59 protein-coding genes and 4 pseudogenes (1 of these 63 cut by a window edge) are annotated in these 55,672 nt (G+C 58.5%); 28 read left to right on the top strand and 35 right to left on the bottom strand.

Annotated elements, in window-relative coordinates; genetic code table 11:
* The 24 genes and pseudogenes from tet(W) to LKD37_RS06840 all read right to left on the bottom strand — a co-directional run.
* Window positions 1-1,800, bottom strand: partial view of a tetracycline resistance ribosomal protection protein Tet(W) gene (gene tet(W) / locus LKD37_RS06955; protein ID WP_302928538.1) — the 5' portion only. It extends 120 nt beyond the left edge of the window; only the first 1,800 of its 1,920 coding nucleotides appear in the window; the start codon lies at window positions 1,798-1,800; its stop codon lies beyond the left edge, outside the window.
* A gap of 361 nt (window positions 1,801-2,161) precedes the next feature.
* Window positions 2,162-2,683 (bottom strand): P-loop nucleotide/nucleoside kinase family protein, encoded by a 522-nt coding sequence (locus tag LKD37_RS06950; protein WP_003505403.1) that lies wholly within the window; start codon window positions 2,681-2,683, stop codon window positions 2,162-2,164.
* Window positions 2,684-2,957: 274 nt separating this feature from the next.
* Window positions 2,958-3,086, bottom strand: a pseudogene (locus tag LKD37_RS06945) (Maff2 family mobile element protein); the annotation flags it as partial.
* 161 nt (window positions 3,087-3,247) lie between these two features.
* The gene (locus LKD37_RS06940; protein ID WP_302928535.1) at window positions 3,248-3,460 is read right to left on the bottom strand and encodes a Maff2 family mobile element protein; all 213 of its coding nucleotides are present in this window, start codon (window positions 3,458-3,460) and stop codon (window positions 3,248-3,250) included.
* Window positions 3,457-3,633, bottom strand: a complete 177-nt coding sequence (locus LKD37_RS06935; RefSeq protein ID WP_302928534.1) for a hypothetical protein — start codon at window positions 3,631-3,633, stop codon at window positions 3,457-3,459. Before LKD37_RS06935 ends, LKD37_RS06940 begins: the two co-directional genes overlap by 4 nt.
* Window positions 3,630-4,964 (bottom strand): annotated as a pseudogene (locus tag LKD37_RS06930) (VirD4-like conjugal transfer protein, CD1115 family); the annotation flags it as partial. The pseudogene LKD37_RS06930 and the gene LKD37_RS06935, both read right to left, overlap by 4 nt.
* 43 nt (window positions 4,965-5,007) lie before the next feature.
* Entirely contained in the window at window positions 5,008-5,187 is a 180-nt protein-coding gene (locus LKD37_RS06925) for a transposon-encoded TnpW family protein (protein ID WP_004612908.1), read from the bottom strand.
* A 251-nt stretch (window positions 5,188-5,438) separates the two neighbouring features.
* The gene (locus tag LKD37_RS06920; RefSeq protein WP_044987284.1) at window positions 5,439-6,770 is read right to left on the bottom strand and encodes a virulence-associated E family protein; all 1,332 of its coding nucleotides are present in this window, start codon (window positions 6,768-6,770) and stop codon (window positions 5,439-5,441) included.
* A complete protein-coding gene (locus tag LKD37_RS06915) occupies window positions 6,727-7,353 on the bottom strand; it encodes a CHC2 zinc finger domain-containing protein (protein WP_004612911.1) in 627 nt (208 codons plus the stop codon). The genes LKD37_RS06920 and LKD37_RS06915 overlap by 44 nt, the downstream gene beginning before the upstream one ends.
* Before the next feature lie 65 nt (window positions 7,354-7,418).
* Window positions 7,419-9,011 carry a MobQ family relaxase gene (mobQ, locus tag LKD37_RS06910; protein WP_004612912.1) on the bottom strand — a complete coding sequence of 531 codons (1,593 nt, stop codon included), beginning with the start codon at window positions 9,009-9,011 and terminating at the stop codon, window positions 7,419-7,421.
* A 285-nt stretch (window positions 9,012-9,296) separates the two neighbouring features.
* Window positions 9,297-9,602 carry a DUF3847 domain-containing protein gene (locus LKD37_RS06905; protein ID WP_004612914.1) on the bottom strand — a complete coding sequence of 102 codons (306 nt, stop codon included), beginning with the start codon at window positions 9,600-9,602 and terminating at the stop codon, window positions 9,297-9,299.
* A gap of 86 nt (window positions 9,603-9,688) precedes the next feature.
* Window positions 9,689-10,246, bottom strand: a complete 558-nt coding sequence (locus tag LKD37_RS06900) for an HD domain-containing protein (RefSeq protein WP_004612915.1) — start codon at window positions 10,244-10,246, stop codon at window positions 9,689-9,691.
* A gap of 18 nt (window positions 10,247-10,264) precedes the next feature.
* Entirely contained in the window at window positions 10,265-10,882 is a 618-nt protein-coding gene (gene upp / locus LKD37_RS06895; RefSeq protein WP_004612916.1) for a uracil phosphoribosyltransferase, read from the bottom strand.
* Between the two features lie 200 nt (window positions 10,883-11,082).
* On the bottom strand, window positions 11,083-11,373 hold the full coding sequence (locus tag LKD37_RS06890; protein WP_004612917.1) for a hypothetical protein: 291 nt from the start codon (window positions 11,371-11,373) through the stop codon (window positions 11,083-11,085).
* The gene (locus LKD37_RS06885) at window positions 11,351-11,647 is read right to left on the bottom strand and encodes a hypothetical protein (RefSeq protein WP_004612918.1); all 297 of its coding nucleotides are present in this window, start codon (window positions 11,645-11,647) and stop codon (window positions 11,351-11,353) included. The genes LKD37_RS06890 and LKD37_RS06885 overlap by 23 nt, the downstream gene beginning before the upstream one ends.
* Window positions 11,648-11,756: 109 nt before the next feature.
* A complete protein-coding gene (locus LKD37_RS06880; protein ID WP_004612919.1) occupies window positions 11,757-12,029 on the bottom strand; it encodes a DUF6809 family protein in 273 nt (90 codons plus the stop codon).
* Between the two features lie 17 nt (window positions 12,030-12,046).
* A complete protein-coding gene (locus LKD37_RS06875) occupies window positions 12,047-12,394 on the bottom strand; it encodes a TnpV protein (protein ID WP_004612920.1) in 348 nt (115 codons plus the stop codon).
* Window positions 12,395-12,396: 2 nt separating this feature from the next.
* Window positions 12,397-14,784 carry a recombinase family protein gene (locus LKD37_RS17730; RefSeq protein WP_004612921.1) on the bottom strand — a complete coding sequence of 796 codons (2,388 nt, stop codon included), beginning with the start codon at window positions 14,782-14,784 and terminating at the stop codon, window positions 12,397-12,399.
* A gap of 70 nt (window positions 14,785-14,854) precedes the next feature.
* Window positions 14,855-15,382, bottom strand: a pseudogene (locus LKD37_RS06865) (type IV secretory system conjugative DNA transfer family protein); the annotation flags it as partial.
* A complete protein-coding gene (locus LKD37_RS06860) occupies window positions 15,379-15,864 on the bottom strand; it encodes a PcfB family protein (protein ID WP_302928533.1) in 486 nt (161 codons plus the stop codon). The gene LKD37_RS06860 and the pseudogene LKD37_RS06865, both read right to left, overlap by 4 nt.
* 82 nt (window positions 15,865-15,946) lie before the next feature.
* Window positions 15,947-16,159 carry a DUF5348 domain-containing protein gene (locus tag LKD37_RS06855; RefSeq protein ID WP_302928532.1) on the bottom strand — a complete coding sequence of 71 codons (213 nt, stop codon included), beginning with the start codon at window positions 16,157-16,159 and terminating at the stop codon, window positions 15,947-15,949.
* A gap of 20 nt (window positions 16,160-16,179) precedes the next feature.
* Window positions 16,180-17,145 (bottom strand): DUF6017 domain-containing protein, encoded by a 966-nt coding sequence (locus tag LKD37_RS06850; protein WP_302928531.1) that lies wholly within the window; start codon window positions 17,143-17,145, stop codon window positions 16,180-16,182.
* A 275-nt stretch (window positions 17,146-17,420) separates the two neighbouring features.
* Window positions 17,421-17,828: pseudogene (locus tag LKD37_RS06845) on the bottom strand (manganese catalase family protein); the annotation flags it as partial.
* Entirely contained in the window at window positions 17,828-18,289 is a 462-nt protein-coding gene (locus tag LKD37_RS06840) for a spore coat protein CotJB (protein ID WP_302928530.1), read from the bottom strand. The pseudogene LKD37_RS06845 and the gene LKD37_RS06840, both read right to left, overlap by 1 nt.
* A gap of 166 nt (window positions 18,290-18,455) precedes the next feature.
* Between LKD37_RS06840 and LKD37_RS06835 the strand changes: the two genes are divergently transcribed.
* From LKD37_RS06835 to LKD37_RS06825, 3 genes are all read left to right on the top strand, one after another.
* Window positions 18,456-19,175: an N-acetylmuramoyl-L-alanine amidase gene (locus LKD37_RS06835; protein WP_302928529.1), complete on the top strand. Its 720-nt coding sequence runs from the start codon at window positions 18,456-18,458 to the stop codon at window positions 19,173-19,175.
* Window positions 19,172-20,533, top strand: coding sequence for a DNA repair protein RadA (radA, locus tag LKD37_RS06830; protein WP_302928528.1), 1,362 nt, complete (start codon window positions 19,172-19,174; stop codon window positions 20,531-20,533). Before LKD37_RS06835 ends, radA begins: the two co-directional genes overlap by 4 nt.
* 154 nt (window positions 20,534-20,687) lie before the next feature.
* Window positions 20,688-20,861 carry a hypothetical protein gene (locus LKD37_RS06825; RefSeq protein ID WP_302928527.1) on the top strand — a complete coding sequence of 58 codons (174 nt, stop codon included), beginning with the start codon at window positions 20,688-20,690 and terminating at the stop codon, window positions 20,859-20,861.
* Between the two features lie 58 nt (window positions 20,862-20,919).
* Here the strand turns inward: LKD37_RS06825 and LKD37_RS06820 are convergent, their stop codons facing one another.
* From LKD37_RS06820 to rpmE, 5 genes are all read right to left on the bottom strand, one after another.
* Window positions 20,920-21,174 carry a YwiC-like family protein gene (locus tag LKD37_RS06820; RefSeq protein WP_302928526.1) on the bottom strand — a complete coding sequence of 85 codons (255 nt, stop codon included), beginning with the start codon at window positions 21,172-21,174 and terminating at the stop codon, window positions 20,920-20,922.
* 25 nt (window positions 21,175-21,199) lie between these two features.
* Window positions 21,200-21,835 (bottom strand): YigZ family protein, encoded by a 636-nt coding sequence (locus LKD37_RS06815; protein WP_302928525.1) that lies wholly within the window; start codon window positions 21,833-21,835, stop codon window positions 21,200-21,202.
* Window positions 21,825-22,367 carry a GNAT family N-acetyltransferase gene (locus tag LKD37_RS06810; RefSeq protein ID WP_302928523.1) on the bottom strand — a complete coding sequence of 181 codons (543 nt, stop codon included), beginning with the start codon at window positions 22,365-22,367 and terminating at the stop codon, window positions 21,825-21,827. Before LKD37_RS06810 ends, LKD37_RS06815 begins: the two co-directional genes overlap by 11 nt.
* Entirely contained in the window at window positions 22,364-23,668 is a 1,305-nt protein-coding gene (hflX, locus tag LKD37_RS06805; RefSeq protein WP_302928522.1) for a GTPase HflX, read from the bottom strand. Before hflX ends, LKD37_RS06810 begins: the two co-directional genes overlap by 4 nt.
* Before the next feature lie 105 nt (window positions 23,669-23,773).
* Window positions 23,774-23,977, bottom strand: a complete 204-nt coding sequence (gene rpmE, locus LKD37_RS06800; protein WP_021859148.1) for a 50S ribosomal protein L31 — start codon at window positions 23,975-23,977, stop codon at window positions 23,774-23,776.
* Between the two features lie 280 nt (window positions 23,978-24,257).
* On the opposite strand from rpmE, the gene gltX reads away from it, so the two are divergent.
* From gltX to LKD37_RS06775, 5 genes are all read left to right on the top strand, one after another.
* A complete protein-coding gene (gltX, locus tag LKD37_RS06795) occupies window positions 24,258-25,751 on the top strand; it encodes a glutamate--tRNA ligase (RefSeq protein ID WP_302928521.1) in 1,494 nt (497 codons plus the stop codon).
* On the top strand, window positions 25,745-26,377 hold the full coding sequence (locus LKD37_RS06790) for a stage II sporulation protein M (protein ID WP_302928520.1): 633 nt from the start codon (window positions 25,745-25,747) through the stop codon (window positions 26,375-26,377). The genes gltX and LKD37_RS06790 overlap by 7 nt, the downstream gene beginning before the upstream one ends.
* 72 nt (window positions 26,378-26,449) lie before the next feature.
* Window positions 26,450-28,546: a glutamine synthetase III family protein gene (locus tag LKD37_RS06785; protein ID WP_302928519.1), complete on the top strand. Its 2,097-nt coding sequence runs from the start codon at window positions 26,450-26,452 to the stop codon at window positions 28,544-28,546.
* Window positions 28,547-28,720: 174 nt separating this feature from the next.
* On the top strand, window positions 28,721-28,960 hold the full coding sequence (locus LKD37_RS06780; protein ID WP_302928518.1) for a hypothetical protein: 240 nt from the start codon (window positions 28,721-28,723) through the stop codon (window positions 28,958-28,960).
* A gap of 105 nt (window positions 28,961-29,065) precedes the next feature.
* Complete coding sequence (locus LKD37_RS06775) at window positions 29,066-29,776, top strand: ATP-binding protein (protein ID WP_302928517.1); 711 nt, start codon at window positions 29,066-29,068, stop codon at window positions 29,774-29,776.
* A 43-nt stretch (window positions 29,777-29,819) separates the two neighbouring features.
* Here the strand turns inward: LKD37_RS06775 and LKD37_RS06770 are convergent, their stop codons facing one another.
* From LKD37_RS06770 to LKD37_RS06755, 4 genes are read right to left on the bottom strand one after another with little or no spacing between them, the layout of a single operon-like run.
* Window positions 29,820-30,401 (bottom strand): flavodoxin family protein, encoded by a 582-nt coding sequence (locus LKD37_RS06770; RefSeq protein WP_302928516.1) that lies wholly within the window; start codon window positions 30,399-30,401, stop codon window positions 29,820-29,822.
* 5 nt (window positions 30,402-30,406) lie between these two features.
* Entirely contained in the window at window positions 30,407-30,751 is a 345-nt protein-coding gene (locus LKD37_RS06765) for a histidine triad nucleotide-binding protein (protein ID WP_302928515.1), read from the bottom strand.
* A gap of 36 nt (window positions 30,752-30,787) precedes the next feature.
* Window positions 30,788-33,433 carry an alanine--tRNA ligase gene (alaS, locus tag LKD37_RS06760; RefSeq protein ID WP_302928514.1) on the bottom strand — a complete coding sequence of 882 codons (2,646 nt, stop codon included), beginning with the start codon at window positions 33,431-33,433 and terminating at the stop codon, window positions 30,788-30,790.
* Between the two features lie 30 nt (window positions 33,434-33,463).
* Window positions 33,464-34,117, bottom strand: coding sequence for a CatA-like O-acetyltransferase (locus LKD37_RS06755; RefSeq protein WP_302928513.1), 654 nt, complete (start codon window positions 34,115-34,117; stop codon window positions 33,464-33,466).
* Window positions 34,118-34,511: 394 nt separating this feature from the next.
* On the opposite strand from LKD37_RS06755, the gene LKD37_RS06750 reads away from it, so the two are divergent.
* The 15 genes from LKD37_RS06750 (at window position 34,512) to LKD37_RS06680 (ending at window position 48,652) form a co-directional block, all read left to right on the top strand.
* Window positions 34,512-35,375, top strand: coding sequence for a class I SAM-dependent methyltransferase (locus LKD37_RS06750; RefSeq protein ID WP_302928512.1), 864 nt, complete (start codon window positions 34,512-34,514; stop codon window positions 35,373-35,375).
* Window positions 35,376-35,400: 25 nt separating this feature from the next.
* Window positions 35,401-36,261: an energy-coupling factor transporter ATPase gene (locus LKD37_RS06745; protein ID WP_302928511.1), complete on the top strand. Its 861-nt coding sequence runs from the start codon at window positions 35,401-35,403 to the stop codon at window positions 36,259-36,261.
* Between the two features lie 6 nt (window positions 36,262-36,267).
* Window positions 36,268-37,134 carry an energy-coupling factor transporter ATPase gene (locus LKD37_RS06740; RefSeq protein WP_302928510.1) on the top strand — a complete coding sequence of 289 codons (867 nt, stop codon included), beginning with the start codon at window positions 36,268-36,270 and terminating at the stop codon, window positions 37,132-37,134.
* Complete coding sequence (locus LKD37_RS06735; RefSeq protein ID WP_302928509.1) at window positions 37,128-37,934, top strand: energy-coupling factor transporter transmembrane component T family protein; 807 nt, start codon at window positions 37,128-37,130, stop codon at window positions 37,932-37,934. The genes LKD37_RS06740 and LKD37_RS06735 overlap by 7 nt, the downstream gene beginning before the upstream one ends.
* Before the next feature lie 12 nt (window positions 37,935-37,946).
* Window positions 37,947-38,714: a tRNA pseudouridine(38-40) synthase TruA gene (gene truA / locus LKD37_RS06730; RefSeq protein ID WP_302928508.1), complete on the top strand. Its 768-nt coding sequence runs from the start codon at window positions 37,947-37,949 to the stop codon at window positions 38,712-38,714.
* Entirely contained in the window at window positions 38,677-39,885 is a 1,209-nt protein-coding gene (locus tag LKD37_RS06725; RefSeq protein WP_302928507.1) for a DUF5711 family protein, read from the top strand. The genes truA and LKD37_RS06725 overlap by 38 nt, the downstream gene beginning before the upstream one ends.
* 19 nt (window positions 39,886-39,904) lie before the next feature.
* The gene (locus tag LKD37_RS06720; RefSeq protein ID WP_302928506.1) at window positions 39,905-40,552 is read left to right on the top strand and encodes a CvpA family protein; all 648 of its coding nucleotides are present in this window, start codon (window positions 39,905-39,907) and stop codon (window positions 40,550-40,552) included.
* A 29-nt stretch (window positions 40,553-40,581) separates the two neighbouring features.
* Window positions 40,582-42,924, top strand: coding sequence for an ATP-dependent Clp protease ATP-binding subunit (locus LKD37_RS06715; RefSeq protein WP_302928505.1), 2,343 nt, complete (start codon window positions 40,582-40,584; stop codon window positions 42,922-42,924).
* Window positions 42,925-42,937: 13 nt separating this feature from the next.
* On the top strand, window positions 42,938-43,147 hold the full coding sequence (locus LKD37_RS06710) for a hypothetical protein (RefSeq protein WP_302928504.1): 210 nt from the start codon (window positions 42,938-42,940) through the stop codon (window positions 43,145-43,147).
* 34 nt (window positions 43,148-43,181) lie between these two features.
* A complete protein-coding gene (locus LKD37_RS06705; RefSeq protein WP_302928503.1) occupies window positions 43,182-44,003 on the top strand; it encodes a 4Fe-4S binding protein in 822 nt (273 codons plus the stop codon).
* Window positions 44,004-44,141: 138 nt separating this feature from the next.
* Window positions 44,142-44,885 carry a biotin--[acetyl-CoA-carboxylase] ligase gene (locus LKD37_RS06700; RefSeq protein ID WP_302928502.1) on the top strand — a complete coding sequence of 248 codons (744 nt, stop codon included), beginning with the start codon at window positions 44,142-44,144 and terminating at the stop codon, window positions 44,883-44,885.
* A 248-nt stretch (window positions 44,886-45,133) separates the two neighbouring features.
* Window positions 45,134-45,418, top strand: a complete 285-nt coding sequence (locus LKD37_RS06695) for an OadG family protein (RefSeq protein WP_302928501.1) — start codon at window positions 45,134-45,136, stop codon at window positions 45,416-45,418.
* A gap of 13 nt (window positions 45,419-45,431) precedes the next feature.
* Entirely contained in the window at window positions 45,432-45,770 is a 339-nt protein-coding gene (locus LKD37_RS06690; RefSeq protein WP_302928500.1) for a biotin/lipoyl-containing protein, read from the top strand.
* Window positions 45,771-45,786: 16 nt separating this feature from the next.
* Window positions 45,787-47,211 carry a sodium ion-translocating decarboxylase subunit beta gene (locus tag LKD37_RS06685; RefSeq protein WP_302928499.1) on the top strand — a complete coding sequence of 475 codons (1,425 nt, stop codon included), beginning with the start codon at window positions 45,787-45,789 and terminating at the stop codon, window positions 47,209-47,211.
* Between the two features lie 13 nt (window positions 47,212-47,224).
* Window positions 47,225-48,652, top strand: a complete 1,428-nt coding sequence (locus LKD37_RS06680) for an oxaloacetate decarboxylase subunit alpha (RefSeq protein ID WP_302928498.1) — start codon at window positions 47,225-47,227, stop codon at window positions 48,650-48,652.
* Window positions 48,653-48,716: 64 nt separating this feature from the next.
* Here LKD37_RS06680 and LKD37_RS06675 read toward each other — a convergent pair whose 3' ends face one another.
* Together LKD37_RS06675 and LKD37_RS06670 are read right to left on the bottom strand one after the other, a co-directional pair.
* A complete protein-coding gene (locus LKD37_RS06675; RefSeq protein ID WP_302928497.1) occupies window positions 48,717-49,598 on the bottom strand; it encodes a DUF3298 and DUF4163 domain-containing protein in 882 nt (293 codons plus the stop codon).
* Between the two features lie 10 nt (window positions 49,599-49,608).
* On the bottom strand, window positions 49,609-50,784 hold the full coding sequence (locus tag LKD37_RS06670; RefSeq protein ID WP_302928496.1) for a tRNA(Met) cytidine acetate ligase: 1,176 nt from the start codon (window positions 50,782-50,784) through the stop codon (window positions 49,609-49,611).
* A gap of 243 nt (window positions 50,785-51,027) precedes the next feature.
* Here LKD37_RS06670 and mtnN point away from each other — a divergent pair, with 243 nt between their 5' ends.
* The 5 genes from mtnN (at window position 51,028) to LKD37_RS06645 (ending at window position 55,564) form a co-directional block, all read left to right on the top strand.
* Complete coding sequence (gene mtnN, locus LKD37_RS06665) at window positions 51,028-51,699, top strand: 5'-methylthioadenosine/S-adenosylhomocysteine nucleosidase (protein WP_302928495.1); 672 nt, start codon at window positions 51,028-51,030, stop codon at window positions 51,697-51,699.
* Window position 51,700: 1 nt separating this feature from the next.
* Window positions 51,701-52,177 carry an S-ribosylhomocysteine lyase gene (locus LKD37_RS06660; RefSeq protein WP_302928494.1) on the top strand — a complete coding sequence of 159 codons (477 nt, stop codon included), beginning with the start codon at window positions 51,701-51,703 and terminating at the stop codon, window positions 52,175-52,177.
* 86 nt (window positions 52,178-52,263) lie between these two features.
* A complete protein-coding gene (locus LKD37_RS06655; RefSeq protein ID WP_302928493.1) occupies window positions 52,264-52,800 on the top strand; it encodes a biotin transporter BioY in 537 nt (178 codons plus the stop codon).
* A gap of 224 nt (window positions 52,801-53,024) precedes the next feature.
* Window positions 53,025-54,620 (top strand): CTP synthase, encoded by a 1,596-nt coding sequence (gene pyrG / locus LKD37_RS06650; protein WP_302928492.1) that lies wholly within the window; start codon window positions 53,025-53,027, stop codon window positions 54,618-54,620.
* 92 nt (window positions 54,621-54,712) lie between these two features.
* Entirely contained in the window at window positions 54,713-55,564 is an 852-nt protein-coding gene (locus LKD37_RS06645; RefSeq protein WP_302928491.1) for a COG1361 family protein, read from the top strand.
* Window positions 55,565-55,672: the final 108 nt, after the last annotated feature.

The raw sequence follows: 55,672 nt of genomic DNA, 5'->3' as shown, positions 1-55,672 counted from the left end.
CCGCCCGTTGGTGTAAAAGGCCAGATCAGTACGGTATGCCTGTATACAGCGGGCGGGAATCTCGCCAGTAAAGACAACTTCATCCTTTTTTACCTGGGCCGTTTCGATGGTGGCACAGTATTTCGGTGCATCATGATAAGCCCTGGAAAGGTATTCCTGGGGCGCATAGAGGATGAAGGAGAGATAAGGTTCCAGCAGCTGCGTCCCCGATTCCTTCAATGCCTGTTCCAATACAATCGGGGCCAATGAGCGGAAGTCCGCCGGCGTGCTGACCGGACTGTAATAAAGCCCGTATTCAAAGCAAATCTTACAGTCCGTTACGTTCCAGCCGAACAAGCCCTGCTCCAGCCCGTAACGGATACCATCCCTGACAGCGTTTTGAAAACTCTGGTTCAAGTATCCCAGCGAAACCCGGCTCTCGTATTGTACACCGGAGCCAAGCGAGAGTGGTGTAACAGACAGTCCTATGGATGCCCAAAACGGGTTGGGCGGCACCTCGATATGGATGGTGTGGCTGGCTGCTTTGAGCGGCCGCTCCATATAAATGACGGAGGGTTCCTTTACCACTGTTTCAAGCTTGTATTTTTCCGACAGCAAAGCGGAAACAACCTCCAACTGCACCCGGCCCAAAAAAGAAAGAATGATCTCATGGGTGATGGAATCCACTTCGCAACGCAAAAGCGGGTCAGTATCCGCAAGTTGCGTAAGAGCGTCCAGCAGCCGTTCTCTTTGCGCTGCCGTTTTCGGCGCAATCGTCGTCCGCAGCATGGGGAGGGGGTCCTCGCGCCACCTTTTACGAGGGAGCCGGGTTTGGTCCCCTAATACATCGTTTAACCTCACGCTGTCGCTGGGAAGGATAACAATTTCACCCTGATAAGCGGTGTCTGTCCGAACAATTTCCCCTTTGGATGGAATACGCATCTCTGTGATTTTCAGCTTTTCTCTCCCGGCCAGGGCCACCGTATCCCGCAGGCGCAGCGTTCCGCTGTATAACCGTAGATAGACACGCCGCTGGCCGCAATCGGTGTACTCAACCTTGAAAACGCTGCCGCATAGGGCGGCGCCCCCCTGTTCCCCAATCGGTTGGAACAGCCCTGTCACCGCATCCATCAACGGTTGAATGCCAAGGCCATTTTTGGCGCTGCCATGATAGACTGGGAACAGGGAGGCGTCTTGAACCCGCTGCTGTTCCTCCCGCGCAAGTTTTTCCCGGCTGATTGGTTCTCCTGCGATATACTTTTCCAATAATTCATCGTTATTTTCGATGACCGCATCCCATGCTTCTATGTCGGTATTTTCCTCCAGGACTATTTCCGGGGACAGCGACACCGTCTGCTTGATGATAATATCGGCGGAGAGCTTATCCCGAACAGACTGAACCACGCTCTGCAAATCAACGCCAGCCTGGTCGATCTTGTTGATAAAGATAACGGTGGGAATGTTCATTTTCCGCAGGGCATGGAACAGAATACGGGTCTGGGCCTGCACGCCATCTTTAGCGGAGATCACCAAGATGGCCCCATCTAAAACAGCCAAAGAGCGGTACACCTCCGCCAAAAAATCCATGTGGCCGGGCGTATCCACAATGTTAACTTTACATCTGTGCCACTGGAAGGAAGTGACTGCCGCTTGAATGGTAATCCCACGCTGCCGCTCCAAAAACATGGTGTCTGTTCTTGTGGTCCCTTTATCCACGTTTCCCTGTTCCGCAATCGCTCCACTGGTGTATAGCAGACTTTCTGTCAATGTAGTTTTTCCTGCGTCTACATGGGCCAGAATGCCGATATTGATTATTTTCATGTGATTGTCCTCCCTTTACAGCCCCAAAGGGCATAAAAATCCCCAGCAGTAAAATACTTTTACCACTGGGGATTCTAATTTGCGGACATACACATATACAGCATACACCTATTTGTGATTGCTGTTTTTTGAATATGTCAAAATTGATAAGGCAAAAGTATTCTTAAATTGGGTACAAAAAACCAAGCCCCCACAAAAGGAGCTATCATAATTCTTTGTTCCCACTATTTGATTATAGTTTTATTTAAGAATACCTTGCCGCATATTTTTTACTCCTTTTCTGGAATGAAGCTATTATATCACATCAGTTTTAGGAAAGCAAGTACTTAAAAGAAATTTTTCTTCCCCTTATATGTAACAATCATACCGGCTTCCTGGTGTTCAGAATGGTTTCTGCTGTCTGCTGTGGTGTTTGATTGGAATTGTCCAGCCAAAAGCCGATCCGTGGTGTTGTCTGCATAAATGTATCGTATAAGGTTTCAACCGTAAAGCCGGAATAGCCTGTTTTCTCCCTGTATCGTTCCCTTTCTTTTATTGTTTCCACATCTGGACAAAGAACGACAACCTCAACAGGGTATTTATGCAGATAATTTATCATTCGGTTTAATTCATCACCGTAGTAGTTATCTTGGATCACTACAGAAAAGCCGTTGTCAAAGTATGACCTTGCCGCATCAGCAGTCAATTTGTATCGAAGGTACAGCTGGCGGACTGCTTCCGCTGATGGGGTAGCTGACATATTTTCTCTGCCTGAAATAATCATTTTTCGGAACACATCACCACGAAGATGGACGCATTTTTCTATTGATTTTGCCAGTAAATCGGAAACTGTAGATTTTCCAGAAGCCATTAAGCCTGTAATGAGATAAATTTTTTGTTTCATTTCACTTCCTCCGGCACAAAAAATATGTACATGTAACTAATTCAACACATTTATAATTTGAATAGGGACATTATAGCATTTACTAAATACAAATTCAATGTATACGGAAAGAAAGATATAAGGAGTGGGAGGGATTCCGCCGTAGTCGGCATTGTAGGAAAATCCAAAAGTTTAGATTTTCCCACAATGCTTATCTTTTGGTCTTTGGTTCGGAATAGTGTAGTGCTGGCGGTCTATCTCTTGTTTTCGGTTGCTTGCTTCCTTACCGTACATGAGCATTTGCCCCCGGATTGTCATTACCATAGCCCTCCAAGAGGTTGATAACGCCCCAGATGCCAAGACCTGCGCCCAGTGCAATCACAAGGGTCTGCAATACGTCTACTGCCGAATTAAAAAATGTCATAGATTGACCTCACTTTCTGCCGCTTTGCGGCTCTTGAATTTTTGTATTTGTATTTTTGTGCATGAAAAAAGCCGCCCTCGTCAAAAAAGGCGGCTGCGCGGGCAATGCCCGCAAGGGAATAGGAAGTGCAGAGGTGGGAGCGCGTACCATGTAGCCGATGCTTACGGTCTTGATGGCGGTATCACCTCCCAAGTGGCGGTGCGGACAATTTCGCCGCCCGCTTTAATGAGATCGAGAGCTTGCGCCCGCTGGCGTTCGCCGCCGCTTTGAAAACTCTCCAAAAGCTGCACGGCACCCCATACCGCAAGCCCTGCGGCAAGAGCGGTGATAAGCGTCTGCATGACTGCTTCCGGCGTTTTGCAGGCGTTCGTCACGGCGTCCTCCTTTCCGCGCCGCCCTGCTTGGCAAGGTAGGCGCTGTATGCGGTCAGAAAGCGGTCGATGGCTTCCTGCCGCTTTTGCTGCCGTTTCTCCGCGAGGGTGACAAGCTCCCGGATCGCCTGCGCAAGCTGCTGTTTTTCCCGCTTCTTTCTGATGCGTCTGTTCATTCCGTAACCTCCTGTAAATCTGCTGCGTCAATTTCGTAATAGTCAAAGACAGTATCCGGCTTGATGATTACCGGGCGTCGCTGCCGCTTCAAAAACTTCTCGATGTCAAAGGTGTTTTTCTTGTCGTAGTCCGAAAGGTATTTGTATTTCGGGTGCTTCGTGATGTCGTACTTGTCGGAGAAGAACGGGCGAACACCCCGTAGCTGCAAGATACATTTCCCGCCGTCCATCACGGCAATTTCGTCCTGGCTCATAAGCTCCTTTCCGAGCTTTTGATAGTTCAGCCCATGAGAAACGTCCCGCCCCCGGTTTTCGGAAGTGTTGAAGCTGTCAATCGTTTCTTTCCCCAAAACCTCGGAGATTTCTTTCAGCGTCGTTTTCTCCTTGCCGCCGAGGAAAAGGGTTGTGTCGCAATTCCCAATGATAGTGTCGGCGTGTTCCTTGTAGATGGCTTTTAGCTGGCTCTGCGCCTGCACCACAAGGCAAGCGGAGATTTCCCGGCTTCGCAGGACGCTGATTAGCCGTTCCAAATTGGGGATCGTGATGTTGGCTACCTCGTCCAGCAGACAGCGCACATGAACGGGCAGCCGCCCGCCGTATTCGTCGTCGGCTTTGGTGCAGAGCAGGTTGAAAAGCTGCGATACGATCATCGCCGTTACAAAGTCAAAGGTGGGGTCGGTGTCGCTGGTGATGATGAACAGCGCGGTCTTTCTGTCGCCCAAGGTGTCAAGCTCCAATTCGTCGCTCTCCATCAGCTCCCGCAGCTCCCGAATGTCAAAAGGGGCTAACCTTGCACCGCAGGAAATGAGGATCGAGGAACGGGTCTTGCCCGCAGACAGGAGAAACTTTTTGTACTGCTTGACTGCAAAATGCTCCGGGTCTTTTTCCTCCAAGCGTTCAAACATGAGGTCAACGGGGCTTTGAAACTCGCTGTCATCCTCGCGGGCTTCGCTTGCATTGATCATTTCAAGCAGCGTCGTAAAGTTTCGCTCTGCGTCCGGGGCTTCGTAGTGAATGTAGCCGATTAACGCACAGTACAGCAGCCGCTCGGCTTTCACCCAAAAATCCTCGCCGGACTTTTCGCCGCTGCCCTTGGTATTGGCAATCAGCGTGTTTACCAGCTTCAAAATATCCTTTTCGTCGCGGAGATAGGCGAAAGGATTGTATTTCATGCTCTTTTTGAAGTTAATGGTATTCAGCACCTTAATACGGTACGGCTCATAGACGATCTTTCCGTTTTTTCTAACGGGCTTTCCGTCCTCGCCCAGCTTCGGACTGCCGCGCTCCAGGAGCTTGCCGCACTCAAGCAGGAGAGTACCTTTCGGAAGCGTTTCGTCAAGATAGAAAACGGAAAAGTCACAAATTATTTTCAATTCAGAAATTCGCCGCTTTCACATCATCACGCATTAACCGCTTCATCTTGTCCTCTAAGGTGTCCTTGCTTTCCTTGCTGAAATGAACGCCGATAACATAGGTGGTGTTTCCCATTCTCATGTTGAATGTTCCTACCGGGGTTGCCTTGTGTGCTTTTGCTGTGGTTGTGTTCTGTGTCATGCAATACCTCCTTGAAATGGAAAAAGCCAGACAGGGTGTGTGGTCGGCAACGAAGTCCGGCAACGGACTTCAAAAAACCTCGAACATAGTCCTATCTGGCTTATTTACTATTTTTACTTTTTTCTTTGATTTCTCCGTTGCTTTTGTTGCCAGAGAAGAAAATCCCTTGTAAATAAAGGACTTTTAAGAGATTTGCCCTGCAACGGACTTGACAACGGGGTAGCAACATAGTCGGCAACACGGTCATTTTTTCAAAACGGTAATTCCATCTGTCGGGCTTCTTCCTCGGTCAGTTCACGAAAACCGTCCGTCAGATTTGAGCCTGTTGCCGATGGCTCGTTGTCGGGCGGTGGTATGCGTTCCCACCCTCGCTGTCTGCCATACTTGGCAAAGCTGCGTGGATTGGAAAACGGTCTCCATCCCTCAATGCTGTTGTTCATGATTTCATTGATTTCTCGGATTTCCCATTGCTTCGGCTCATCAAAAGGGTGGTTCAGAGCTTCTGCATAGATCAGCTTGGAGCAGACCTGTGTACCTTTGAAGTTATCAAGGAAAGACTGGATCAGTCCTGCTTTCGTGTCCTCCGGCATAAACTGCTTTTGCAGTTCTTTCAGTTCCTTGTCCATATCCTTTGATAAGGTCAGCTTTACAGGGAAGTTCTGATAGATGAACATGACTTCTGCCCACATCATATCAATGAACGCTCTGGATGCGGCTTCATCTTCCAGAATGTGAATCTCTGCATTTTCAGGGTGTACCATGATAGGCAGAAATCTACGGTTGCCGCTTCGGTCAAGGGGTAGAAAGTCCATCGTGTTGGAAGAACCTCCGAACACACATTGTCGCAAGCGGTCTGCCGGATGGGTTTCATACGGCACTTTATAGGTTTCTTTCGCCCTGCTGATAAAGGACTTAATATCCTCAATGCTCTTGGCATTGGCTGTGGCAATCATTTCCGACATTTCGATAATCCAATGCCCCTGCATTTTACGGTACACATTGTCATCGTCAATCTTTTTCAGGTCATCGGAGAACCATTCATCTTTGACTGCCAGCAGACGGAAGAAAGTGGACTTTCCTGCACCCTGTCCACCCACAAGGCAGAGCATAACTTCAAACTTACAGCCGGGTTTGAACACTCTGCTGATTGCTCCCAACATGAACAGCCGTAATGCCTGATAAGTGTACTCGCCTTCCTCTGCTCCGAGAAATCGGGGCAAGGCATAGCGGATGCGTTCTGTTCCGTCCCATTCCAGACCGTTCAGATAATCTCGGATAGGGTGGTACTTGTTGCTGTCAGCGATAATGGAAAGGGCTTTCTGTATTTTCTTCTCGCTGGTCAGACTATATTTATCTTCCAGATAGAGCATGAGATAATTTAAGTCCGTGTCGGTCAAGGTCGCTGTCTGCTTGCTCCACCAAAGCGGCTTCACAATGTCGATACGCTCGGTAAGAATGTTATATCTGACAGCACCTTGCAGAACGGGGTCATTCTGAAAAACGGTCAGACAGTTGCGTATGCTGTTCTTGATTGCTCCGTTATCGGTCAAGTCCAGACTTCCTCTGACTTCTTCCACGGTCATGCTCGGCTGTGTGTCCTGCAATTCGCTGTTCAAGTTTCATCACCTCTTTTCTCTGCTCGGCTACAAGAGCTTTCTTTTCTTCGGGAGTGTCATAGAGAAGAATATCCAGCAGGTATTCGATATAGCTTTTCTTCTCCAATGCTTCCACAAAAAGCGGGTGCCACACTTCATCCGTCCGTTGCGGTGCGTATTGCTTTTCCCACTTCCTCAGAAGATGGAAGTAATCGGACAGCACCTTGTAGCAGTGATTTTCTTCCTGCTGATATTTCTGCTCCGGGGTAGGCTCTCGGATTTTCGGTCTGATTGACGGTTTCTGTCTGCTGTCATAGCTGATACCAAAATCATCAGCTATCTTCATGGCGGCTTCTTTGCTCGGCAAGCCAAACAGTCGGGAAACAAAGTCAACTGCGTCTCCATCTGCCTGACAGCCAAAGCAATGAAAGCGGCGGTCAAGTTTCATGCTGGGGTTCTTATCATTGTGAAAGGGGCAGACCGCCATTCCGTTTCGTCTAATACGGATTCCATAGCGTTCTGCCGCCTGTCGGGTTGTTACATTCTGTTTTACTGCTTCAAATAAATTCAATAGGCATTTCCTCCTGAAATAGAAAAAGCACCTGCTATTTTCCAAATGAAAACGGCAAGTGCCTGTTAAAGTTCCATATCCTGTTTTTTCTGCTTGGGTGCTTTCTGCACCTGTTTCTGTTTCTTCTGTTCCTGCTCATACTGCAAGCGTTCTTTGAGAGAATGCTTCGGCTCTGGCTGTTTCTCTCCCGTCTGTTCCGGCGATAGAACCTTGCTAACCCAGTAGCGAATATCTTTCATCGGCTTCAATTCTTCATTGACTGCGGCAAGCTGTTCTTTCAGATCAGCGTGAGTAGTCCGCAGACCGTCATATTCTTTTTGCAAGGCTTTCAAATCCACATTCAAATCAGCACCATGCTTTTTCAGAATGCGGTATGCCTTATTAAAAGCGGTCAGCTCGTCCTTATGACTTTCGACATAGGCTTCCTTTCGGATTTTCCAGCCGATTTTGATATACTTGTCATGGACTGCTTTATGCTTTTCACAATCAGCAACGGCGGTCTGAATGGCGGTAATGGCTTTCATGCGGTTAGCGGCTTTCTGCATATCTTCACGAATGGCAGTAGCCTTTTCACTCACCCCTTGCAGGGCAATGTCCAAATCTTCCAGCGTGAAAAGCTCATGCCGTTGTAGATAGACGGTCGCTTGGGAAATGGTTTTCAAATCATCGGTCGTGCCTTTCTGCTGTCCGTATCTCGACCATTCGCTACGCTCTGCCTTTCGCAGATTCAGATAATCACGCAGTAGAACGGCAAGGTTCGGAGAAGCATTTTTCTTTTCCGCTTCATTTTCTGCAATGACTTCTTTGGTGGCTTCCAGAATGTCAGCAATCCAGTCACGCAGACTTTTGATAGTGCTGCGGATAGCGTTCATCATGCGGTTGGCGGCTTTAATGTCTCGGTTGAGATTGCCGATGTTGGTGGCAATGCCTTTTCGCTCCAACGCAGAGACAGCCGTTCCCATGTGGACTGTCGGGATAATGTCAAGTCCCTGTCTTTCATAGGAACGCATATCAATCCGTTCTGGACTTCCGGCAAGTTCCAGATATTTGTTCTGAACAATTTCCCAACCATGCCGCCATTCCTCGGCATGGTACTGTTCGTTCCAGTCAACGGTATCTTCCTTATGGCTTTTCCATCTGCCGGATGGGAGCTTGATACGCTCGCCGTTTTCGTCAAGGTCATAAACCTTGCGGCTCTTAGGCATCCATTTTCCATTTTCATCAATGGCTCGCATGGTCAGCATGAAATGGCAATGGGGATTGTGTCCCGGCGGATCGGGGTCATGGATTGCGAAATCACAACACATTCCCTTTGAAACAAACTGTTCCTCGCAGTATTCTTTGACCATCTGCGGTAACAGCTCCATCGGGACTTCTCTGGGCAGGGCGGCAACAAACCGTCTTGCAAGCTGTGAGTTCCATTGCTTTTCGATTTCTTCAACGGAGTTCCAGAGGGTTGCTCGGTCTGCATATTCGGGTGGAGCATTTGGGGGCAGCATGATTTCCGTATAGACCACTTCTTTTTTGCAAGTGTAATTCTTGGTTTTCTGGTCATACTCGGAAAACAGCTTTTCTCCGGCTTGGTAGGCAGCTCCGGCAACCGCAGAGTTGCCTTTGCTTCGCTGAGTGATTTTGATATTGAAGTGGGGTACTGGCAATTTGTGTGAACCTCCTTTCGGTGCAAAAAAATGACCGATACTTTTCAGCAGCGGTCAGGTGGTGGAATATAAACTTGCTGTCGGGGAATGATTGCTTGCAATCGTTTCCCGGCGGCAAGTCCACAAAGGGGTAGTTGGCAAAGCCAACGCAGGGGAAGTGTAGCTTCCCCTGTATGATTGGAGCAGACTGCGGAAATCATCAGCTCCCTGCAAGGGGCTTTCGGCAGAACGCAATGCACAACCTTTAGGTGGTGTATAATTGCGCCCTTTTTCCAAAAGGGTCTTTTAGCTCCCGTTCGGCTGCCCCAATTCCTTTCGGTTCGCAATCAGCAAATCCAACTTCTTTTGAACCGCTTCGCTGTGAAAGATGAAAGTCAAAAGCTCCATCACATCATCATCGGTCAGAGTGGTCGGCTCTTTCAAAAAGGTTTCCAACATTCCGGCACGAGTGCAAAGGCGGTGGGTTCGCTCACTTCGGGTCAACCTCTTTAATTCGCTCTGCAATCGCTTTTCCTTGTGCATGGCTGCGGTCAGCTTTCGCTCGACCACATATTTCTCACGCTCCAATTTTTCCAGTTCTTCTTTACTCATAGACAAGCTCCTTTCGCAATAATGGATAAAACAAAAGCGACCAACTTTTTACGGTTGATCGCCTTTGGCTTAGACAATACTTATAACTATTTTTCTATCTTTGCAAGTGTATCCTCTCGTATAGCTTGTCGTAATGTAGTAAGATATTCTGAAAAACTCACTCGGTCATCTGCATAAGTCAAATTTAATTTATACTCTTTCGGAATCCATGTAGATAAATCAGAAGCGTTATGCTGAATTAAAGCTTCCAAGCTATCAATAGCTTTATATATCTTAGCTTCGACAGTTTTTCTTTCTGTCATCTCATTATATAGAGCTTTCATTTCTTCTGCATAATAAGACGGTAACGTATCTATCCAGTTAAATAGTAAATTTTCTTCTATATCCTCATGCACTTGCTTTTTATCAAAGGTAGGAATGTCTCCTGTAAAGCATTCACCCAAATCATGAATAATACACATACGAATAACTTTATCCATATCAACATCTGGAAACTCATCCCGCATAAAAAAAGCCATCAGCGTCATCATCCAGCTATGTTCTGCTACACTCTCGTGTCTTCCTTTCGATGTATAGCAATGCCTTGTCGTATCTTTTAAACGCTCAGCGACACTTAGCGCATTTAATAATTCTCTGGAATTCATAATTTTACCTCCACATTATCAAATTACATATTCATTTTCTCTTACTCCATATAATCTATCTCCGGTATCTCCATTATACGGCAGTAAATACCCATCTTCTCTAATTCCGTCTGCCATATGGACTAAAAATAGCTTCACTTCTGGATGCTCCTTAAAAATTCGTTCTATTCCAGATTGACATCCGAACATTGCCATAATAACTACATTTTCATCTTTGAAACCATACTTTTTCATGTGTTCCAGTGTTTTCAAAATGCTACCAGCTGTAGCAAGTGCCGGATCTGTGATAAAAACTCTTTTACTTTCTGGTTCTTTTATCTGTTCAAATTCATCCCAAGCAACAAATGGTTTTAATGTATGCAAATTACGTCTCATGCTAATTCGTGCAACATCTGCTTTAGGCAACCTTTTTGTCAATCTATTTGACATAGACATTCCTGCTCTCAGTATTGGGATAATTACAGCATTTTCTCCAACATCATTTTTAGACACGGCATATGTTGATAATTCATCTGTTAAATCACCAAGTAACTTTGCATATTCTTCTCCAACAACGCTTAAATCAAAATAGCCTGATACTCTATTGCGTTCTTCGTATGGTATCATAACGAATAAATTAGGATGCTTATAATTCATATCAAAATCCTTCTTTCCGTATACAGCTTATGTTTATAATTTATAATTGCAGGACTATATCCTTACTCGAAGTATATCATATCTGTATTTCTAATTCAACATTGTACACCTCATATAATCTGTATTTTTCAGCTAACAGCCAAAGAAAACATCAAGTGCAGACCCGACATTTTGACCGCAAATCAACCCAAAATGCTACATCATTCCATCTGGCTATTGAAACCGTTTTGCTTGGCGTTCTCGCTTGCTTTTCGTCTGCGTTCCTCGCTGTACGGCGGTTGCAGACGGATAGAAAGTCTGGACTTGTCCAGAAGATAAGTCACACCGCCTTGCTCATGGGATTTTTCCAGTCGGCAGAGATCGGGGTGCTTTTTACTGAACAATGCCAGTCGCTTTCGCAGGCTGGCATTGTAGGTGTAGATACTGGCTGTGTCCTCGCCCTCATTAAAGAGGATGATAGTTTCTTTTTCATACTTCGTCAGCTTCGCCATAACTTTTCTCCATGTGATGATTCCAGTAGCTATCCATAATGACTGCCTTGTGCTGGTAGTATTCCTGCATCTGCAAACGCAGATTGTAGTAGAAACGACGATACCATTTGTCGCACTTCTCGTCACTCAGCTTGACCGACAGCATATAGAACAGTTTCTTTGCCGCCGGATCAGGAGTAAGGGCAGCTACATAACGCAAACGCTCAACCGTTGCTTCACGGTTCGGACAGCCAAAGGTATACAGGGTTTTCATTTCCTTCAGGTTCATTTTCATTCAAAAGTCCTCCTTGATAGTTGATAAAATAAAAGCGACAGATACTCAGAATAGAAATACCTGTCGCTTTGCTCACGATATTAAATTGTTGGTTCTGCACTTGACTTTTTTACTTAAAGTCGGGCAGTTCGTATATCTCTTTCATCAGCAGAACGCCCATTGTAAAACCATACTTGAAATGTTCCTCGGTCTGCATAGTCTGGCAGTCTGCAAAATTGTCATTGAGCTTATCCAGCTTCGCATAATCTTCTTTGCTCAATGTCTGCTCAAAGTATCGCATGATGTCTGCGATTGCCTGTCCTGCTTCCCGAAACTTCTCTGATTTCGGTACTACCGTTTCTGCCGGATAAATCTCTCCATTGAAGATTGCTTCTAAAATCATAAATTCACGCTCCTTTCTCAGCAGTAAATCAGCTCGCCCTTGATGGCTTCCTCAGCCTGTGCAACACAAGCGTTCATCTGGCGAACCCATTCGATTTGATTTTCGGCTTTGAGCTGCTCCGTCACGCCGTATGCCTTTGCAAGCTGTGGCACGATGATTTCCATACGCTTCTTGGCGGTTTCCTCAATCTCCGCACAATGCTCATAGAGAGTTTCATTCAGCACCATGTCGGAGAACAGGACTGGATTAGCCAGTCGCAGATACTCCTTTCGCATCCGTCCCCACTTGCCAAGACGGATATTCGGATTTTTCAGCTTGATGTCGGGGATGTAGTAGTCTCCACATTTGATAAAATTCAGTTCCATATTCAAGCACCTTTCTTTCTGTGATATTCTTCCCTGCGTTTGGCAAGGGTAGTTTCATAGCGTTTGATTGCATCGGGGTCTCCGGCTTCTGCATCGGCTTTCATTTTCTGATAGCTTCTGACAGTAGCTTGGCTCTGATACTTTCGCATTTCAGCCAGCTTCTTTGCTGCTTCTTCATCGGTCTTGGCAAGCTCTACAAGGGCTTCACGCTCTGCCTGTCGCTTGGCAGTTCTTGTCCTCGTGTATTCAGCCTTGCGTTCTGCCATCATAGCGGCATATTCGGGGTCTGCCGCCATGCGTTCTTCCTCACGCTCCTTTTTTCGCTGTCTGGCTACGGCTTCTTTTTCTTTCAAGGCTTGCCATTCCTCGGCGGCTTTCGGGTCTGTCTTGGCGGCTTCTTTCAGCTCCTTTCGGGAAAGTTTCTTTTGCCTGTTGGCTCGTTCTGTCCGTTTGCGTTCCGCTTCCAGTAGCTTTTCACGCTGTAAGCGTTCCTTTTCTTCCATTTGGGCGATATAGGCAGGGTCGGCTTCTCTGGCTTCCTTGATTTTCTGCTGTCTGCGGTGGTTTCGCTCACGCTGCAAGGCAAGTTTGCGTTCATATTCAGCAATAGCTTCCGGGTCTCCGGCTTCAACAGCTTTCATCAATGCTGCTTTTTTCTGTTTCTGAACCTCTGCGGCTCGTTTCGCCTTTTCCTGCTTCTTTCGCAACTGCTCGGCTTCGATGGCGGCAATGCGTTCTTCTTCGGAAACAGTTTCAACAGGGGGATAGTAGTTGCCGATGAAGTTGAAATAAATGTCGATATTCTGCTGACGGTAAACGGTGCGACCACCTGTGGCTTCGTGGACTTCCACTCTGTCAATAAAGGCATAGAGCATGGTGTCCGTCAGTTCCTCGCAGTTTCGGTACTTGTTGACTAAGGCGATAAAGCGGTTGGTGTCGATTTTCTCAACTTCTTCCTCTTGTATCTGTCCCTGCAATTCCTCAACTCGTTTTTCCAGCATAAGCTGTTCTTCATCGTACTGCTGTATCATTCGCTGTGCCTGTCGCTCCGGCAACAGACCGCTGATGGCACTGTCATAGAGCTTCTGTATCTTTGCATCCAGTTCAGCCATTCGTTTCTTGGCTTCGTCAATTTCCTGCTGTCCGTTGTTGGCTGACTTGGATTTGCTCTCATTCCATACGGTCTTGAGCTGGGAAATAAACTCTGCTTCGTTCTCAATGACATATTGGCTGACCGCTTTGATTGCCTGCAAAATCGCCGCTTCCAGAGCAGAGGTTTTAATGAAGTGGGAAACACATTCATTGTTCTGATTTCGATAATTGCCACATTGAAAAGCAGAATCGGAATCATAATGTTTTCCGCTTTGCCTTGCTTCGGGGCTGATGAATCCCATTCGTGAACCACAATCCGCACAATAGATCATGCCGGACAAACGGTGGGAATAAGTTCCGTTTGCGGCTCTCGGTTTTGCACGAACACGGAGCTTCTGGGCAATGTCCCATGTGTCTTGGTCAATGATGGCTTCGTGGGTATCGGGGAATATCATCAGTTCTTCCGGCGTTGCGGCTCTGCGTTGCTTTGTCTTGAAGTTCTCACAGATGGATTTGCCCAACACGGTATGACCGAGATATTCCTGCCTGTCCAGAATATGACCAATCGTATTTGCGTTCCAACGGTAAGGGTCGCTGAAGCTCCTGTTTCTGCAATTTTCGGGGAAATACTTTGCCGTATATGCAGATGGTATCAGCACCTTTTCTTCGGTCAGTTGTTCCGCAATCGCCGTCACGCCCATACCTTGACAGGCAAGACGGAACACCTTTCTGACGATTTCAGCAGCCGGTTCATCCACAACAAGGGTCTGCTTATCTCCGTTGATACGCTTGTAGCCATAGGGGATAGCACCGCTGCACCTTAGTCCCTCTTTCATTCTGGACTTAAAGACAGCCTTGATTTTGTTGCTGGTGTCTTTGGCGTACCACTCGTTCATGATATTCAAAAACGGTGTGAAGTCATTTTCGGTTGGATTGGCACTATCCACATTGTTGTTGATAGCGATAAAGCGAACACCCTTTTTCGGGAATACAATCTCTGTGTAATAGCCGACTTGCAGGTAATTTCTGCCAAACCTTGAAAGGTCTTTTACTACCAGAGTGTCCACCCGTCCGGCTTCGATTTCTTCCAGCAGGGCGGTAAAGCCGGGGCGGTTGAAATTCGTGCCTGAGTAGCCATCGTCATAGAAATGGCGGATATTTCTCAGTCCCTTTTGTCGGGCATATTCTTCGAGATACTTTTTCTGATTTAGGATGGAGTTCGATTCGCCAGCCTGTTCATCGTCTCTGGATAATCGCTCGTATAGAGCTGTGATTTTGATTTCTTCTTTCTTTGCCACGGTTTTGCCTCCCTTCTGTATGTAATTAGCGTTGATAAAACGCTACCTTTTTCTATCTTGGTATATTGTAACCTTTCGGGTCAGACACAAGATAGCTGCTGTGCATCTGCATCAGGTTGGGTTTGACGAAAAAGCGGGTTTTGCCGCTTCCGCTGCCGCCCACCACCAGCACGTTTTTGTTCCGTGCATATTTCGGCTGCTTCGGGCGGCTGTTCATCATCAGCCGTTCCGTCTGTGTGAGCAGCACATTGTTTTCAAACACCGGGTCGATGTACGGGCGTATATCGTCGGCGCTGCCCCATCTCGCGCTGCCGTACTCCACGCCACGGCGATATTTCTTCGCATTTTTGCCTTTGACGTAGACAACAAGCCGGATCAGTGCTGCGCCCAAAACGCCCACAAGTAAATCTGCGGGGTGCAGGCTCGGCGCGAATGAGGAAAAGGCGGCGGCAAAGCCGTCACCAATGGAAAGCAGCTTGCCGGAGAAGTCAGCCCCCGGCGCAAGCCGCGCCGCCTGTCCCACTTTATCAAAGAGATACACAAAGAGCAGATAAGGCAGATTGGGAAGTATCAGCCTTTTCAGATTTATGCTTTTCATCGCTCAATGCCCCCTCTTGTCTGATTTTTCACCTTTTGACGGTCGGCGTTAAGCTGCTTTGCGGCTTCCTTAAACGCCGATAGAGCTTTTCGGATTGAGGGTTTTTGTTCCTGTGTCAGCTTCCTTGCGGAAAACTCCTTAAAAGCTGCGGTCAGAACATCAGCGTCCCGCCCCTTGAAAAACACAAGGTAGCGAGGCGGGCTTTCCGTCGCGTCCTTTTTCAGCGCAAAGTCAATGCCGTATTTCTTTGCCGTACTTTCAAAGGCTTTGATATTGCTGTCAGTGATTTCGATGCTGCTTACGCCTGCGTTCTGCTTCATAAGCTGTTTTAGGGTCTGCTTGCCGTGGTGCTGCACCGGCTTATCCAACTGCTTTTTGATTTGTGAAAGCATGAAGCGAATGGATTTTTGCAGCATTTCGGCGGTGAGCTTGGTCGTCCTTATGGATAAGGCAATGACTTTTTCGTTGATTTCATCTTGCATTTACCGTCCTCCTTTCGCGGTGTTATGTGCTGCGCCGCTTTTAGGCGCAAAAAATGGGCGTCCGCTATCTGCGCCGCCCCGCTTAAATCCGCACCAGTAAGCCGTTCAAGTCCTCGGCGCGGACACCCGCAAGATACCAGTTGTCGCCGTACTCCATGCGGGTCGGCTTCCACTTGCCGCCTGTGAATACCTCCAAGCACTCGCCGCAATGCAGCCCGCCGTAGTAATCGGCAAGATCAAAGCGGATGTCGTAACGGTCAGAGGTTTCGTCAAAAAACAATGCGCCCTGCTTCATAGTCTTGTCCTCCTTTGGTTTTACAGGCTTTCGCCCTCGTTGCAGGTGTAATCGGGTATGCCGCCTTTCGGCTTCGCCCATGCGCCGCCTGCCATGTCGTGGGCGACAAGGGCGGTATAGTAGCTGTCGATGGTGGACGGGGCGTTGAACAGCACCGCCCGTAGATACTGCTTGATATTGCGGATCTTCGTGGTGTTCTCCCGCATACAGTCAAGGACAAATTCAATATGGCTGCTCGTCAGCTTCAAAAACTTGCTTTTGACAAGCTCTGCCGGATAGTCGTCCCCGGCGATGCGGAGCGTCTTTCTCGCTGTGCATACCGTTTCCAGTATGAGGTCAACGATTTCGTCCAATCGGTCTTTATCCATGTGCGGGTCCTGTATGAGAATGTCATACTCGATATTGTCCTTGATGATGTCCCTGTAAATCTCTATTGCGCTCTGCGTTTTCGCTTCCGTTCCTTTCCGTTCCGGCTCTGCCGCGTCCTCTGTGAAAGGTGAGGGGTAAGGGGAAAGGATAGGAATGGAATGGGTATTTGATAGATCCGTATTTGATTTCTCTTTTTTTGATAAATCAGTTCTTGATATATCTTTATTTAATTGCGTTGGATTTTCCGACGTCGGATTATCCGTCATCGGATTTTCCAACATCGGGTTATCCGTTGTTGGATTTTCCAATATCGGGTTTTCCAACTGCGGCTGCTCGTAGATGGTGTACTCGATTGCCGCCATTTTCCCTTTTTCGTCGCGCCCCTGCCGCCGGGTGATATATCCGGCTTTTTCAAGCTCCCATACGGCGGTACGGATCGCGTCAATACTTTCCCGGTTGATGCGGGACAGCCCCGCAAGGGTATAGTCCCAGTTGTCCGGCAGGGACAGCATTTGCGAAAGCAGCCCCTTTGCTTTCAAGGTCAAGTCCCTGTTGCGTAGATGGTGGTTGCTCATTACGGTATAGCCGCGGTTTCGTTCCACACGGAAAACGGCCATTGTTCATCACTCCTTTGCTGTGGTTTTGTTACGCAGTAGAAGCGCGTTTTTAAGGGAAAAGGTATAAACACCTTGCCTCGTCAAAACTGCGCCCCAAAAGCCGCTTGCTGCAAGGCTTTTCCTGCTCTACTGCGTAACATAAGGGCATGAAAAAAGCGGCGTTTCTGTTCTCCCTGTGCGGGATTGAGAAACGCCGCCTGTGCGGTACGCTTATGTTTTGGAAATAGCTTGTCCTATCGTTTTTTGATGATATGTTGTTCTTACGCAGTCGTACCATCGGCGGCCAGGTCCTCTGTCAGGTCGGCGATCAGGTCGCCCTTGACGGCCATGGACGCCGCGTTCCACGGGGAGCCGGAGGCGGCGGTGGGATACACACCGGCGGTGTGATCCACGAAATACGCCTCGTATCCCGCCTTCTTGACCTCCTCCGGCGTCATGTTCCGGGTCAGCTGGTGGACGATGGCGCCGATGATCTCCAGGTGTCCCAGCTCCTCGGTGCCGATGTCCGTCAGCAGGGCCTTCAGTTCCGGATAGGGCATGGAGTACCGCTGGCTCAGATAGCGCAGAGACGCTCCCAGCTCGCCGTCTGGACCACCGTACTGGCTGATGATAAACGCCGCCAGCTTGGGGTTGGGATTGGCGATGCGCACGGGGTACTGCAGCTTCTTTTCATATACAAACATCAGTCCGAACCTCCTTCGTCCCAGGGCCACGGATCGTTGAGCCACCGATAGCCGCCCTCCGTGACGGTGGTCTGGGTCAGGGGGCCGTACTGCTCCTGATACCGGGCGCGGCCCTCCTTGGCCAGGGCGATATACTTCCAATACAGGTTCAGGACCTCCTGGTCGTCGGCATGGGTCACCAGATACAGCCCCAGCTCGTCAATGGCAAAATCCAGGGCCATCAGCTCCGACAGGGCGTTGTTGGCCGCCGGGAACCGGCTGCGCAGCTCCTTATGAAACGGCAGGTCCAGCCCTGGAAACAACGTTCCCTGCTGCAGGGCCTCCCGCTGGTCATACCGGGGCGGGTCCTGCTGCTGCATGGCCACAAAGGGAAAGGCCAGCGCCCCGCAGCCGCCGGGGAGACTGCCCTGGTTCTGCGGGCACCCATTGGCAGGGGTGCAGCTGCTTGTTTCTGTGTACAAGGGGATTCCTCCTTCACAAATCGTGGGTATGGCCCCCGCGCGGGGGCTCACTCCAGTATATGTGCCCCTCCCCCGGCGGGAAACGGGGGATTCCCTTTTATCGGAAAATGTGGTATGGTATAGAAAACGCATCCCCTGCATACGGTGAGCCGAAGGGGGTGCGGAGATGATCGTTATACTTCGCCGCCGGTATCTTGCGGCGGCTGCGGCGGTGCTGCTGCTGGCGGGAGCCGCCGCCGTCCTGCGGCCGGGATGTCCTGCCGCTGTAAACGCCGCCGGAGCGGGCTGCCGGACCATCGTTCTGGACGCCGGACATGGCGGCGAGGACGGCGGCGCGGTGTCCCCGGACGGGGTGGTGGAAAGCGACCTGAACCTGGCCATCACCCGGCGGCTGCGGGATGTGCTGCTGTTTCTGGGCCGGGATACCGTGCTGACCCGGACGGGGGAGGACGCGATTTATTCGCCGGAGGCCGTCACCCTGCGGGAGAAGAAGGTGTCGGACCTGAAAAACCGGGTGGACCTGATCAACAGCCAGCCGGAGGCGGTGCTCATCAGCATCCACCAGAACAGTATGCCCGACCACCCGTCGGTCCATGGGGCTCAGGTGTTTTATAACGGCGCGGCCTCCGGCCCACGGCTGGGCGAGACGGTCCAGGCGGCCCTGAACGGCGCCGTCAACGCCGGAAACGGGAAAAACGCCAAGGCCATCGACAGCACCATCTATCTGATGAAAAATGTACAATGTCCCGCCATTTTAGTGGAGTGTGGCTTTCTGTCCAACCGGACGGAAACCGGGCAGCTGCTGACCGGCGGGTATCAGCTGAAGCTGGCGGTGTGCATCGCCGCCGGATTTCTCCAGCACGACACGGAGGGAGCAAGCGCATGAAAACCAAAACCGTATTTTACTGCACCGAGTGCGGCAACGAGACCCCCAAGTGGGCGGGACGCTGCCCGGCCTGCGGCGCATGGAACAGCATCGTGGAGCAGGCGGATAAGCCGGTGAAATCCGGCAGAAAGCCAGCGTCGGCGAGGGCTATAAAGCCTGTTCCCATTACAGAGATCGGCACGGCGGATGAGATCCGCTTTTCAACCGGTATGGGGGAGCTGGACCGGGTCCTGGGCGGCGGCGCGGTGAAAGGCTCCCTGGTGCTGGTGGGCGGCGCGCCGGGTATCGGCAAATCCACCCTGATGCTCCAGATCTGCAAGAAGCTGGGGGAGTTCGCCCGGGTGCTGTATGTGTCCGGCGAGGAGTCGGCCCACCAGCTGAAGCTGCGGGCTCAGCGCCTGGACGCGGAGAGCGATAATCTCTACGTTCTGTCGGAGACCTGCCTGGGGAATATCTTAGAGTGCGTCCGCAGCGAGCAGCCGGACGTGCTGATCGTGGACTCCATCCAGACCCTGTATAACGAGGACCTGGATTCCCCCGCCGGAGGGGTGGGACAGGTGAAGGACTGCACCATGGCCCTGATGCAGCTGGCCAAGGGCCAGGGGGTCACCGTGTTTGTCATCGGCCATGTGAACAAGGAGGGCTCCATCGCCGGGCCCAAGGTCCTGGAGCACATGGTGGACTGCGTGCTGTATTTCGAGGGGGACCAGCACATGACCTATCGGATCCTCCGGGCGGCAAAAAACCGCTTCGGCGCCACCAACGAGATCGGCGTGTTCGAGATGATGGACCGGGGCCTGCGGGAGGTGGAGAACCCCTCGGAGATGCTGCTGTCCGGCCGTCCTAAGGACGCCCCCGGCACCTGCGTCACCTGCGCCATGGAGGGGGCCAGGCCCGTTCTGGCGGAGGTGCAGGCCCTGATCGCCCCGGCCAGCGCCTCCAACCCCCGGCGCATGAGCAACGGCTTCGACTATAACCGGGCGGCCATGCTGCTGGCGGTGCTGGAAAAGCGGGGCGGGCTGAAGGTGTCCCAGTGCGACGCCTATCTGAACATCATCGGCGGGCTGACCCTGGAGGAACCGGCGGCGGACCTGGCGGCGGTGGTGGCCATCGCCTCCAGCTATCTGGACAAGCCCGTGCCGGACCATATGGCGGCCATCGGCGAGGTGGGCCTCTCCGGGGAGATCCGCTCCATCAGCCACCTGGAGCAGCGGCTGACCGAGGTGCACCGTCTGGGCTTCACCCAGTGCATGATCCCGGCCCGCCGGGCCCGGGAGCTCAAGCCCCTGCCGGGGCTGGAGCTGCTGCCGGTGCAGAACATCGCCCAGGCCCTGCGCCTGCTGGTCCGGGAGAAATAATCCGGGCAGGGGAGACACTCTTTGGCACATAAAGGGTACTTTTTGGGAGAAAATGGAATAATTATCTTGACAGTAGGACCATAAGGGTTTATCCTGTTACCGTGAGAAACGCCCGGCGGACTGGGCCGGGTATGCGGAAAGGAGCATCCCCGTCGTGATTGAGTTGACGGATCTGCCGGATGGCGCACTGGAAGACATGAAACGTTATGTGTCCTATGCCTGGCCGCCGGGGCGCATCGCCCAGCTGCTGAACCGCGCGTATGATCTGAACCTGACTCGCGAGACCGTCATCGGCATGCTCCGCCGGTTGAAGCACGAATGTGAATAAAAATTTGAGCATCCCCTCCGGGCGCGGAAGGGATGCTCTGTTTTTGATTTTTGAGGAATCAGGCGTTGTTCTTTTCCTGCTCCCTGCGGTCCTGCTCCTCCAGTTGGCGCTTGGTGCGGCGCAGGTCCACGATCATCAGAACCGCCGACAGCACGCAGGCCACAAACAGGATATAATACACCGCCTGGCCCAGATAGATCCCGGCCAGCAGGAACAGCACAGCCAGAGCCGCCAGAATAAAGGTGATGTCCACCTGCTTGCGGCGCTTTTTCGTGCGGCGGAGAATTTCCAGTCTCTTTTCGTTGTCGTCCATGTTGCGTCTCCCTTTCTGTAATCTATCAGATGTCCTCCCGGGGACCCGGGCGCAGCTCCGTTCCGGACAGTTCCAGCCGCAGCCGTCCGGCGGACAGCTCTGTCAGCCGGTCCTGCAGCCGCCGGGGGGCATCCTCCGGCAGGGACAGGGTCAAAGCCACCTCCGCCCCGTAGTCCACGGCGTCCACGGTGCCGCCGACGGCCTGCACCTCCAGCTTCACCCGCTCCAGCAGGGGATAGGGACAGGTGCAGCGGGCCGCGGTCCACAGGCCCATGGCCGCCACGCCCGCAGCGGCCAGCGCGTCCCGGGCGCTTTTGCTGTAGGCCCGGGTAAGCCCTCCGGCCCCCAGCAGGATGCCGCCGAAATAGCGGGTCACCACGCACAGAACGTTGGTGACGTGCTCCCGCTGGAACACCGCCAGCATAGGCTGACCGGCGGTGCCCTGAGGCTCGCCGTCGTCGCTGTAGCGGACCACGCTGCCGCCCAGCAGATAGCACCAGCAGTTGTGCCGGGCGTCGTAGTGCTGCTTCTTCACCCGGCGCAGCAGCTCCTGGGCCTGGTCCTCGCTGTCCACCGGCCAGATGTGGCCAATGAAGCGGGAGCGCTTTTCCACAAATTCACTTTCCGCCTCCTGATAGGGAACGTAGATTTTATCCCCCATGGCGGACCTCCCATTCCTGTCTTGTGATGGCCTGGCACACGCCGGGGCGCTCCGTTCCGTCGGGCCACGGCGACGGCGGCGTATCGCAGACATGGCGGAAGCCGCACTTCTCCTGCACCCTCCGGGACTTCTCATTTTCCGGGGAATGGGCGCACCATACGCGCTGGACTCCCATCTCCTGAAACTGCCAGCGCAGCAGTTCCTCCACGGCCTCGGGAACAAGCCCCTGCCCCCAATAGGGGTGGGCAATCCAGTAGCCGATCTCCGGCTCTCCCTTCCCCACCGGTATCGCCGTGGGAAACACACCCACGGAGCCGATGGGACCGCCGTCGCCGCCCTTGAGCAGCACCGCAAAGGTGCCCTCCTCGGACAGCACGGTACGGATGATCTCCCGGCTGTTTTCCACGGAGGTGTGAGGCGCCCAACCGGCGGAGGGGCCTACCTCCGGGTCCCTGGCCCAGCGGTACAGGGCCTGGGCGTCGCTGTCGCACCACGGGCGCAGGATCAGCCGCGAGGTTTCCAGCTGCATCATAGCTCCCAATCCTCCTTTTCCTCGCGCCAGCCCTCCACATAGTCCTTCACCTGGCCCAGCACCTTGGGGGTGCACACGGCCGCCACGTCGATGGTGGCGGCGTACTCCACAGACTCCACCCTGGCCTCCCGGTACAGGCCGTCCAGCAGTCCGGCCTTGTCATAGGGCAGGTGAATGGTCACCCGGCGGGTACCCTTGTCCAGCTTCTTGTCGATGCACGCCAGCAGCTCCGGCACCCCCTCGCCAGTCTTGGCGGAGATGGACACGGTGTCCTCCCCGGCGGAACGCTGACCGGAAAAGGCCAGGTCACACTTGTTGTATACCCGCAGACAGGGGATGTGGTCCGCCTTCAGCTCCCGGATCAGGCTCTCTACAATGGCGGCCTGCTGCTGCCACTGGGGATTGGACACGTCGATGACGTGGAGCAGCAGGTCCGCGTATTCCAGCTCCTCCAGGGTGGCCTTGAAGGCCTCCACCAGCTGATGGGGCAGCTTGCGGATAAAGCCCACGGTGTCGGAGATCACCACGTCCAGGGTATCGCTGACGGTCAGCAGCCGGGTGGTGGTGTCCAGGGTGTCGAACAGGCGGTTGTTGGCGGGAATCCCGGCCCCGGTGATGGCGTTTAAGAGGGTGGACTTCCCGGCGTTGGTATAGCCTACGATGGCCACCACGGGGATTTCGTTTTTCATGCGGCGCTGGCGCTGGGTGCACCGGACCCGGCGCACCTCCTCCAGCTCCGCCTTCAGCTTGTCGATTTTTCGGTGAATGTGGCGGCGGTCGGTTTCCAGCTGGGTCTCGCCGGGGCCCTTGGAGCCGATGGGGCCCTTGCCGCTGGTGCCGCCCTGGCGCTCCAGATGGGTCCACATACCGATCAGCCGGGGCAGCAGATACTGATACTGAGCCAGCTCCACCTGCAGCCGCCCCTCCCGGGTCCTGGCCCGCTGGGCGAAGATATCCAGGATCAGGCCGCTGCGGTCCAGCACCTGGACCCCGGTCATCTCCGTCAGCACCCGCAGCTGGGAGGGGGACAGGTCGTTGTCGAAGATGACCATGGTGGCCTTCTCATCCTGCACCATGCGGCGGACCTCCTCCACCTTGCCCTCGCCGATGAAGCTGTGGGGGTCCGGCTTGTCCCGGCTCTGCAGGATCATGCCCACGGCCTGGCCTCCGGCGGTGTCCACCAGGGCGGACAGCTCCGCCAGGCTCTCCTCGTCAGCGCTGTCGTCTCCCAGCACCGGGGACCGCAGGCCCACCAGCACCGCATAGTCGCGCTTTTCTTCCTGTAAGGTCGTTTGTTCCATATTTGCCCTCGTTTCCGGTGTTTTTACCAAAGATTTTCGCATACCCGGCGGCAAATGCAAACAGGACCCGCAGCCAAAACGGGTGCGGGTCCTGTAAAAGTGTCTTTACTTGTCCAGACCGAAACGCTTGTTGAACTTGGCCACGCGTCCGCCGGTATCCACCAGCTTCTGCTTGCCGGTGAAGAAGGGGTGACACTTAGAGCAGACTTCTACGCGAATATCCTTCTTCGTAGAACCTGTCTCAATTACATTACCGCAGGCGCATTTAATAGTAGTCTGCTGATAATTGGGATGGATTCCTTCCTTCATTGCTCTGGTTCACCTCTTTCTGGTACAAAAGTCCTTTTCACAAAGGCAACTGTGATTTTACCACTTTTCCCGGACAATTGCAAGCATTTTTTGAAGAAAATTCCGAAACCGGGATTTTTGGCGTCTGACAGGCAAAAAGTCAAGGATTGGGCCGTATTTCCCCTGCGATTTGTGAGAAAATGCAGGAATTTATGATTGACATTTTCCCGGAACAAAATATAATAAATGAGTGTATTTTGGATTTAGCTGTTTAGTTATCTAAATTTGGGAGGAAGAAAGCATGTCGTTGGATAAGACCTATTTCGAGCAGATGGAGGCCAAAATCCCCCACGGGCGGGTCCGGACCCGGTTTGCCCCGTCCCCCACGGGCTATATGCACGTGGGTAACCTGCGGACGGCGCTGTATACCTGGCTGATCGCCCGGTCCCATGGCGGGGATTTCATCCTGCGCATTGAGGACACGGACCAGGGCCGCTATGTGGACGGCGCGGTGGACGTGATCTACCGCACCATGGCCGAGTGCGGCCTGACCCATGACGAGGGCCCCGACGTGGGCGGCCCCGTGGCCCCGTATATCCAGTCCCAGCGGCGGGACACCTATGGAAAGTATGCCCGTCTGCTGGTGGAAAAGGGCGGCGCGTACTACTGCTTCTGCGAAAAGACCGAGTCCGAGGAGGACTCCGGCGACTTTGACCGGGCGGCGGACCCCTGCCGGGACCTGCCTCTGGAGGAGGCGGAGCGCCGGGTAGCCGCCGGCGAGCCCTATGTCATCCGTCAGCGCATTCCGGCGGAGGGCGTCACCACCTTCCATGATGCCATTTTCGGCGACATCACCGTGGAAAACAGCACCCTGGACGACCAGGTGCTGATGAAGCGGGACGGTCTGCCTACCTATAACTTCGCCAACGTCATCGACGACCACCTGATGGGCATCACCCATGTGGTCCGGGGCAGCGAGTATCTGTCCTCCGCCCCTAAGTATGACCTGCTGTATCACGCCTTTGGCTGGGAGGTGCCCACCTATGTGCACTGCTCCCCGGTGATGCGGGACGCCCAGAACAAGATGTCCAAGCGCCACGGGGACCCCTCCTATGAGGACCTGAAGGCCCAGGGCTATCTGACGGAGGCCATCCTCAATTATGTAGCCCTGCTGGGCTGGAGCCCCAAGGGCGACCTGGCGGAGCAGGAGATCTTCGACCTAGAGGGCCTGACCCGGGCCTTCGACATCACAGGCATTTCCAAGTCCCCGGCCATTTTCGACCGGGCCAAGCTGGACCACTTCAACGCCGTGTATCTGCGGAGCATGGAGCCTGCGGCCTTTGCCAGGGCGGCGGAACCCTACATCCGCCAGAGCGTCCAGAATCCTGCCTATGACCCGGCGGCCATCGCCGCCCTGCTGCAGGCCCGGTGCGAGCGGCTGACGGAGATTCCCGAGAAGGTGGACTTCTTCGACGCCCTGCCGGAGTACCCGGTGGATTTCTATACCAACAAAAAGTCCAAGACCAACCCCGAGGTGTGCGCACGGATGCTGGAGGCCGCCATTCCCATGCTGGAGGCCCTGCCGGACTGGACCGACGAGAGCATCCATGACGGCCTGGTGAACCTGGCCGCGTCCCTGGAGGTGAAGAACGCCACCCTCATGTGGCCCGTGCGCATTGCGGCGGCGGGCAAGCTGGTGACCCCCGGCGGCGCGGTGGAGATCTGCCGCATTCTGGGCCGGGAGGAGACCCTGCGCAGGCTTCGCCAGGGGCTCTCCATGCTGACGGCATGCTGAAATGGCTGGCGCGGCAGCGGCAGCAGCTGCACGGGTTTTACCGGGACGGCTTCGGCCGGGCCTTCGGCATGACGGCCCTGGCCTTTGCCGTGGTCATGGTGGTCAGCTATCTGGTGACCCTGCGCTATCCCGCCCCCATTGAGCGGCTGATTGAGCTGTTCCGGGAGCAGATCGCGGACCGGGGCATCGTGGACGCGGAAGGGAATTTCAGCGCTCTGGGGCTGTTTCTCAACAATCTCCAGGCCTGCGCCCTGGCCATGGGCTATGGATTCATCCCGTTTCTGTATCTGCCTGCGGTGTCCCTGGGCATCAACGCCATGATGTTCGGCGGCTTTGCCTCGTACTATGTGCAGTTGGGCCTGCCTCTATGGTATTACGGCGCGGGGACGCTGCCCCACGGGATTTTCGAGCTGCCGGCCCTGTTTCTGGCCATGGCCGGTGGCCTGTACCTGTGCCGGACCCTGGTGCGCTATGTGCGGCGCAACGAGAAGGGCCTGGTGGGGCCGGTGGTGCTGAACCTGCTGCGGCTGCTGGTGATGCACATTGTCCCCCTGCTGCTGGCGGCCGCCGCTATCGAAGCGTATGTCACCCCCGTTGTTATGGAGGCGCTGGCGCGGCTGATCTGATGCTGTTCCTGCGGGCATTGCCCGCTGAAAGATAAAACTACAGACCGCAAGTGCGGCGAAAGGAGCCTTACAATGAACGAAAAAGTCACAAGTATCCCTGAACTGTTCGGAAGCATGGTGTTCACACAGGAGCAGATGCGACAGCGTCTGCCGGCCCACATCTACGATGCTTGGCAGCAGTGCCTGGTGCAGGGAACGTCATTGGACCGCTCCATCGCCGACGAGATTGCCGCCGCCATGAAGGAATGGGCCATTGAAAAGGGGGCCACCCACTATACCCACTGGTTCCAGCCCATGACCGGCTTCACCGCCGAGAAGCACGACAGCTTCATCGCCCCCCAGGGGCCCACCGGCGTGCTGATGGAGCTGTCCGGCAAGGAGCTATCCCGGGGCGAGGCGGACGCCTCCAGCTTCCCCTCCGGCGGCCTGCGGGCCACCTTCGAGGCCCGGGGCTACACCGCCTGGGACCCCACGTCCTACACCTTTGTGAAGGATAAGACCCTGTATATCCCCACCATTTTCTGTTCCTACGGCGGCGAGACTCTGGACAAAAAGACCCCCCTGCTGCGTTCCATGAAGCTGCTGGACACCCAGAGCATCCGCATCCTGCGGCTGTTCGGCAACACCCAGGCCCAGCACGTCACCGCCCAGGTAGGCCCGGAGCAGGAGTATTTCCTCATCGACAAGGAGATGTACCGCCGCCGGGAGGACCTGGTCCTCTGCGGCCGGACCCTGTTCGGCGCCAAACCCCCCAAGGGCCAGGAACTGGACGACCACTACTACGGGGCCATCAAGCCCCGGGTGGCGGAATTCATGCACGAGCTGGATCAGGAGCTGTGGAAGGTGGGCGTTCCCGCCAAGACGGAGCACAACGAGGTGGCTCCCGCCCAGCACGAGGTGGCCCAGGTGTATTCCGATGCCAACAGCACCTGCGACCACAACCAGCTGACCATGGAGTTTCTGAAAAAGGTGGCCGACCGCCACGGTCTGGTGTGCCTGCTGCACGAGAAGCCCTTTGCCGGCATCAACGGCAGCGGCAAGCATGACAACTGGTCCCTGGCCACGGACACCGGCGAGAATCTGCTCAAACCCGGCAAGACCCCCAGCCAGAACGCCCAGTTCCTGCTGTTCCTGGCGGCGTTTATCAAGGGCGTGGACGAATATCAGGATATGCTGCGCTGCTGCGTGTCCTACCCCGGCAACGACCACCGGCTGGGCGGCAACGAGGCCCCTCCGGCCATCATCTCCGTGTTCCTGGGCGATGAGCTGACGGCCATCCTGGATTCCATCATCAACGGCCAGGCCTATGTGGACAAGGCCAAGCGGAAGCTGGAGATCGGCGTAGACACCCTGCCGGAGATTCCCCAGGACACCACGGACCGCAACCGTACCTCGCCCCTGGCCTTCACCGGCAACAAGTTCGAGTTCCGTATGCTGGGCTCCTCCCAGTCCATCGCCAGCCCCAACGTGGTGCTCAACACCATCATGGCCCAGGAGCTGGAGGAGTTCGCGGACATTCTGGAGCAGTCCAACGACTTCCGGGCGGACCTGCAGAACCTGCTGCACGACACCTTCAAGGCCCACCAGCGCATCATCTTCAACGGCAACGGCTACGGCGGGGACTGGGTCCGGGAGGCCCAGCGCCGGGGCCTCAGCAACCTGCGGGACACCGTGGACTGTATGCCCGCCTATATCGACCCCAAGAACATCCGCCTGTTCTCCAGCCACAACATCCTCAGCGAGACGGAGATGCGGGCCCGGTATGAAATTCACCTGGAGAATTACTGCAAGGTCACGTCCATCGAGGCGGCTACCCTGCGGGATATGGTCATGCGGGGCATTCTCCCGGCGGTGAACCGCTACACGGCGGACCTGACCCAGGCCATCCTGCGCAAGCGGGAGCTGGTGGTTCCCTGCCGGGTGGAGGAGGACCTGCTGTCCAGGCTCTCCGGCCTGACCGCCAGCCTGTACGACACCATGACGGCCATGGAGCAGGCTATGGACCAGGCCCCCGACGCCGAGGGCGGCATCGAGGCCGCCCGGTACTACCGGGAGGAGATCGGCCGCCGCATGGAGGAGGCCCGCCAGTCCATCGACCGGCTGGAATCCCTGACCGCCGCGGAATACTGGCCCTACCCCACCTACGCCGACATCCTGTTCTCTGTGTAAAATCAATCAACCAGCCCCGGGGGCCTCCCATTCAGGAGGCCCCCGTTTTTTCTGCCCGCAGTTTATAATTAATTTAAAAAGCATTAATGTTCCTCTAATATTTCCGCCGTAAGATAGCACCAGAACGAAGGGGAACGACACCCCGGAACACAGAATATCAAGGAGGAACAACTTATGAAAAAGACCATCCGTAATCATATCGACACCATCACCACCTGCCGCCTGGCTGAGGGCCTGATCCTGGAGCGCCGGGTCACCGAGAACGGCATCGACCTGCGGGTGATGCTCCAGCGCCCCCTGGAGGAGTATGACGGTCTGCAGACCGCCGCCGAGGCTGCCTACATCGAGCAGTACCTGGTGGAGAAGTACCGGGGTGTGGCGGATGTTGCCACCATTCTCCGGCTGGCCTCTTGAAAAACCGGCCAAAATCTGTTGCGCTGATACCGAGACCCGGCGACGCCGCCTATCCCATCCTGCGGGCGGCGCCGCCATGCTTTATAAAAGAGGAGGGATCCCCCTATGCACCTTCTGTTTGCCGAGGATCAGCCCCAGCTGCGCCGCTCCGCCCGGGAATACGCCCTGCTGGAGTATCTGATCCGCAACAAGGGCATCATCCTCTCCCGGGAGCAGATCGAAAACAACCTCTGGAACTATGACTACGCCGGAGGCACCAATGTGGTGGACGTATACATCAGCTATCTGCGCAAAAAGCTGGACGGCGGCCACGAGAAAAAGCTGCTGCACATCACCCGGCTGGAGCAGGGTACGCAGAAGCTCCAGCTGGAAACGGCGGACCTGAGCCAGCTGGTGGAGGTCCTCTGTGAGGAGCAGGCCCATCTGGCCCCGGAGGGCACCACACTGACGGTGCATACCCAGCCGGATCTGCTGGTAAACGGGGACGTGACCCTGCTGTCCCGGCTGCTGACGAACCTGATCTCCAACGCCTACCGCTACGGGAAACCCAACGGCCATGTGTGGGTGGACCTGCGCCGGGAGGGCCAATGGGCCGTGCTGTCCGTCCGGGACGACGGCATCGGCATCGCCCCGGAGGACCGGGAGCGCATCTTCCAGCGCTTTTACCAGGTGGACGCCGCCCGGGGCAAGGACGGCAGCGGCCTGGGCCTGTTCATGGTGCAGCAGGCGGCCCGGCTCCACGGCGGCTCCGTCACCGTGAACAGCCGGATAGGGGAGGGGAGCACCTTCACCGTCCGTCTGCCGCTGGCAGAATAAAACAAAACGCCGGACCCCATCGGGGCCCGGCGTTTGTGCGTATTCAGATGCTTTCGTTTACCTTCCGGGCAAATTCCGCCGCCAAGCGGGCCTTTTCCGGGTCCATGAACACCGTGTCATAGCCCCGGTGCCGCTGGGCCAGCATACCCAGCAGCCGCAGACGGGAGTGCTTGCAGTAACGCTGCATCCCGGCCTCCCAAAGGTCCGCGCCCTTTTCCACGGGATAGCCGCAGGTGGCGATCAGGGCCACAGGCTTGCCCTCCCACAGGGACGGCCCCTTCTCCCGGCCGTAATACTTGTTCATTCCGTATACCAGCCGGTCCAGGACCTCCTTCATGGGCGGGGTGCAGTACCAGGAGTAGATGGGCGTGGCCAGCACCAGCAGGTCGCAGGCCAGCACGCTGTCGAAAATCTCCTGCATGTCGTCTTCCTGGGGGCAGCCGAACACTGTCCAATCCTGCTGGCACACCCGGCAGGCCCGGCAGGGCCGGACCTCCAGGTCATACAGCCAGACCGTCCGGCAGGACCAGCCCAGCTGCTCCAGCTCCGCCGCAAAGGGCGCCGTCAGCGCGGCGGTGTTGCCCTGCTTCCGGGGACTGGCCAGCAGGATACAGGCCTTTTTCATGTCCCTTAGCCCGGAGGCCAGGTCATATCCCGGCCGGACAGCACATGGAAGTGCAGGTGATGCACGCTCTGACCGGCCTGCTCGCCGATGTTGGACACCACGCGGTAGCTCTCCAGCCCCTGCTCCCGGCACAGCCGGGCGATGACCTCGAAGATGTGGGCCACCACGGCGCTGTTGCCGCCGTTTACCTCCGCCACGGAGCCGATGTGCTCCTTGGGGATCACCAGGAAGTGCGTGGGGGCCTGAGGCGCGATGTCGTAAAAGGCGTAGCACAGCTCGTCTTCATACAGCTTGTTGGAGGGGATATCCCCGCCGACAATTTTGCAGAACAGGCAGTTGTCGTCTCGCATAGTCATGCTCCTTTCGTTATTTCCACTCTCCCGGCTTCAGGAGAGCTTTTCCGACACAAAATCGTCCACGGAGGCCAGGGCGTCGTCCACCTTCAGCAATTCGGTGCCGCCGCCCATAGCGGAATCTGGCTTGCCTCCGCCCTTGCCGCCGCACACGGCGGACACGGACCGGACCAGGTCGCCGGCCTTGATGCCCCGGGCCACGGCCTCCTTGCCGCACACGGCCAGGAAGGATACCTTTTCGCCGTTGATGCTGGCGATGACTGCCACAACGCTGGGGTCCTTATCCCGCAGGAAGTCGCCCATGGTGCGCATGGCGGCGGTGTCCATGCCGGTGCGGGTGGTGGTGATCACATGCAGGCCCTTCACGGTTTTGGCGGAGGCCAGGAACTGCTTGGCCTCGCCCAGGGACGCCTCGGACTTCAGCTTGTCCAGAGTCTGGCGCAGCTGCTTCATTTCGCTGGCCTGCTGCTCCATGCGCTCCAACAGGGAGGCGGGGGCGGTTTTCAGGAACTGGGCCGCCTTGTGCAGCACGCCCTGGCTGCGCTCCATGCTCTGCAGCGTCAGCTTGCCGCAGGTGGCCTCGATCCGACGCACGCCGGAGGCCACGCTGGTCTCGGATTTCACCCGGAAGGGGCCGGCCTTGGCGGTGTTATCCACATGGGTACCGCCGCAGAACTCGATGGACACATCACCCATCTCCACCACCCGGACGGTGTCGCCGTACTTTTCGCCGAACATGGCCACGGCGCCCTTTTTCTTGGCCTCCTCGATGGGCAGGACCTCCGTCACCACGGGATAGCCCTCCAGAATGGCGTCATTGACCAGCTCCTCCACCTGATGCAGCTCCTCCGGGGTGATGGCCTCAAAGTGGGTGAAGTCGAAGCGCAGCCGGTCCGGCTCCACCAGGGAGCCCGCCTGGTGCACATGCTCGCCCAGCACCTTCTTCAGGGCCGCATCCAGCAGGTGGGTTGTACTGTGGGCCCGGCGGATGGCCTTGCGGCGCTCGGTATCAATGGCGGCGTGGACGGTGTCGCCCACATGGAGGGTGCCCTCCGTCAGGCGGCCATAGTGCATGAACTTGCCGCCCTTGTTCTTCTGCACGTCGGACACGGTGAACAGAACGCCGTCTGCGCTGATGGTGCCGTGGTCGGCAACCTGGCCGCCCATCTCCGCATAGAACGGGGACCGGTCCAGCACCACCACGGCGTCGGACCCGGCGGGGATCTCGCCCCGCAGCTCGTCGTCGGCCACCAGGGCCACCACCGTGGCGTCGAACTCGTTGTGGTCATAGCCCACGAACTCCGTGGCGGGGATGTCCTTGCCGAACTCCACACCGGCCCAGCCCAGGTCGCCCAGAGCCTTCCGGGCCTCACGGGCCCGCTGCTTCTGCTCCTGCATCAGCTGGCGGAAGCTCTCCTCGTCCACGGTCATGCCCTGCTCGGCCACCATTTCCGCCGTCAGGTCGATGGGGAAGCCGAAGGTGTCATACAGGCGGAAGGCGTCGGCGCCGGAGAAAATCTTCTCCCCCTTGGCCTGATGCTCCGCCAGCAGGTCGGAGAAGATCTTCATGCCGCCGTCGATGGTGCGGCCGAAGTTCTCCTCCTCGGTGCGGATGACCTTGGTGATATACGTCTGCTTTTCCAGAAGATCAGGATACTGTCCCTGGTTTTCATGGATCACGGTGTCCACCACCTGATACAGGAAGGGATCGTTGACGCCCAGGAGCTTCCCATGGCGGGCGGCCCGGCGCAGCAGCCGCCGCAGCACATAGCCCCTGCCCTCGTTGGAGGGGAGGATGCCGTCGCAGATCATAAACGTGGCAGAGCGGATGTGATCGGTGATGACCCGCAGGGACACATCCCGCTTTTCCGTCTCGCCGTAGTGGGCCCCGGTCAGCTGGGACACCTTGTGGGTGATGTTCATCACGGTGTCCACGTCGAACAGGCTCTCCACATTCTGGCACACACAGGCCAGACGCTCCAGGCCCATACCGGTGTCGATGTTCTTCTGCTTCAGTTCGGTATAGTGGCCCTGGCCGTCGTTGTCAAACTGGGAGAACACGTTGTTCCAGATCTCAATGTACCGGTCGCAGTCGCAGCCCACGGTGCACCCGGGCTTGCCGCAGCCGTACTCGGGGCCGCGGTCATAATAGATCTCGGAGCAGGGGCCGCAGGGGCCGGAGCCGTGCTCCCAGAAGTTGTCCTCCTTGCCGAAGCGGAAGATCCGCTCCTTGGGGATGCCGATCTCCTTGTTCCAGATGTCGAAGGCCTCGTCATCGTCCAGATAGATGGAGGGGTACAGCCGGTCGGCCTCCAGGCCCACCCACTGGGGGCTGGTCAGGAATTCCCAGCTCCAGGCGATGGCCTCGTGCTTGAAATAGTCGCCGAAGGAGAAGTTGCCCAGCATCTCAAAATAGGTGCCGTGGCGGGCGGTCTTGCCCACGTTGTCGATGTCGCCGGTGCGGATGCACTTCTGGCAGGTGCATACCCGGTGGCAGGGGGGCTCCTCCTCACCCTTGAACCAGGGCTTCATGGGGGTCATGCCGGCGTTGATGAGCAGGATGGATTTGTCGTTCTGGGGCACCAGGGAAAAGCTGGGCAGCCGCAGATGGCCTTTGGACTCGAAGAACGACAGGAACATCTCCCGCAGTTCATTCAGGCCGTGATAGGGATGGGACATGGTTCATTACTCCTTTATCTCAAATTGTTTTTACTGATTTTCTTCTGTGGGGCACAGGGCGGCGATCTCTTCCTCCAAAGCCCGGTAAAAGCGGGCAATGTGCCATCCGTCCGCCAGGGCGTGGTGGACCTGGATGGATACAGACAGCTGGGTCATGCCGCATCGCATGAACAGCTGCCCCCAGCTGACCCGGACGTTGCTGTCCGCCGGAGTGCAGGCCGGGTGGGTCAGGGACGTGTAGTTCAGCCACGGCAGGCAGGAGGCAAAGATGCTGGGGCTTTCCGCCCGGCGGTCCGTTTCGATGGTGCCGCCCTGCCGGGCCGCTGCCTGCTGCACGCGTCCCATGGCGATGTAGTCCTCATAGGGCACCCGGGCCGACTCCATCCGGCAATAGGCATAGCTGCCGTCTGGCTTCATCTCGGTGAAGGATACCGGGCACTCGTCATACTCTACCACCTGGCCGTCCTCAATGCGCCGCCGCAGCTCCGGCACCCGGTTCACCGCCCGGTGAATGACATACAGCATGGTCAGGAAGATAGGCTTGTGCTCCGCCCGCAGCCGCAGCTCCAGGGCCGTCACATCCAGCTGCACCGTTACCCCGGCATAGGGGAAGGAATACCCGCTGAACAGCTGAAACTGCTCCCGCCGGGGGTCCTTCTCCATATCAATTACACGCCGCTCCATAATCGCCTCCTGATAAACAAAAACGCCCCGCCCCACATAGGGGCGAAGCGATGCTTCACGGTACCACCCTAATTAACGGCCGGAGCCGTCATCTCAGTCATCCGGTAACGGGGATGGGGCGTGCGGCTCGTCGCCGCCGGCTCGGAGACGGCCCTCTGCCCTGTGACCCGGCGGGCTCACACCCTTTCCCACCTCGCTTGCGGCGCACTCCGCGGCAGATTCTTCTCGTCATTGCCTTTGACGTTCTGTATTTTACCACAGATCCGGCCGTTGTCAAGGGTTCCGCCCGCTTCCGGTCACAATTTTTTCACAATTTGCGCCCCAAAGCCGCACTTGACGCTGGGACGGGTCTATTGTATAATGGGTTGATTTAATGTGCGGAGGTATACCCATTATGTGGATCGCGGATGGCTGGAAGGATTATGAGCTGCTGGACTGCGGCGGCGGAGAAAAGCTGGAGCGCTGGGGCGACCAGATTCTGGTGCGGCCGGACCCCCAGGCCATCTGGGAGTCGGACCGGAAGAACCGGGGCTGGCGCACGGCCAACGCCCGCTACAGCCGCTCCAGCACCGGCGGCGGCCACTGGGACAAGAACAAGCTGCCGGAGAGCTGGCCCATCGCCTATAAAAACCTCCGCTTCCAGGTCAAGCCCATGAACTTCAAGCACACGGGCCTGTTCCCGGAGCAGGCCGCCAACTGGGACTTTGCCATGGACCAGATTCGCCGGGCGGGCCGCCCCATCCGGGTGCTGAACCTGTTCGCCTATACCGGCGGGGCCACGGTGGCCAGCGCCGCCGCCGGGGCCAGCGTCTGCCATGTGGACGCCGCCAAGGGCATGGTGGCCTGGGCCAAGGAAAACGCCCGGGTCTCCGGCCTGCAGGATGCCCCCATCCGCTGGATCGTGGACGACTGCGCCAAGTTCGTGGAGCGTGAGATTCGCCGGGGCAAGACCTATGACGCCATCATCATGGACCCCCCCAGCTATGGCCGGGGTCCCAGCGGCGAGGTGTGGAAGCTGGAGGAGAATCTCTATCCCTTCGTGAAGCTGTGCGCCCGGGTGCTGTCCGATAAGCCCCTGTTTGTGATCCTGAACTCCTACACCACGGGCCTGGCCCCGTCGGTGCTGGGCTATATCCTGCAGATGCTGGTGGGCCGCCGCTTCGGCGGACACGTCACCTGGGACGAGCTGGGCCTGCCGTGCACGGATTCCGGCATGGCGCTGCCCTGCGGAGCCACCGGCCGCTGGATGAGCAAATAAAATTTCGCAGAAAAGAGACAAAGCAATGCAGCCAATGATTCAGACCGACGCCCTCTCCTTCTCCTACCCGGTGGAGGAGGGCCAGCGCCGGACCACCGCCCTGGACAATGTGACCCTGTCCATCGAAAAGGGCAGCTTTGTGGTGGTGCTGGGCCACAACGGCTCCGGCAAATCCACCCTGGCCAAGCATATGAACGCCGTGCTGCTGCCCTCCGGCGGCGCGGTGTATGTGGAGGGCATGGACACGAAAAAGGAGGAGCTCCTGCTGGAGATCCGCCGCCGGGTGGGCATGGTGTTCCAGAACCCGGATAACCAGATCGTGGCCAACGTGGTGGAGGAGGATGTTGCCTTCGCCCCGGAAAACCTGGGGGTCCCCACGGCGGAGATCCGCCGCCGGGTGGACGACGCCCTGGCGGCGGTGGGCATGACGGAGTTCACCCGCCACGCCCCGCACCTGCTGTCCGGCGGACAGAAGCAGCGGGTGGCCATCGCCGGGGTCATCGCCATGGAGCCGGAGTGCATCGTCCTGGACGAGGCCACGGCCATGCTGGACCCCTCCGGCCGCCGGGAGGTGCTGGACACCGTTCACCGGCTGAACCGGGAGCGGGGCATCACCGTGGTGCACATCACCCACCATATGTCCGAGGCGGAAGACGCCGACCGGGTCATCGTGATGAACGACGGCGTGGTGGCCATGGACGGCGCGCCCCGGGAAATTTTCTCCCGGGTGGAGGAGCTGCAGGCCCTGGGCCTGGCGGCCCCGGACACGGTGGAGCTGCTGCGCCGGCTGAACCGGCACAGCATGAATTTGCCATTGACGGCGATCACGGTTGATGAGTGTGCCCGCGCCATATTCCAGGCGCTCCATGGCGCGGAAGGGAAGTAAGCAGAGTTGGAACCGATCATTCGTATAGAACACCTGACCCACACCTACAGCGCCGGGACTCCGTTCCAGCGCAGCGCGGTGGAGGATGTCAGCCTCGATATCATGCCCGGCGAGTTCCTGGGCATCATTGGCCACACCGGCTCCGGCAAGTCCACCCTGATCCAGCACCTCAACGGACTGCTGCGCCCCACCCAGGGCCGCATCCTGCTGGACGGAAAGGACATCTGGGCCGAGCCCAAGAAAATCCGACAGGTCCGCTTCCAGGTGGGCCTGGTGTTCCAGTACCCGGAGTACCAGCTGTTTGAGGAAACGGTGTACAAGGACATTGCCTACGGTCCCGGCAACATGGGCCTGGACCGGGACGAGATCGACCGCCGGGTCCGGGAATCCGCGGCCCTGGTGGGCCTGACGGAGGACCAGCTGGAAAAGTCCCCCTTTGAGCTCTCCGGCGGACAGAAGCGCCGGGTGGCCATCGCCGGGGTCATCGCCATGGAGCCCAAGGTCCTGATCCTGGACGAGCCCACGGCGGGGCTGGACCCCCGGGGCCGGGAGGCCATTCTGGCCCAGATCCGGGCCTATCACCGCAAGCGCGGTACCACCGTTATCCTGGTGAGCCACAGCATGGAGGAGATCGCCTGCAACGTGGACCGCATCCTGGTGCTGCGGGGCAGTCATGTGTATATGGACGGCACGCCCCGCCAGGTATTCCGGCGGGCCTCAGACCTGGAGGAGGTGGGCCTGGACGTGCCCCAGGCCACCAAGATCGCCCTGGCCCTGCGCCGCATGGGCCTGAACATTGACACCGCGGTCTACACCGTGGACGAGCTGGAGCAGGCGCTGCTCTCCGTCAGAGGGGAGGCGGGCGTATGCTGAGAGATATCACCCTGGGCCAGTTTTTCCCGGGCAATACCTTCATCCACCGGCTGGACCCCCGCACCAAGCTCCTGGCGGTAATCCTGTACATTGTGGCCCTGTTCAACGCCCAGGGGGTGGTGACCTACGCCATCGTGACGGCGCTGCTGGCCCTGTGCATCATCGTCTCCCGGGTGCCCTTCCGGTCCCTGACCCGGGGCCTGAAGCCCATCTGGGTCATCGTGGCCTTCACGGCCATTATGAACCTGTTCTTCACCAGCGGTACCCCCCTGGGCGCCGGCTGGCTGCTGAGCCATATCTCCCAGGAGGGTCTGCGCTCCGCCATCTTCATGGTGCTGCGGATCGTGATGCTCATCATGGGCACCTTCCTGCTGACCTACACCACCAGCCCCATCTCCCTGACGGACGGACTGGAGAGCCTGCTGTCCCCTCTGAAGAAGCTGCGTCTGCCCGTCCACGAGCTGGCCATGATGATGTCCATCGCCCTGCGCTTTATCCCCACCCTCATCGAGGAGACGGACAAGATCATGTCCGCCCAGAAGGCCAGGGGCGCGGACTTTGAATCCGGCAATATCTTCCAGCGGGCCAAGGCCCTGGTGCCTATCCTGGTGCCCCTGTTCATCAGCGCCTTCCGCCGGGCCGACGAGCTGGCCACGGCCATGGAGTGCCGCTGCTACCACGGCGGCGAAGGCCGCACCGCCCTGCATGTGCTGCGCTTCCGCCCGGCGGACCTGTGGGTCCTGACGGGCTTTGCGGCCCTGACGGCGGGGGTCATCGCCCTGGGGCGGCTGGGAATCTGAAAGAGGTACGCTATGCGCAACATCGCACTGATCCTGATGTACAACGGCACCGCCTACCATGGGTGGCAGGTGCAGAAAACCGAGGTCACCGTGGCCCAGACCCTGGAGCGGGGTCTGTCCATGGTGTGCGGCCAGCCCATCAAGTGCACCGGCTGCGGCCGCACCGACGCCGGGGTCCACGCCGAGCACTATGTGGCCAATTTCCGCACCAATTCCCGTATTCCCGTGGACCGGCTGCCCTTCGCCGTCAACACCCACATTCCCGAGGATATCGTGGTAAAGGCGGCCTATGAGGTGGCGGAGGATTTCAACGCCATCGGCTCCTGCATCCGCAAGGAGTATACCTATCGCATTTACAATTCCCGGGTAAAGAACCCGTTTTACGTAAACAGGGCGTATTTTTACCCCAAGCGCCTGGACGAGGAGGTCATGGACCGGGCGGCCCGGATGTTCGAGGGGACCCACGATTTTGCCGCCGTGCGCAGCATGGGCACCAACGTCCGCAGCACCGTCCGCACCATCTACTACTGCAGGGTCCGGCGGCAGGGGGAACTTTTGGAATTGAAGGTCTGCGCCAACGGCTTTTTGTATAATATGGTACGGGCCATCACCGGCACGGTGCTCTACGCGGCGGAGGGGAAGCTGACGCCGGAGGAGATCCCTGTGATCCTGGACAGCGGCAACCGTACCCTGGCCGGGCCCACCGCCCCGCCGGGAGGTCTGTACCTGACAAGGGTGTGGTATGAAGATGAAAGACTCAATGGACCGGATGGAATTTGACCAGGGCAACCTCCAGGAGGAGGCGCCCCGCCGGGTGCAGCGCCGGAAGCGGCCGGAGCTGAAGCCCATATGGTTTGCGGCGGTGGCCGTGGTGCTGCTGGCGGTGGTGCTCATCGCTGCCCTGACGGATACCACCGCCTTCGACGGGCTGCGCCGCAGCGTGACCTATGCCCGGGCCAAAAAGGACGAGACCGGCTGCGCCCAGCTGTACCACTACGCCGCCGACCGCACCAGCTGCTTTGCCTCTCTGGACGGCAGCCTGGCTATCGTCACCAACAGCCAGCTGCTGGTGATGCAGGAGGACGGCCAGGTGGTCTGCAACGAGACTGTAAAGTGGACCTCCTGTACAGTGACCGGAACCGGCAGCCTGGCCGCCGCCTACGACATCGGCGGCAGCGACGTGTATGTCCTCAATGCCCAGGGCCTGGTCCGCAAAATCACCTGCGGCGGCGAGATTCTGTCCGTTACCCTGACCCGGGAGGGCCGCCTGGCGGTGACCCTCAACGAGCGGGGCTACAAGGCCGCCGTGGAGGTATACGACGAGGACGGTGTAAAGGAATTTGCCTTTCATTCTGCCGACAGCTTTCTGATGACCTCCTCCGTGTCCCGGAACGGCAAGGAGATGGCTGCCGTCACCATGGGCCAGGCCCAGGGCTCCTTCACCAGCAGCATCGTCCTGTATAAGCTGGACCGGCAGGAGGCCTACGCCACCTGCGACCTGGCCGGCGTGGCGGTGTATGACCTGGGGCTGGTAGGGAAGCGCTACTGCGCCGTGGCGGAGGACAGCCTGCATTTCATCGACCAGAAGGGCCGGGCCGCCGCGTCCTACAGCTATGACGGCGGCGTTCTGCGCCGGTGCAGCCTGGGCGGCGACGGCTATGCCGCCGTGCTGCTGGGCCGTTACAAGGTGGGCAGCCAGCTGCGCCTGGTGACGGTGAACAGCGACGGCAAGGAGCTGGGGTCCCTGGACCTGGACGGCGATGTGCTGAGCATGTCCGCCTGCGGCCGGTATGTGGCGGTTCTGTTTGCCGACCGGCTGGTGATCTATAACAAAAACCTCAAGGAATACGCCACCCTGCAGGGCGTCAGCAGCGCCGGTGATGTGCTGATGCGCAGCGACGGCTCTGCGGTGCTGGCGGGCTCTGCCGCTGCCAGCGTGTTCCTGCCCTGACCCCGAAAGGAGAGTGTCCATGTCCGTATTTGCCGATATTCTGGTGCTGGCGGCCCTGATCGCCGCCGCCTGGCTGGGAGCCAAGCGGGGCCTGCTGAAAAGTCTGGCGGGCCTGCTGATCGTCGTGGTGGCCCTGCTGGGGGCCTCCTGGGCCGCCGACCACCTGACGGAGCCTGTGGCCCAGTGGATCGAGCCCCGGGTGACCCAGCGGGTGGAACAGAAAATTGAGGAGAGCCACGCCGCCGACGCGGGCCAGATGCTCCAGGCTCTCAGCTTCCGGGGCGACAGTCTCCAGAAGCTGCTGGACACCGTTTCGCAGCGGGTGCAGGAAACAGGGGAGAGCCTGATCCGGGCGGTGAGCCTCAGCGTGGCCCGCTCCGTGGCCAGCACGGCGGTGTATGTGGTGGTGTTCCTGATTCTGCTGGTGCTGCTGTGGCTTTTGATGAAGCCGCTGAATGCCATTGTCACCAGGCTGCCCCTGGTCAGCACCGTCAACGGCTTAGGCGGAGCGGCCCTGGGTCTGGTGTGCGGCGGTCTTACGCTGTTTGTGGCCGTGTGGGCCATGCAGCGCTTCGGCTGGCTCCTGACCCCGGAGCTCATCGACAGCACCACACTGCTGAAATTCTTTGCAACCCAGACGCCGCTGGGCCTTCTGGCGGCGCTGTGAACAATTTACCCAGATAACGGAGGGAAACCATGCAACCGACTCTTTGTTCCAAATGTAAGAAAAATGTGGCCGTGGTCTTTATTTCCCGGCAGAATGAAAAGGGCGAGATGGTCAACGAGGGCCTGTGCCTGAAATGCGCCGCCCAGCTGGGCCTGCCCCAGGTGGAGGAGATGATGAAGCGAATGGGCATCTCTCCGGAGGACCTGGAGAACATCAACAACGAGATGATGCAGGCCTTCGGCGGGGCCGAGGAGCTCAGCGACATGCCTGCCCCCCAGGATGAGGACGACGAGGACGACGGCGAAAGCGGCAAGACCGCCACCTTCCCCTTCCTGAACCGCCTGTTCGGCGGCAGCAATCCCCCGGCGGAGAAGTCCGACGCCCCCTCTGGCCGGGAGGAGGCCCCCAAGGGCCGCAAGGCCGATAAAAAGCACAAGTACCTGGACAGCTACTGCATCAATCTCAGCCAGCGGGCCCGGGACGGCAAGCTGGACGCGGTCATCGGCCGGGAGGAGGAGATTCAGCGGGTGGTGCAGATTCTGAATCGCCGCCAGAAGAACAACCCCTGCCTCATCGGTGAGCCCGGCGTGGGCAAAACCGCCATTGCCGAGGGCCTGGCCCAGCGCATCGCCGCCGGGGACGTGCCCTTCAAGCTGCGGGATAAGCAGGTGTACCTGCTGGACCTGACGGCGCTGGTGGCGGGCACCCAGTTCCGGGGCCAGTTTGAAAGCCGCATGAAGGGCCTCATCGAGGAGATCCGCAAGCTGGGCAACATCATCCTGGTGATTGACGAGGTCCACAACATCGTGGGCGCCGGCGACGCCGAGGGCAGCATGAACGCCGCCAATATCCTCAAGCCCGCCCTGTCCCGGGGCGAGATTCAGGTCATCGGCGCCACCACCTTCAACGAATACCGCAAGCACATCGAAAAGGACACCGCCCTGGAGCGCCGCTTCCAGCCGGTGACCGTCAACGAGCCCAGCCTGGAGGATACCCTGAAAATTCTCCAGGGCATCGCCCATTACTATGAGAATTACCACGGCGTCTCCATCCCCCAGGGGGTGCTGCGCCAGGCGGTGGTGCTGTCCGAGCGGTACATCACCGACCGCTTCCTGCCGGACAAGGCCATCGACCTGATCGACGAGGCCTGCTCCGATATGAACCTCCACGACCCGGACATCAACCGCCGGATGGAGGTCAAGCGGGACCTGGAAAACGTCACCTTCGAGCGGGAGAACCTCATGTCCGCCCAGCCGGCGGAGGGTCAGGAGTTCACCCAGGAGGAGCTGGACGCCCGCTATGCCCGCATTGCCCAGCTCCGCAGCCAGGAGCTGCGGCTGCAGCAGGAGCTTTCCGACCTGGAGGCCAAGGGAATGCCCCAGCTGACCATGGACAACATCGCCCGGGTCATCGAAATGTGGACCAAGATTCCCGCCAGCAAGATCAAGGAAGAGGAGTTCAAGCGCCTGTCCCAGCTGGAGGACCGGCTGAAGCAGCACATTGTGGGCCAGGACGAGGCGGTTTCCGCCGTGTCCGCCGCCATCCGCCGCAGCCGCGTGGGCATTTCCCCCAAGCATAAGCCCGTCAGCTTCATTTTCGTGGGCAGCACCGGCGTTGGAAAGACGGAGCTGGTGAAGCAGCTGGCCGCCGACCTGTTCAACACCCCGGATTCCCTGATCCGGCTGGATATGTCGGAGTTTATGGAGAAGCACTCTGTTTCCCGCCTGGTGGGCTCTCCTCCGGGCTATGTGGGCTATGACGAGGCGGGCCAGCTGACGGAAAAGATCCGCCGCAAGCCCTATTCCGTCATCCTGTTTGACGAGATCGAGAAGGCCCACCCGGACGTGCTGAACATCCTGCTGCAGATTCTGGACGACGGCGAGATCACCGACGCCCATGGCCGCAAGGTGAACTTTGAGAACACCGTCATCGTCATGACCTCCAACGCCGGGTCCGACAAGGCCGCCGGGTCCGTGGGCTTTGGCCGCAGTGCCGATGACCAGGGCCGGGAGCGCACCATGAAGGCCCTGCGGGAGTTCCTGCGCCCGGAGTTTATCAACCGGGTGGACGAGATCGTCTATTTCCACCAGCTGACGGAGGAGAACTTCGCCGCCATCGCCCGGATCATGCTGGATGAGCTGCGGGATTCCCTGCGGGAGAAGGGGTATACCTTCACCTATGACGACGCGCTGGTTTCCTACCTGGTGCACTCCTCCTATTCCGCCGCCTACGGGGCCAGGAATCTGCGCCGCTGCATCCAGAAGGAGCTGGAGGACCCCATGGCGGTTCAGATCATCGACAGCTTCGAGCACCCCATCACCCAGCTGCGGGCCACGGCAGAGGACGGCAAGGTGCGGCTGGATACGCTGTAAGGAGGGCGGTTTCATGCTGTTTCGCAAAGATATCGAGCCCCGCTGCGCCTACTGCGCCCAGGGGGTCCGCATCAACGAGACCCAGGTGGCCTGCGTGAAAAAGGGCATTGTGGCGGCGGAGAATCACTGCTTCCGCTTCCGGTATGACCCCCTGAAGCGGGTGCCGCCCCGTCCGGCCCAGCTGGCCACCGAAGGGCTGAAAGAGGAAGATTTCAGCCTATAAAACCCACAAAAATACACAAAAGAGGGGAAATATCATGACAACCGTTTGGGCCGTATATTTCAGCGGCACCGGAACCACGGAGCGCACGGTAACGCACATCGCCGGGGAGCTTGCCCGGCTGCTGGCGGCGCCCTGCCGCAGTCTGGACTTCACCCGGCCCCAGGTCCGGCAGCAGGAGCTGGATTTCTGCCAATCGGACCTGGTGGTGCTGGGAACGCCGGTATACGCCGGGCGGGTGCCCAATGTGCTGCTGCCGTTCCTGCGGGAAAAGGTCCGGGGCGGGGGAGCGCTGGCGGTGCCGGTGGTGCTGTTCGGCAACCGGAACTATGACGACGCCCTCATAGAGCTGCGGGACATCCTCCAGCAGGACGGCTTCCGCTGCGTGGCGGCCGGAGCCTTCGTGGGGGAGCACAGCTTTTCCCGCACCCTGGGGGCGGGCCGCCCGGACGATGGGGACATGGCGGGACAAGCCGCTTTTGCCCGGGAAATCTGCGAGAAATTGGCGGGACAAGCCGGGACAGAAATGGCCCCCGTATTGGTCCGGGGGGAAACACCCATCCGCCCCTATTACACCCCCCGGGACCGCCATGGAAACCCCATCAACATCCTGAAGGTGAAGCCTAAAACGGACCCGGACAGGTGCGGCGGCTGCGGCCTGTGCGCGGAGCTGTGTCCCATGGGCTCCATCGACCCGGCGGACGTGTCCCAGGTCAGGGGCATCTGCATCAAGTGCTGCGCCTGCGTCAAAAAATGCCCCTCCGGGGCCAAGTACTTTGATGACCCGGGATACCTGTTCCACCAGCATGAGCTGGAGGACGTCTATACCCGCCGGGCGGAAAACGAGTGGTTTGTGTAATCGGATCAGGCAGCCCCCTGCTTTCACTTTCGGGAAGCAGGGGGCTGCACATGATGTTGCCCCTCTTTGGGCAATCGGACTCTTTACGTCCGGGGAAATCCATGTTACCATGGGAAAAAACGAAGGGAGGCAGTACGGATGGAGCAGCCAAGGATTTTCCGCTATGACACGGTGGACTCCACCAACACCGTATGCAAGAGCCTGGCGGCCCAGGGCGCGCCCAGCGGCACGGCGGTGATCGCCCGGCGGCAGACGGCGGGCCGGGGCCGCATGGGCCGGAGCTTCGAATCGCCGGAGGGGCTGGGCCTGTACCTCTCGGTGCTGTGGCGGCCGGAGGGGACGCCGGAGGACCTGCTGCCCCTGACCCCCATGGCGGCGGTCTCCGCCGCCATGGCCATCCGACGCGTCACCGGCGCACCGGTGCGGATCAAATGGCCCAACGACCTGGTGCTGGAGGGGCGGAAGCTGGCGGGCATTCTGACGGAGGCCTCGCTGTCCGGCAGGGGAGTGGACCATGTGGTCATCGGCATCGGCGTCAACCTGCGGCAGCGGCCCGATGACTTTTCGCCGGAGGTGGCCCAGATCGCCACGTCCCTGGAGGCCCAGGGCTATCCCGCGGACCGGGCCGCCCTGGAAACGGCCCTGGCAGAGGCTCTGTGCCAGGCCTTCGGACACTTGCACACCCCGGAGGTCTACGCCGCCGATTATCGCCGCCTGTGCCTGAACCTGGGACAGACGCTGCGCATCCCGGATACCGGGGAGACGGTGACGGCCCTGGACATCGACCGGCAGTACGGCCTTGTGGTGCGCCGCCGGGACGGCACGGTGGACACGCTGCGCTGCGGCGAGGTCTCCGTGCGGGGCCTGTACGGCTATGTATAACAGATGACGGATCGGCGCATCTCCCCTGTGGGAGGTGCGCTTTTTCTGTGGTTTTGTACAAGCATCCCGTTGGGCAAATTTGTCATTCTGCACAAATTGTTAAAATTGTGACGGATTACTGTTGACAGATTCGCCATCTGTGTGTATAATGGAGCAACATATCAAAGAAATTTGTCCACGTCTTGTCCGCGCAGACAACAGACAAAGGACAAATCTTCCGGGATATGCACCGTCTGCGCAAAGAGAGTATGAGGGAGGAAGAAATGGACTATTCCAACTTATTTGTCGTGCTGATGGGCCTGGGAACGGTGTTTGCGGGACTTCTGTGCATCATTCTGCTGGTTTCGCTGATGAGCTGGGTGTGCACGCGCACTGCCGGTACCCAAACGCCGCCCAAGGCTGCGGTTCCCGCCGCTCCGGCGGCTGCGGAGGCCGTAAGCCCCGCCATGATCGCGGCTGTGGCTGCTGCCATCGCCGAGGACCTGGGGACCGACGTCTCCGCCATCCGTATCGTATCCATGAAGAAAGTGTAAGGAGGAACGCACCATGAAAAAGTACAGAGTCAACGTCAACGGCACCGTGTTCGAGGTGGAGATCGAGGAAATGACCGGTGCGCCCGCCGCTCCTGCGGTTGCTGCGGCTGCCCCCGCTGCACCTGCCGCCCCCGCCGGAGGCGAAAAGATCACCGCCCCCATGCCCGGCACCATTCTGGCCGTCAATGTGACGAGCGGCAGCGCCGTGAAGAAGGGCGACGTGCTGATGATCCTGGAGGCCATGAAGATGGAAAACGAGATCATGGCGCCCTGCGACGGCGCCGTCACCTCCGTGTCCGTCACCAAGGGGGCCGCCGTGGAGTCCGGCACCCTGCTGTGCACCATCGGTTGACCCCGGAGGGCCGCATATGGAAGCAATTGCCAATTTCCTGACCAGTACCGGCTTCTATCAGTTCTTCCAGGGGGAGAACTGGAAAAGCGCCATTATGCTGGTGATTGCCTGTGTCCTGCTGTTTCTGGGCATTGTGAAGAAGTTTGAGCCTCTGCTGCTGGTGCCCATCGCCATCGGCATGCTGGTGACCAATCTGCCCGGGGCGGGGATGTTCCACGAGATCCTCTTTGCCGGGGGCCACGTCCACTGGGAGCTGTTCGGCGGCCAGCCCATCACGGCCAGCTTTCTGTCTGAAATGCTGAACAGCGGCGTATCCGCCGATGTGCTGCAGCCTTATGCGGACTCCCTGTGGACCGCCGCCCAGAGCATGTTTGGCGCGGATGCACTGAGTCAGGTGGCCGCTCAGGTGGCCGCCGCCACCGGCGACGCTGTGAATTCCATCGCCGTACAGATCCAGACCCTGGCCAGCGCAGAGCAGTTCGCTGCCGCCAGCGGTCTGACCATGAGCAATGTTACCGTTTCCGTGGGCCTGGTGGATGTGCTGTATCTGGGCATCAAGCTGGGCATCTATCCCTGCCTGATCTTCATGGGCGTGGGCGCCATGACCGACTTCGGCCCCCTGATCGCCAACCCCAAGAGCCTGCTGCTGGGCGCTGCCGCTCAGCTGGGCATTTTCCTGACCTATCTGGGCTGCCGTCTGCTGGGCTTTACCGGCGCGGAGTCCTCCTCCGTGGGCATCATCGGCGGCGCGGACGGCCCCACGGCCATCTTCGTCACCGCCATGCTGGCCCCGGCGCTGCTGGGCCCCATCGCCGTGTCGGCCTACTCCTACATGGCCCTGGTGCCCGTCATCCAGCCGCCCATCATGAAGGCCCTGACCACCGAGAAGGAGCGGCAGATCGTCATGAAGCCCCTGCGGGAGGTCAGCAAGCGGGAGAAGATTCTGTTCCCCGTTGTGGTCACGGTGTTTGTGGCCCTGCTGGTGCCTTCCGCCGCGCCGCTGATCGCCTGCCTGATGTTCGGCAACCTGGCCAAGGAGTGCGGCGTGCTGGACCGGCTCAGCAAGACCATGCAGAACGAGCTGATGAACATCGTCACCATCTTCCTGGGCATCAGCGTGGGCGCTACCGCCACCGGCACCACCTTCCTCAGCCCCAAGACCCTGGCCATTATGGGCATGGGCGTGGTGGCCTTCGGCTTCGGCACCGCCGGCGGCGTGCTGCTGGCCAAGTTCATGAACCTGTTCCTGAAGGAGAAGATCAATCCCCTCATCGGCTCCGCCGGCGTGTCCGCCGTGCCTATGGCGGCCCGGGTCAGCCAGAAGGTGGGCCAGGAGGCCAACCCCGGCAACTTCCTGCTGATGCATGCCATGGGCCCCAATGTGGCGGGCGTCATCGGCTCCGCCATCGCCGCAGGCGTGCTGATCTCCCTGTTCGGCTGATAGGAGGTAAATTATGGAATTTTTATCGAATAAGCCCCTGCTGATTACCGATACCATCCTCCGGGACGCCCACCAGTCCCAGGCGGCCACCCGCATGACCATCGAGGATATGCTGCCCGCCCTGGAAACCCTGGACTCCATCGGGTACTACTCCCTGGAGTGCTGGGGCGGCGCAACCTTTGACGCGTGTATGCGCTTTCTGGGGGAGGACCCCTGGGAGCGCCTGCGCACCATCCGCAAGCACGTGAAGCACACAAAATTGCAGATGCTATTCCGGGGCCAGAACATCCTGGGCTATAAGCATTACGCCGACGACGTGGTGGACGCCTTCTGCGCCAAGTCCATCGAAAACGGCATCGACATCATCCGCATTTTCGACGCTCTCAACGACGTCCGCAATCTGGAACAGGCCATCAAGTCCACCAAGAAATACGGCGGACAGGTGGAGGCCACCCTCAGCTATACCATGTCCCCCATCCACAACGAGGCCTACTTCGTGAAGCTGGCCAGGGAGCTGGAGGAGATGGGCGCGGACATGATCTGCATCAAGGACATGGCCAACCTCCTGCTGCCTATGGACGCCTATTCCCTGGTGAAGGCTCTGAAGGAGACCGTCAGCGTCCCCATCCACCTGCACACCCACAACACCTCCGGCACCGGCGACATGACCCTGCTGATGGCGGCCTATGCCGGGGTGGACATCGTGGACACCGCCCTGTCGCCTATGGCCAACGGCACCAGCCAGCCCGCCACCGAGTCCCTGGTGGCCACGTTGAAGGGAACCGTCCGCGATACCGGCCTGGATCTGGGCAAGATGTCCGATGCCGCCGTCCATTTCCGCCAGGTGGCCCAGCGTCTTCAGGACGCGGGCATTCTGGACCCCAAGGTCCTGCGGGTGGACACCAACACCCTGCTGTATCAGGTCCCCGGCGGTATGCTCTCTAACCTCATTTCCCAGCTGAAGCAGGCAGGGAAGGAGGACAAATACTACGACGTGCTGGCGGAAATTCCCCGGGTCCGCAAGGACTTCGGCTATCCGCCCCTGGTGACCCCCTCCAGCCAGATCGTGGGCACCCAGGCCGTCATGAACATCGTCATGGGGGAGCGGTACAAGGTATTCCCCAAGGAGTCCAAGGCCATGCTCAAGGGCGAGTACGGCCAGCTCCCCGGTGAGGTGAACCCGGAGGTCCGGGCCAAGGCGAGCATCGCCCCTGAGGACGTGGTCACCTGCCGTCCCGCCGACCTGCTGGAGCCGGAGCTGGAGAAGTACCGCCAGGAGTTCCGGGGCCTTGCCAAGTCCGACGAGGACGTGCTGAGTCTGGCCCTGTTCCCCCAGGTAGCCCCCAAGTTCATCGAGAAGCGGGACCATCAGCCGGAGCCCGTCAGCGACGATGCACCGGCGGTCCGGGAGCTTTATGTGGACGCCAAGTCCATCCTGTAACAACGACATAATAAAGGGCTTCCACCGGTCGGGTGGAAGCCCTTTATTTATCCAAAGAATTGACTCAGTTCAGACCCAGCAGCTGCATGGCCCGGCCATTCAGATAGGGCTGCAGCAGACTGTAGGGAATCAGGTACGACAGCTCTCCCGTGGCATAGGGAGCGATGGTATAGGGGTTGAACACCACGGTCAGGCCATTGTCATCGAATACCAGGCACTGATCCGCCCAGCTGCCCACAGTGTCCTCGTAGTCCTCGAAGAAGCTGTCGGCTCCGTACTCCGTCCAGAGGTTGCTCTTTTGAATCTGATACAGCAGATTCTCCTTGACGGCGGCCCGCAGGCCCTCGCTGTCCTCGGCCAGCTCCATGATCTTGACGGCCTCCCCGGTGTTCAGGTCGAAGCTCACCGCCACGCGCCAGGAGTTGGGGTGGGCCCCGCCGGAATAGGAGCTGTAGTGCATCTCCACGCACAGCAGCTTGGGCCCCACCCAATAGTCGGTGGTAACGGTATCGGAGTACACATACTCCGGCTGCTCCCAGCGGGAGTCCTCCCCGTTGACACCGGCGTAAGCATCCCGGGCCAGGTTGGTCACGTCTCCCAGAAATTGCAGCTGGTCCTTGCGCCACTGCTCAAAATACGCGTTGATGCCCTCGGCGGCCGCGGCGGCGGCGGTCAGAGTGTCCCCTGAGCCTTCCTGGTTCAGCTGGAACACCTGATAGCTGCCCTTGGCCAGCAGCCGGTCGTCCTCGGCGAAGTTCTCCTTATCTACCTGCTCCAGGGTGATGTTCCAGTCCTGGCCCTCGTCCGTGACCTTCAGCGCGTCATTAGTCGGGCCGGGCAGATTGGGCGCTTCGGTGCCCCGCAGGGACACGGGCTTGGCGCTGCAGGCTGTCAGGCACGCCGCCAGCGTCAGGGCCGCTATCAGAATGATGTACAGTTTCTTCATAGGCATTTCCTTACATGATCCATGGGGTGGCCCGCCAGTCCGCGCCGCAGGCGCTCTGAGACAGGTCGGGATACGCCAGAGTATATAAATCGGTCCAACCGGCCTCCCGGGTGAACAGGTCCTGGGCCGTCTGCCCCAGGCGGGATACGTCGGCGGGCTTGGTCAGCACCGGCGCTCCGCGCATCCGCCGCAGCAGGGTGCAGCCCCGGGAGCTGGCGGCCAGCAGCCGTAGATAGGGGATGTGCTCCGGCTCCGGCAGCTCCAGATACGCCGCCAGCAGCATCCGCCGCAGCCGGGCCAGGGGATAGCGCCGGGTCCTGGCGGCCTCCAGCAGGCCGTCCATGTCCGTGGCCTGCCGCACCGCCCGGTAAAACCGGCGGTACAGCCCCTCGCCGCCGCCGTCATAGGGGAGAAAGTCCTCCTGGGACATGGTCCGCAGCCGGGCCAGAATGGCCCGCTGGCAGGTGTGCATATCCACCGGCCCCCGGCCTGCGGCGATTTCCCGCCGCAGCACCTCCGCCGATTCCCGGGGCAGGAAGGCCATGGCCTCCTCCGTGTGCCCCGCCCGCAGAAGCCCCCGGATGTGGGACGCGGAGGCGATCCCATCCGCCGCACCGCCGTCGTGGGGTCCGCCCCGGCGCGGGAACGTTATCGGTTCCATGGAAAAATCCGCCCGGCGCAGGGCCTTCAGATACTCGATGGCCAGGATGTTGTTGGGCTGGGACAGCAGCGCCGCGTCCCGGGGGTCCAGCAGCTCCTCCACCGCCGCCTGGCGGCAGCGGGCAAAGGTCTCGCCGCCCTCCAATCTCCGCCGGAGGGTCTCCTGAAAGCTCTCGGCGGAGAGGCAGGCTTCCACCCGTTGCAGGGCCTCCAGGTCGCCGCACTCGCTGCCGAAGGCCAGGTGGGTCACCAGGCCGATTTTCTTCAGCAGCTCCACGCCGCCCCGGGCAAAGCGCTCCGCCCCGGACACCGCCCAGGGCGTGGGCAGCTCCAGCACCAGGTCCGCCCCGTTCCGGACGGCCATCTCCGCCCGGGCGAACTTGTTCACGGCGGCAAATTCCCCCCGCTGGGTGAAGCAGCCGCTCATGGCGCACACCACCGGTCCCTGCCGGTGCAGCTGCTCCAGCATCCACCGGTGCCCCAGATGGAAGGGGTCATATTCGCAGATCACGCCGAAAACGGGCATGCGATCACCCCTTCCCAGAAAATTACAAATAGTTACAAACTGGTTACAAATCAGCGACACTTTTCCCGGCATTTTGTACAGGTTATAGGATATTAATCACCACACTGTTTAAAAATGCACTTTTGGTTCATTTCTCAGCTCATTATACCGCATTTTGGGAAATTTTGCAATCCTCTTGACAATCCACCCGGTGAATCCTTACAATATAGGGTGAAAATCGAATTTATCGGGAGGAAACCAACCATGAAAATCGGACTTGTATACGCCATGACCGGCGAGATCGAAAGCCTGCTGACCCAGGAAAATGCCCAGCCTTTGCAGACCGTGGCCGGGGTGCCGTTTTATCAGATCCGGCCGGACGTCATCGCCTGCGCCGGGGGCGTCAGCAAGGTCAACGCCGCCATGGCCACCCAGCTGCTGATCAGCCTGTATCAGCCGGACCTGGTGCTCAACGCCGGGGTGGCCGGGTGCTTTGAGAACATGCCCATTGGTTCCATCGTTCTGGCGGAGGGCTTTTTGCAGCACGATGTGGATACCAGCACCCTGGGCGACCCTGTGGGACTGGTGTCCACGGTGAACCGGGTGCAGTTCCCCACCAGCGATCTGGACCGGGCCATGGCTGCCATGGACCGGGTGGGCGTCCCTTACCGCACCGGCTGGGTGGCCACCGGCGACTGGTTCGCCACCGACACCCCCCGGGCCCACTGGATCGCCGACACCTTCCACCCCCTGCTGTGCGACATGGAGGGCTGCGCCGACGCCCAGGTGTGTCTGCGCAACAACGTGCCCTTCATGTCCATCAAGTCCGTGTCCGACTGCCTGTTTGAGCACCACGACTTCATTTTCAATTTTCCCACGGCCATGCGGGACCTGAACCGGGTGGTTATGGCCTTTGTGGACCAGCTGGAGGCGTGACATGGAACGGATCGCCAGCTTCACGGTGAACCACGACGTGCTGGTTCCCGGCCTGTACCTGTCCCGCCGGGACGGGGACGTCACCACCTTCGACCTGCGCTTCAAAAAGCCCAACACCGGCGACCTGCTGACCAATGCCCAGATGCACTCGGTGGAGCACATCATCGCCACCCTTCTGCGCAACAGCCCGGAAAAGGACGCCGTGATCTACTTCGGCCCCATGGGCTGCCAGACGGGGTTTTACTTCCTGTTCGACAGCCGCCGCCTGACGGATGAGGCGGCTATCCGCCTGGTGCAGCGGGTGTTCGCCGCCGGGGCGGTCTATGACGGTCCCATGCCCGGCAAAAGCGCCGCAGAGTGCGGCAATTTCCGCAATCTGGACACAGCCCTGGCCCGGGACTGCTGCGCCTGGTACGCGGACCGGATCCGCAATTGGACGCCGGAAAGCCTGGTCTATCCCCAGGCGGAGGCAGAATGAAAAACGGCCCCGGATTGTCAACTTGTTGACAATCCGGGGCCGCTATGGTATCATGGTCCCAATCTTTTCCAAATCAGGAGGGGGCCATGTCCGCACGAAAGCTGGTATATACCGCGCTGCTGGCCGCGTTGACGGCGGTGGGCGCGTTTATTCGTATTCCGATAGGGATTTCCGTTATCACCCTGCAGTTCCTGTTCACCGCCATGGCGGGGGTGCTGCTGGGGCCGGGCGGCGGAGCCCTGAGCCAGGGGGTCTATGTGGCTCTGGGGCTTGTGGGGCTGCCGATCTTCACCGCCGGAGGCGGCTTCGGCTATGTGCTTCAGCCCTCTTTCGGGTTCCTGCTGGGGCTGATTCCCGCCGCCGCCGTCATCGGCGGTCTGAGCCGCCGCAGCAGCTCGCCGGTGAGGCTGGCCCTGGCCTGCGGGGCGGGGCTGGCGGTTCTCTATGCCGTGGGGGTGCCCTATATGGCGCTGATCCTCAACGGCTATCTGGGCAAGGGCATCAGCGCACCGGCCCTGCTTTGGTCGGGGATGCTGATCTATCTGCCGGGGGACGCCGCGAAAATCGCCGTGACGGCCCTGCTGTGCCCGGTGCTGCGCAGGCGCATTTCCGGGCTGCGGTAGGGGAGAGGACGGCGGATAGGGCGGGTTCAAATCTACCATACCACGCCGGTAGGCGGATTGCAAGAAAAAGTTTCGCAAATTCCGCAATTTCGGCTGATTGTGCAGGGAAGCGCCGGAGGGGATTCTTTATTTTGATAAATATTCCGTCTTGACGGGGGAGGGCGGCGGCAGTAGAATTTGAAAGTATTTTTAATATGGTATTCTGCGGGTAAGGAGTGGTCACGATGAAGCATATTTTTGTTACCGGCGGCGTGGTGTCCGGGCTGGGAAAGGGCATCTGCGCGGCGTCCCTGGGGCGGCTGCTGAAGCAGCGGGGCTTCCGGGTGAAGAACCAGAAGTTCGACCCCTATTTCAATGTGGACCCCGGCACCATGAGCCCCTTTCAGCACGGCGAGGTGTTTGTCACCGACGACGGCGCGGAGACGGACCTGGACCTGGGGCACTATGAGCGGTTTGTGGACGAGTCCCTGACGGGGAACGCGTCCGTGTCCTCCGGCAAGGTGTTCTGGAACGTGCTGAACCGGGAGCGGCAGGGAGGCTATCTGGGCGGCACCGTGCAGATCATCCCCCACGTTACCGACGAGATCAAGCGGCGCATTTACGCCATGGACGACGGCGAAACGGACATCATCATCACCGAGGTAGGCGGCACCGTGGGCGATATCGAGAGCCAGCCCTATCTGGAGGCCATCCGCCAGGTGGCGGCGGAGAAGGGCCGGGAAAACGTGCTGTATATCCATGTGCCCCTGGTGGTGTCCATCCCCGGCACCGGGGAGCTGAAAAGCAAGCCCACCCAGCACTCCGTGAAGGAGCTGCTGTCCGTGGGCATTCAGCCGGATATTCTGGTGTGCCGCACCGACAGTCCCCTGCCGGAGGACCTGCGGCGGAAGATCGCTCTGTTCTGCAACATGGAGGAGGACTGCGTTATCCAGAATCTGACGGCCTCCACCCTGTATGAGGTGCCCCTGCTGCTGGAGCGGGAGGGCTTGTGCCGGGTGGCCTGCCGGAAGCTGGGACTGCCCCAGCGGGAGCCGGACCTGGCCGAGTGGACGGCCCTGGTGCAGCGGATCAACGGGGTGCACAAAACCGTGCAGATCGCCCTGGTGGGCAAGTATACCGGCCTGCATGACGCGTATCTCAGCGTGGCGGAGTCCCTGTTCCACGCGGGAACGGCCTGCGACGCCAGGGTGAACATCAAGTGGGTGGACTCCGAGGGCCTGACGGCGGAGAACGTGAAGCAGGTGCTGGGGGATTGCAGCGGCATTCTGGTGCCCGGCGGCTTCGGCGACCGGGGCATCGAGGGGATGGTCCTGGCGGCGCAATACGCCCGGGAGAACGACGTACCGTATTTCGGCATCTGCCTGGGAATGCAGATCGCCGTCATCGAATATGCCCGGCATGTGGCCGGGTGGGCCGACGCCCACAGCGCGGAGTTCTCCGGCCTGACCGCCCATCCGGTGATCGCTCTGATGCCGGATCAGGTGGGCATCACCGCCAAGGGCGGCACCATGCGGCTGGGCAAATATCCCTGCGTGCTGGCGGAGGGGACTCTGGCCCGGGACGCCTACGGCGCTGCCGACATCTCCGAGCGGCACCGGCACCGGTATGAGTTCAACAACCAGTTCCGCCAGGAGCTGCAGGACGCCGGACTGCGGCTGGCGGGACTGTCCCCGGACGGGCATCTGGTGGAGATCGTGGAGGAACCCGCCAATACCTGGTTTGTGGGGGTGCAGTTCCACCCGGAGTTCAAGAGCCGTCCCAACCGGCCCCACCCGCTGTTTGTGGGCTTCGTGCAGGCGTCTCTGGACAGGCAGGGATGACGGCGGCGGGCCATGGTGCATACACTGGAATGCGGAAACGGCTCCTGCCCCCAGGGGGCGGGAAAACCCATCCGTTTTCCGGGAGGAGTTCTATGGCTTCCTTTACCAACATGGCTACCTTGTCCTACAACGGCAGTCAGATCAATTCCAACGTGGTCACCGGCGAGTTGCGGGACGCGCTGACCATCACCAAGACGGCGGTGTCCGGCGGCTACCGGCCCGGCGACACGGTGACCTATGTGGTGACCCTCAGCAATACCGGCACGGCGGCCCTGACGGGGCTGACTCTGACCGACGATCTGGGCGGCAGCACCGCGGCCGCCGGGACCGTGTATCCCCTGGCCTATGTGCCGGGCAGCGTCCTCTATTACAACGGCGGCACGGCCCAGCCCGCCCCCACGGTGACGGCGGGGCCGCCTATGACCGTCACCGGCGTTACGGTGCCCGCCGGGGGCAATGCCACCCTGGTGTATCAGACCCGGGTCACGGAGTTTGCCGCGCCGGGGGTGGAGGGTGAGATCCGGAACACCGTCACCGCCAGCGGCGGCGGTCTGGCCACGCCGCTGACGGCCACGGCCACCACGGCGGCCCGGCTGGAGCCGGAGCTGACCATCAGCAAGGCCCTGTCTCCCGCGGTGGTCACCGGCAACGGACCCCTGACCTATACCTTTACCATCCGCAACACCGGCAACACCGCCCTGACCGGCCAGGAGGGGGCCGTGATCACCGACACCTTCGACCCCATCCTGAACATCACCGGCGTTACTTTCAACGGCACGGCCTGGACGTCGCCGGAGGACTACACCTATGACGCCGCCACCGGCGCTTTTGCCACGGTGGCCGGTAAGCTGACGGTGCCGGAGGCCGCGTTCACCCAAAACGCCGACGGCTCCTGGACCGTCACCCCGGGACAGAGCGTCCTGACGGTAACGGGCACCGTGTAACAGCCCGGGGCATAAGGCGATAAGCGCCCGCCTAACGAATTTCCTATTTCACTTTTTCTACTTATCTGTTCCGGGGATCATCCTCTGCATCGTTGGGATTTGGATAAA

Source organism: Brotocaccenecus cirricatena (assembly GCF_020687045.1).
In the GTDB taxonomy this organism is placed as follows: domain Bacteria; phylum Bacillota; class Clostridia; order Oscillospirales; family Oscillospiraceae; genus Vescimonas; species Vescimonas cirricatena.
The sequence above is the reverse complement of the archived record's forward strand: the minus strand, read 5'-3'. Positions and strand labels throughout refer to the sequence as shown.

Coding starts and splice junctions, on each gene's coding strand:
- LKD37_RS06720 (WP_302928506.1), top strand. CDS start 39,905: ATGTCCGTATTTGCCGATATTCTGGTGCTGGCGGCCCTGATCGCCGCC.
- upp (WP_004612916.1), bottom strand. CDS start 10,882: ATGAATTATAAGCATCCTAATTTATTCGTTATGATACCATACGAAGAA.
- LKD37_RS06810 (WP_302928523.1), bottom strand. CDS start 22,367: ATGATGCAGCTGGAAACCTCGCGGCTGATCCTGCGCCCGTGGTGCGAC.
- LKD37_RS06700 (WP_302928502.1), top strand. CDS start 44,142: ATGGAGCAGCCAAGGATTTTCCGCTATGACACGGTGGACTCCACCAAC.
- LKD37_RS06820 (WP_302928526.1), bottom strand. CDS start 21,174: ATGGACGACAACGAAAAGAGACTGGAAATTCTCCGCCGCACGAAAAAG.
- radA (WP_302928528.1), top strand. CDS start 19,172: ATGAAAACCAAAACCGTATTTTACTGCACCGAGTGCGGCAACGAGACC.
- LKD37_RS06880 (WP_004612919.1), bottom strand. CDS start 12,029: ATGATTTTAGAAGCAATCTTCAATGGAGAGATTTATCCGGCAGAAACG.
- LKD37_RS06890 (WP_004612917.1), bottom strand. CDS start 11,373: ATGGCGAAGCTGACGAAGTATGAAAAAGAAACTATCATCCTCTTTAAT.
- LKD37_RS06780 (WP_302928518.1), top strand. CDS start 28,721: ATGAAAAAGACCATCCGTAATCATATCGACACCATCACCACCTGCCGC.
- LKD37_RS06875 (WP_004612920.1), bottom strand. CDS start 12,394: ATGGAACTGAATTTTATCAAATGTGGAGACTACTACATCCCCGACATC.
- LKD37_RS06660 (WP_302928494.1), top strand. CDS start 51,701: ATGGAACGGATCGCCAGCTTCACGGTGAACCACGACGTGCTGGTTCCC.
- LKD37_RS06690 (WP_302928500.1), top strand. CDS start 45,432: ATGAAAAAGTACAGAGTCAACGTCAACGGCACCGTGTTCGAGGTGGAG.
- LKD37_RS06815 (WP_302928525.1), bottom strand. CDS start 21,835: ATGGGGGATAAAATCTACGTTCCCTATCAGGAGGCGGAAAGTGAATTT.
- LKD37_RS06735 (WP_302928509.1), top strand. CDS start 37,128: ATGCTGAGAGATATCACCCTGGGCCAGTTTTTCCCGGGCAATACCTTC.
- LKD37_RS06775 (WP_302928517.1), top strand. CDS start 29,066: ATGCACCTTCTGTTTGCCGAGGATCAGCCCCAGCTGCGCCGCTCCGCC.
- LKD37_RS06920 (WP_044987284.1), bottom strand. CDS start 6,770: ATGACCGTGGAAGAAGTCAGAGGAAGTCTGGACTTGACCGATAACGGA.
- LKD37_RS06670 (WP_302928496.1), bottom strand. CDS start 50,784: ATGCCCGTTTTCGGCGTGATCTGCGAATATGACCCCTTCCATCTGGGG.
- LKD37_RS06935 (WP_302928534.1), bottom strand. CDS start 3,633: ATGAACAGACGCATCAGAAAGAAGCGGGAAAAACAGCAGCTTGCGCAG.
- mtnN (WP_302928495.1), top strand. CDS start 51,028: ATGAAAATCGGACTTGTATACGCCATGACCGGCGAGATCGAAAGCCTG.
- LKD37_RS06770 (WP_302928516.1), bottom strand. CDS start 30,401: ATGAAAAAGGCCTGTATCCTGCTGGCCAGTCCCCGGAAGCAGGGCAAC.
- LKD37_RS06950 (WP_003505403.1), bottom strand. CDS start 2,683: ATGAAACAAAAAATTTATCTCATTACAGGCTTAATGGCTTCTGGAAAA.
- hflX (WP_302928522.1), bottom strand. CDS start 23,668: ATGGAACAAACGACCTTACAGGAAGAAAAGCGCGACTATGCGGTGCTG.
- LKD37_RS06715 (WP_302928505.1), top strand. CDS start 40,582: ATGCAACCGACTCTTTGTTCCAAATGTAAGAAAAATGTGGCCGTGGTC.
- LKD37_RS06885 (WP_004612918.1), bottom strand. CDS start 11,647: ATGAAAATGAACCTGAAGGAAATGAAAACCCTGTATACCTTTGGCTGT.
- LKD37_RS06905 (WP_004612914.1), bottom strand. CDS start 9,602: ATGAGTAAAGAAGAACTGGAAAAATTGGAGCGTGAGAAATATGTGGTC.
- alaS (WP_302928514.1), bottom strand. CDS start 33,433: ATGTCCCATCCCTATCACGGCCTGAATGAACTGCGGGAGATGTTCCTG.
- LKD37_RS06675 (WP_302928497.1), bottom strand. CDS start 49,598: ATGAAGAAACTGTACATCATTCTGATAGCGGCCCTGACGCTGGCGGCG.
- LKD37_RS06655 (WP_302928493.1), top strand. CDS start 52,264: ATGTCCGCACGAAAGCTGGTATATACCGCGCTGCTGGCCGCGTTGACG.
- LKD37_RS06835 (WP_302928529.1), top strand. CDS start 18,456: ATGATCGTTATACTTCGCCGCCGGTATCTTGCGGCGGCTGCGGCGGTG.
- LKD37_RS06900 (WP_004612915.1), bottom strand. CDS start 10,246: ATGAATTCCAGAGAATTATTAAATGCGCTAAGTGTCGCTGAGCGTTTA.
- LKD37_RS06725 (WP_302928507.1), top strand. CDS start 38,677: ATGAAGATGAAAGACTCAATGGACCGGATGGAATTTGACCAGGGCAAC.
- gltX (WP_302928521.1), top strand. CDS start 24,258: ATGTCGTTGGATAAGACCTATTTCGAGCAGATGGAGGCCAAAATCCCC.
- LKD37_RS06855 (WP_302928532.1), bottom strand. CDS start 16,159: ATGAAGCAGGGCGCATTGTTTTTTGACGAAACCTCTGACCGTTACGAC.
- LKD37_RS06645 (WP_302928491.1), top strand. CDS start 54,713: ATGGCTTCCTTTACCAACATGGCTACCTTGTCCTACAACGGCAGTCAG.
- LKD37_RS06680 (WP_302928498.1), top strand. CDS start 47,225: ATGGAATTTTTATCGAATAAGCCCCTGCTGATTACCGATACCATCCTC.
- LKD37_RS06765 (WP_302928515.1), bottom strand. CDS start 30,751: ATGCGAGACGACAACTGCCTGTTCTGCAAAATTGTCGGCGGGGATATC.
- truA (WP_302928508.1), top strand. CDS start 37,947: ATGCGCAACATCGCACTGATCCTGATGTACAACGGCACCGCCTACCAT.
- rpmE (WP_021859148.1), bottom strand. CDS start 23,977: ATGAAGGAAGGAATCCATCCCAATTATCAGCAGACTACTATTAAATGC.
- LKD37_RS06750 (WP_302928512.1), top strand. CDS start 34,512: ATGTGGATCGCGGATGGCTGGAAGGATTATGAGCTGCTGGACTGCGGC.
- LKD37_RS06925 (WP_004612908.1), bottom strand. CDS start 5,187: ATGACACAGAACACAACCACAGCAAAAGCACACAAGGCAACCCCGGTA.
- pyrG (WP_302928492.1), top strand. CDS start 53,025: ATGAAGCATATTTTTGTTACCGGCGGCGTGGTGTCCGGGCTGGGAAAG.
- LKD37_RS06705 (WP_302928503.1), top strand. CDS start 43,182: ATGACAACCGTTTGGGCCGTATATTTCAGCGGCACCGGAACCACGGAG.
- LKD37_RS06755 (WP_302928513.1), bottom strand. CDS start 34,117: ATGGAGCGGCGTGTAATTGATATGGAGAAGGACCCCCGGCGGGAGCAG.
- LKD37_RS06790 (WP_302928520.1), top strand. CDS start 25,745: ATGCTGAAATGGCTGGCGCGGCAGCGGCAGCAGCTGCACGGGTTTTAC.
- LKD37_RS06860 (WP_302928533.1), bottom strand. CDS start 15,864: ATGCAAGATGAAATCAACGAAAAAGTCATTGCCTTATCCATAAGGACG.
- LKD37_RS06710 (WP_302928504.1), top strand. CDS start 42,938: ATGCTGTTTCGCAAAGATATCGAGCCCCGCTGCGCCTACTGCGCCCAG.
- LKD37_RS06785 (WP_302928519.1), top strand. CDS start 26,450: ATGAACGAAAAAGTCACAAGTATCCCTGAACTGTTCGGAAGCATGGTG.
- LKD37_RS06685 (WP_302928499.1), top strand. CDS start 45,787: ATGGAAGCAATTGCCAATTTCCTGACCAGTACCGGCTTCTATCAGTTC.
- LKD37_RS06745 (WP_302928511.1), top strand. CDS start 35,401: ATGCAGCCAATGATTCAGACCGACGCCCTCTCCTTCTCCTACCCGGTG.
- LKD37_RS06695 (WP_302928501.1), top strand. CDS start 45,134: ATGAGGGAGGAAGAAATGGACTATTCCAACTTATTTGTCGTGCTGATG.
- LKD37_RS06850 (WP_302928531.1), bottom strand. CDS start 17,145: ATGGCCGTTTTCCGTGTGGAACGAAACCGCGGCTATACCGTAATGAGC.